22 protein-coding genes (2 of these 22 only partly in view) are annotated in these 57,671 nt (G+C 70.7%); 11 read left to right on the forward strand and 11 right to left on the reverse strand.

Annotation, left to right across the window (positions count from 1 at the left end; genetic code table 11):
* From G9272_RS05975 to G9272_RS45155, 4 genes are all read right to left on the reverse strand, one after another.
* Positions 1-4,739, reverse strand: partial view of an SDR family NAD(P)-dependent oxidoreductase gene (locus G9272_RS05975; protein ID WP_437184360.1) — the 5' portion only. Its footprint begins 5,668 nt before the window's first position; the window shows 4,739 of its 10,407 coding nt (coding positions 1-4,739); its start codon is at positions 4,737-4,739; its stop codon lies beyond the left edge, outside the window.
* Positions 4,740-4,803: 64 nt separating this feature from the next.
* Entirely contained in the window at positions 4,804-14,751 is a 9,948-nt protein-coding gene (locus G9272_RS05980) for a type I polyketide synthase (protein ID WP_171395551.1), read from the reverse strand.
* 85 nt (positions 14,752-14,836) lie between these two features.
* Positions 14,837-20,449, reverse strand: coding sequence for a type I polyketide synthase (locus tag G9272_RS45885; RefSeq protein ID WP_171395552.1), 5,613 nt, complete (start codon positions 20,447-20,449; stop codon positions 14,837-14,839).
* Positions 20,450-20,483: 34 nt separating this feature from the next.
* The gene (locus tag G9272_RS45155) at positions 20,484-29,981 is read right to left on the reverse strand and encodes a type I polyketide synthase (protein ID WP_171395553.1); all 9,498 of its coding nucleotides are present in this window, start codon (positions 29,979-29,981) and stop codon (positions 20,484-20,486) included.
* Between the two features lie 341 nt (positions 29,982-30,322).
* Between G9272_RS45155 and G9272_RS05995 the strand changes: the two genes are divergently transcribed.
* Positions 30,323-31,360 (forward strand): 3-dehydroquinate synthase family protein, encoded by a 1,038-nt coding sequence (locus G9272_RS05995; RefSeq protein WP_171395554.1) that lies wholly within the window; start codon positions 30,323-30,325, stop codon positions 31,358-31,360.
* Between the two features lie 222 nt (positions 31,361-31,582).
* Here G9272_RS05995 and G9272_RS06000 read toward each other — a convergent pair whose 3' ends face one another.
* The 4 genes from G9272_RS06000 to G9272_RS06015 form a co-directional block, all read right to left on the reverse strand.
* Positions 31,583-32,470, reverse strand: a complete 888-nt coding sequence (locus G9272_RS06000; RefSeq protein ID WP_253267729.1) for an ROK family protein — start codon at positions 32,468-32,470, stop codon at positions 31,583-31,585.
* 42 nt (positions 32,471-32,512) lie between these two features.
* Entirely contained in the window at positions 32,513-35,047 is a 2,535-nt protein-coding gene (locus tag G9272_RS06005; RefSeq protein ID WP_171395555.1) for an amino acid adenylation domain-containing protein, read from the reverse strand.
* Between the two features lie 44 nt (positions 35,048-35,091).
* Positions 35,092-36,018 (reverse strand): GNAT family N-acetyltransferase, encoded by a 927-nt coding sequence (locus G9272_RS06010; protein ID WP_171395556.1) that lies wholly within the window; start codon positions 36,016-36,018, stop codon positions 35,092-35,094.
* 97 nt (positions 36,019-36,115) lie between these two features.
* On the reverse strand, positions 36,116-36,553 hold the full coding sequence (locus tag G9272_RS06015) for a type II 3-dehydroquinate dehydratase (protein ID WP_171395557.1): 438 nt from the start codon (positions 36,551-36,553) through the stop codon (positions 36,116-36,118).
* A gap of 352 nt (positions 36,554-36,905) precedes the next feature.
* Here G9272_RS06015 and G9272_RS06020 point away from each other — a divergent pair, with 352 nt between their 5' ends.
* The 8 genes from G9272_RS06020 (at position 36,906) to G9272_RS06055 (ending at position 49,084) form a co-directional block, all read left to right on the forward strand.
* Complete coding sequence (locus G9272_RS06020; protein ID WP_171395558.1) at positions 36,906-38,069, forward strand: DegT/DnrJ/EryC1/StrS family aminotransferase; 1,164 nt, start codon at positions 36,906-36,908, stop codon at positions 38,067-38,069.
* Positions 38,066-39,196, forward strand: a complete 1,131-nt coding sequence (locus tag G9272_RS06025) for a Gfo/Idh/MocA family protein (protein WP_171395559.1) — start codon at positions 38,066-38,068, stop codon at positions 39,194-39,196. Before G9272_RS06020 ends, G9272_RS06025 begins: the two co-directional genes overlap by 4 nt.
* 137 nt (positions 39,197-39,333) lie before the next feature.
* Positions 39,334-39,999, forward strand: coding sequence for an HAD-IA family hydrolase (locus G9272_RS06030; protein ID WP_171401868.1), 666 nt, complete (start codon positions 39,334-39,336; stop codon positions 39,997-39,999).
* Between the two features lie 376 nt (positions 40,000-40,375).
* On the forward strand, positions 40,376-41,677 hold the full coding sequence (locus tag G9272_RS06035; RefSeq protein ID WP_216377879.1) for a 3-deoxy-7-phosphoheptulonate synthase: 1,302 nt from the start codon (positions 40,376-40,378) through the stop codon (positions 41,675-41,677).
* 193 nt (positions 41,678-41,870) lie between these two features.
* Positions 41,871-44,888, forward strand: coding sequence for a 3-phosphoshikimate 1-carboxyvinyltransferase (aroA, locus tag G9272_RS06040; RefSeq protein ID WP_171395561.1), 3,018 nt, complete (start codon positions 41,871-41,873; stop codon positions 44,886-44,888).
* Positions 44,889-44,938: 50 nt separating this feature from the next.
* On the forward strand, positions 44,939-46,108 hold the full coding sequence (locus G9272_RS06045; RefSeq protein WP_171395562.1) for an acyl-CoA dehydrogenase family protein: 1,170 nt from the start codon (positions 44,939-44,941) through the stop codon (positions 46,106-46,108).
* On the forward strand, positions 46,105-46,947 hold the full coding sequence (locus G9272_RS06050) for an SDR family oxidoreductase (RefSeq protein WP_171395563.1): 843 nt from the start codon (positions 46,105-46,107) through the stop codon (positions 46,945-46,947). The genes G9272_RS06045 and G9272_RS06050 overlap by 4 nt, the downstream gene beginning before the upstream one ends.
* Positions 46,948-46,984: 37 nt before the next feature.
* On the forward strand, positions 46,985-49,084 hold the full coding sequence (locus G9272_RS06055; RefSeq protein WP_171395564.1) for an FAD-dependent oxidoreductase: 2,100 nt from the start codon (positions 46,985-46,987) through the stop codon (positions 49,082-49,084).
* A 56-nt stretch (positions 49,085-49,140) separates the two neighbouring features.
* Here the strand turns inward: G9272_RS06055 and G9272_RS06060 are convergent, their stop codons facing one another.
* Positions 49,141-51,930, reverse strand: coding sequence for a helix-turn-helix transcriptional regulator (locus G9272_RS06060; RefSeq protein WP_171395565.1), 2,790 nt, complete (start codon positions 51,928-51,930; stop codon positions 49,141-49,143).
* 1,356 nt (positions 51,931-53,286) lie between these two features.
* Positions 53,287-54,045, reverse strand: a complete 759-nt coding sequence (locus tag G9272_RS06065; RefSeq protein ID WP_171395566.1) for a thioesterase II family protein — start codon at positions 54,043-54,045, stop codon at positions 53,287-53,289.
* 7 nt (positions 54,046-54,052) lie between these two features.
* Here G9272_RS06065 and G9272_RS45890 point away from each other — a divergent pair, with 7 nt between their 5' ends.
* Together G9272_RS45890 and G9272_RS06075 are read left to right on the forward strand one after the other, a co-directional pair.
* The gene (locus G9272_RS45890; protein WP_301272121.1) at positions 54,053-54,622 is read left to right on the forward strand and encodes a carbon starvation CstA family protein; all 570 of its coding nucleotides are present in this window, start codon (positions 54,053-54,055) and stop codon (positions 54,620-54,622) included.
* The gene (locus G9272_RS06075) at positions 54,619-56,028 is read left to right on the forward strand and encodes an MFS transporter (RefSeq protein WP_171395567.1); all 1,410 of its coding nucleotides are present in this window, start codon (positions 54,619-54,621) and stop codon (positions 56,026-56,028) included. Before G9272_RS45890 ends, G9272_RS06075 begins: the two co-directional genes overlap by 4 nt.
* A 63-nt stretch (positions 56,029-56,091) precedes the next feature.
* Here G9272_RS06075 and G9272_RS06080 read toward each other — a convergent pair whose 3' ends face one another.
* Positions 56,092-57,671: the 3' portion of a helix-turn-helix domain-containing protein gene (locus G9272_RS06080; RefSeq protein WP_171395568.1), read on the reverse strand. 349 nt of this gene lie beyond the right edge of the window; the window shows 1,580 of its 1,929 coding nt (coding positions 350-1,929); its start codon lies off the right edge, out of view; the stop codon is at positions 56,092-56,094.

Here is a 57,671-nt window from a genome sequence, read left to right on the forward strand (position 1 = left end):
TGCTCGGTGAGGACGGCGAAGTCGAACTTGACGGGTACCAGCGCTGGTTCGTCGGCACCGAGACCGGCGTCGAAGAGCGCCATGCCCTCATCGACGGACAACGGACGAATACCACCACGGCTCATACGGGCCTGGTCGGACTCCCCGAGCGAACCCGTCATCGCACTCGACGCACCCCACAGGCCCCACGCCAGCGACACGGCAGGCAGACCCTGCCCGCGGCGCCACTGCGCGAAAGCATCCAGGAACGCGTTCGCAGCCGAGTAGTTGCCCTGCCCCGGACCACCCAGCACACCGGCGGCCGAGGAATACAAGACGAACGCGTCCAGGTCCATGCCCTGGGTCGCCTCATGCAGCGTCAATACCGCATCGACCTTCGGACGGAACACCCCCGCCAAACGCTCCGCCGTCAACCCCGCGATCACACCGTCATCCAGCACACCAGCGGTATGCACCACACCCGACAACGGAGCATCAACAGGAACACCAGCCAGCAACCCGGCCAGCGCATCACGATCAGCCACATCACACGCCGCCACCCGCACCACGGCACCGGCCTGCTCCAGCTCCGCCTTCAACATCTGCGCCCCGGGCGCCTCCAGACCCCGCCGACTGGTCAGCACCAAACTGCGCACACCATGCACAGCAACCAGATGCCGCGCCACCACAGCACCCAGCGTGCCCGTCCCACCCGTCACCAACACCGTGCCACCCGAACGGAACACCGGCTCAACAAACCCCGGCACGACTGCCCGCACCAGCCGCGGCACGAACACCCCGCCCGAACGCACCGCAACCTGCGGCTCACCCAAAGCCACCACACCCGCCAACACCTTGCCGGCAGGCACCGGTTCACCCACCCCCACATCCAGCAGAACCATCCGGCCGGGATTCTCCGCCTGCGCCGAACGCACCAGACCCCACACCGCAGCCGCCACCGGATCCACCACACCAGACCCGCCCCCCGCAGCAACATCCACCGCGCCCCGCGTCACCACCACCAAACGCCCCGAACCCGACGACACAAGAAACGACTGCACAGCAGACAGAACACCAGCAGTCACCGCACAGACAGCCCCGGCATCCAGCGCAGCCGACGGCACCTCCAAGACCTCCGCATCGGCCGTGGCATCCGCATCATCACGCACCGGCAGACGAGACCACTCCACCCGGAACAGCGCATCACCACCACCGCCACCCGACACCCGCAACTGCTCCTCAGTGACCGCCCGCAGCACGAGCGACTCCACCGACGCAACCGGAACACCCGCACCATCGGCCAAGTCGAGCGACAGCGACTCCGCCCCCGTGGACGTCAGCCGGACCCGCAACGACGACGCACCCGAAGCGTGCAGGGACACACCACTCCACGCGAACGGCAGGAACAGGCCGTCCCCGTCGGACTCGCGCGCACCGGAGAAAGCCCCGGCGTGCAGCGCGGCATCCAGAAGCGCCGGGTGCAGACCGAACCCGCCGACCGAGTCCACCTCACTCGACGGCAACGCGACTTCCGCGAACACCTCGTCCTTACGCCGCCACACCGCACGCAGCCCCTGAAAAACCGGCCCATAGCCGTAACCGCGGGCGCCCAGCTCTGCGTACAGGTGCGACACATCCACGGCCACCGCACCCTCCGGCGGCCACACACCCAACCCCGCACCGGCCGCGGGCACATTCCCGCCCAGCTGCCCACTCGCATGACGTACCCAGGCGGAATCCGCATCGGCGTCATCAGCCCGCGAGTACACCGCGACCGACCGGACTCCGCTGCCGCTGTCCTCACCGACCGAGACCTGCACCCGTACCGCGCCCTCATCGGGAACCACCAGCGGAGCCTCGATCACCAGCTCCCGCAGCACATCCGCACCAACCTCGTCGCCCGCACGAATTGCCAACTCCACCAGAGCAGCACCCGGCAGCAGGACCCTGCCGGACACGGCGTGGTCCGCCAACCATGGCTGTGCTGCCAGCGACAGCCGGCCAGTGGCGACAACTCCACCCGTCTCGGGCACACCCACCACGATGTCGAGCAGCGGATGTCCGGTGGCCAGGGCTGGATCCCCGCCGGACACCGACGGGTTCAGCCAGTAGCGCTGGCGCTGGAAGGCGTACGTGGGCAGGTCCACACGGCGGGCACCGGTACCGGCGAACACCTTCTCCCAGTCGACATCGACACCACGCGAGTGCAACTGCCCGAGGGTGACGAGCAGCGCACGGTCCTCCGGCATGCCCCGCCGCAGCGACGGGACACAGTCCTGCGCCACCATCCCCGACAGCACACCATCAGGACCCAACTCCACAAACGTGGAGACCTTCTGCTCCCGTAACGTCTGCACACCGTCGTGGAAACGGACCGTGCCACGCACATGCTCCACCCAGTACTCCGGCGAACACAACCGACCCGCGTCCGCCACCTCACCCGTCAGATTCGACACCACCGGCACCGCAGGCTCGTGATACGTCAGCCCCGCCACAACCCGACGGAACTCCTCCAGCATCGGATCCATCAACGACGAATGAAAAGCATGCGAAACACGCAACCGCTTGATTCGACGGCCCTCGAACCGGGCCACCACCGCCGCTACCGCATCCTCCGCACCCGACAGCACCAACGACGTCGCACCGTTGATCGCAGCGACACTCACACCGTCACCAAGCAGGGGCGTGACCTCGCCCTCCGCCGCCTCGACCGCGAACATCACCCCACCCGACGGCAACGCCTGCATCAACCTGCCCCGCGCCACCACCAAAGCCGCCGCATCCTCCAACGACCACACACCCGCCACATACGCAGCCGTCACCTCACCAATCGAATGACCCGCCACATAGTGGGGACGCACACCCCAGGACCGTACAAGGCGAAAGAGCGCCACCTCGACGGCGAACAGAGCCGGCTGCGCATACCGCGTCTCGTCCAAAAGCGCCGCCTCATCACCGAAGACCAGATCCTTCAGCGAACGGCCCAGACTCTTGTCCACTGCCGCGCACACCTCGTCAAAGGCATCCGCGAACACCGGGAACACTTCATACAGTTCACGTCCCATCCCGGCCCGCTGCGCACCCTGACCCGTGAACAACACACCCAGACGACCCGCAACCACTGTTTCCGACCGTACCGACGCGAGCCCCACCCGCGCCTCCTCCACCGAACCCGCCACCACCACCGCACGATGATCGAAACGAGCACGCGCCGTCGCCAGCGAATACGCGGCGTCCGTAAGGCTCAGTTCACGCTCCCGGTCAAGGAACTCAGCCAGCCGCACCGCCTGAGCACGCACCGCCTCCGGCGACCTGCCCGACACCACCAACGGCACCACACCATCACGCACCACACCACCCGGCACCACCGCACGCTCCACCGGACCCGCAGGCTCAACAGCCTCCAAAATCACATGCGCATTCGTCCCACTGATACCGAACGCCGACACACCAGCGCGCCTAGGACGGTCCGCTACTGCCGGCCACTCCCGCGACTCCGTCAGCAACTCCACCGCACCCGCCGACCAGTCCACCTCCGACGACGGAGCATCCACATGCAACGTCTTCGGCAGCACACCATGCCGCATCGCCTGCACCATCTTGATCACACCCGCCACACCCGCGGTCGCCTGGGTGTGACCGATGTTCGACTTCACCGAGCCGAGCCACAACGGCCGGTCCGCCGGGCGCCCTTGCCCGTAGGTCGCGATCAGGGCCTGCGCCTCGATCGGATCACCCAACGACGTACCCGTACCGTGCGCCTCCACCGCATCGACGTCCGTGGCGAGCAACCCGGAGTTGGTCAGTGCCTGGCGGATGACACGTCGCTGCGAGGGACCGTTGGGTGCGGTGAGACCATTGGACGCGCCGTCCTGGTTCACCGCACTGCCCCGCACCAGAGCCAGCACCTCATGACCGTTACGCCGCGCGTCCGACAGACGCTCCAACAGCAGCAGACCCACACCCTCCGCCCACGACGTACCGTCCGCACCCTCTGCGAACGCCTTGCAGCGCGCGTCGGATGCCAGGCCTCGCTGCCTCGAGAAGGCCACGAACGCGCCCGGCGTGGCCATGACGGACACACCGCCGGCGAGCGCGAGTGAGCACTCGCCGCTGCGCAGCGCCTGCGCTGCCAGGTGGATGGCGACCAGCGCGGAGGAACAGGCGGTGTCGATGGAGACGGCGGGGCCCTCGAAGCCGAACGTGTACGAGACACGGCCGGAGGTGACCGCACCGGCGCTGCCGGTCAGGGCGTACCCCTCGGTGCTGGACTCCCCGCCCTCGAGGCTCGGGATGTAGTCCTGAGGCTTGGTCCCGGCGAAGACACCCACGTTGCGGCCCCGCAGCGAGGTCGGGTCGATGCCCGCCCGCTCGAAGACCTCCCACGAGGTCTCCAGCAGCAGCCGCTGCTGCGGATCCATCGCCAACGCCTCACGCGGGCTGATTCCGAAGAAGCCGGCGTCGAACTCAGCGGCGTCGGTGACGAAGCCGCCCTCCTTGACGTACGACTTTCCGGGGCGCTCGGGGTCGGGGTCGAACAACCCGTTCACCTCCCAGCCGCGGTCCGTCGGGAACGCCGAGATGCCGTCGGTTCCGCCTGCGACCAGTTCCCACAGGTCCGCGGGTGAGGACACGCCGCCGGGGAGGCGGCAGCCCATGGAGACGATCGCGATCGGGTCCGTCTTCTCGGATTCGACCTCGCGCAGCCGCTTGCGCGCCTGGCTGAGATCGGCGAGGGCTCGCTTGAGGTAGTCACGCAGCTTGTCGTCGTTCGTGCTCATCGAAAGTCCTTCTGCTCAACAGGTGTGGGGGCCGACGCCGCTGTCAGGAAGAGCCGAGCTCGTTCTCTGCGAAGCTGAAGAGTTCGTCGTCGGAGGCGGAATCGAGGTCGAAACTCGCCTCGTCCTCCACGAGGGCACCGGACGCCGCACACCGGGTCGCCAGGGTTTGCAGGCGCTTGGCCGTCTGGGCCAGGACATCGTCGTCCAGGGACGTACTGCTCAACGCCGCTTCCAGTCGGTCCAGTTCGGCGAGCACGGACATCGGCGAGACGCCCAGTTGCTCCAGCAGGACGTCGGCGAGAGCGGCCGGCGTCGGGTAGTCGAACACGGCCGAGGCGGGCAATTGGAGCCCCGTGGCCGCCGTGAGCCGGTTGCGCAGTTCCACGCCTGTGAGCGAGTCGAAGCCGAGGTCCTTGAAGGCACGGTCCGGCGCGATGGCATCCCGCCCGCGACGGCCGCCCAGTACGGTCGCGGCGTCGGCACTCACCAGGTCGAGCAGGGCACGCTGCCGCTCAGGTTGCGGCATCTTCGCAAGCCGGTCGGCCAGGGACTCCCCCGCCACGCTGCCGGTGCCACCGGCGGCATTGGTGCGGACGGTCCGGCGTGGCCGGCGGACCAGGCCCCGCAGCATGAAGGGCATCCGGTCGGTTGCCGCCTGCTCGGTGAGGACGGCGAAGTCGAACTTGACCGGCATCAGCGCTGGTTCGTCGGCACCGAGACCGGCGTCGAAGAGCGCCATGCCCTCATCGACGGACAACGGACGAATACCACCACGGCTCATACGGGCCTGGTCGGACTCCCCGAGCGAACCCGTCATCGCACTCGACGCACCCCACAAGCCCCACGCCAGCGACACGGCAGGCAGACCCTGCCCGCGGCGCCACTGCGCGAAAGCATCCAGGAACGCGTTCGCAGCCGAATAGTTGCCCTGCCCCGGACCACCCAGCACACCGGCGGCCGAGGAATACAAGACGAACGCATCCAGGTCCATGCCCTGGGTCGCCTCATGCAGCGTCAATACCGCATCGACCTTCGGACGGAACACCCCCGCCAAACGCTCCGCCGTCAACCCCGCGATCACACCGTCATCCAGCACACCAGCGGTATGCACCACACCCGACAACGGAGCATCGGCAAGCATGTCATTCAACAGCCCGGCCAGCGCATCACGATCAGCCACATCACACGCCGCCACCCGCACCACGGCACCGGCCTGCTCCAGCTCCGCCTTCAACATCTGCGCCCCGGGCACCTCCAGACCCCGCCGACTGGTCAGCACCAAACTGCGCACACCATGCACAGCAACCAAATGCCGCGCCACCACAGCACCCAGCGTGCCCGTCCCACCCGTCACCAACACCGTGCCACCCGAACGGAACACCGGCTCAGCCGACGACGGGGACACGACGCGTGACAACCGCGGCACGAACACCCCGCCCGAACGCACCGCAACCTGCGGCTCACCCAAAGCCACCACACCCGCCAACACCTTGCCGGCAGGCACCGGTTCACCCACCCCCACATCCAGCAGAACCATCCGGCCGGGATTCTCCGCCTGCGCCGAACGCACCAGACCCCACACCGCAGCCGCCACCGGATCCACCACACCAGACCCGCCCCCAACAACAACAACATCCACCGCGCCCCGCGTCACCACCACCAAACGCCCCGAACCCGACGACACAAGAAACGACTGCACAGCAGACAGAACACCGGCAGAGACCCGACGAACGTCCTCAGCACTCAGCGAAGCCGACTCCACCTCCAGCAACTCCACCTCGACATCGTCCGCCACGTCGTCCGCGACGTCGTCCGCGACGTCGTCCGCGACGTCGTCCGCGACGTCGTCCGCGTCATCACGCACCGGCAGACGAGACCACTCCACCCGGAACAGCGCATCACCACCACCGCCACCCGACACCCGCAACTGCTCCTCAGTGACCCCCCGCACCACGAGCGACTCCACCGACGCAACCAAGGCACCTTCGCCACCGGCATCGAAGATTTCCAGGCGCGACGCGTCGGAACCGCTCTCGGCCGGTGTCACCCGGATCCGGACGGCCGCGGCACCGGTGGCGTGCAGGGTCACCCCACGCCACTCCGCGGACAGGCCGGAGTGCCCGGTCGCATGGGCCGCGGCCTCCAGAAGCACCGGGTGCAGACCGAAGCGTCCAGCGTCTGCGGCGAGTTCCTCGCCCAGGGCGAGCTCGATGTACTCCTCCTGCGCGGCCGCGCCACCACTTGGTACCGGAACCGTGCCAGAGGGCGTCAGCGTGCCGGTGGCGTGGCGAGTCCAGGGCTCGTCGCCCTGTTCGGCGCGGGTGTACACGCCCACCGTGCGGTGCCCCTCGTCGTCGGCGCCCCCGACGGAGACCTGCACACGAAGGGCTCCCGTGGCCGGCAGCACGATCGGTGTCTCGATCGTCAGCCCACGCACCGTACCGACGCCGACCTCATCGCCCGCGCGGATCGCCAGTTCGACCAGGGCGGCCCCCGGCACCATGCCGGTGCCTGTGCCCGGCACGGAGTCCTCGACCAGCCATGGCTGAGCCTTGCGCGACAACCGTCCAGTACACAGCACACCTCCGGTCTCCGGCACTGCCATCACCGCGCTGAGCAGCGGGTGACCCATCGACACGTCAGTCGCCGGTGGGGTGGCGGACAGCCAGTAGCGCTGGCGTTGGAAGGCGTACGTGGGCAGGTCCACACGGCGGGCACCGGTACCGGCGAACACCTTCTCCCAGTCGACATCGACACCACGCGAGTGCAACTGACCCAGGGCGACCAGCAGCGCACGGTCCTCCGGCATGCCCCGCCGCAGCGACGGGACACAGTCCTGCGCCACCATCCCCGACAGCACACCATCAGGACCCAACTCCACAAACGTGGAGACCTTCTGCTCCCGTAACGTCTGGACACCGTCGTGGAAACGGACCGTGCCACGCACATGCTCCACCCAGTACTCCGGCGAACACAACCGACCCGCGTCCGCCACCTCACCCGTCAGATTCGACACCACCGGCACCGCAGGCTCGTGATACGTCAGCCCCGCCACAACCCGACGGAACTCCTCCAGCATCGGATCCATCAACGACGAATGAAAAGCATGCGAGACCCGCAACCGCTTGATTCGACGGCCCTCGAAACGCGCCACCACCGCCGCAACCGCATCCTCCGCACCCGACAGCACCAACGACGTCGCACCATTGATCGCAGCGACACTCACACCGTCACCAAGCAGGGGCGTGACCTCGCCCTCCGCCGCCTCGACCGCGAACATCACCCCACCCGACGGCAACGCCTGCATCAACCTGCCCCGCGCCACCACCAAAGCCGCCGCATCCTCCAACGACCACACACCCGCCACATACGCAGCCGTCACCTCACCAATCGAATGACCCGCCACATAATGGGGACGCACACCCCACGACTCCACCAGCCGGAACAACGCCACCTCAACCGCGAACAGCGCCGGCTGCGCATACCCCGTCTCGTCCAACAGCGCCGCCTCATCACCAAAGACCAGATCCTTCAGCGAACGGCCCAGACTCTTGTCCACTGCCGCGCACACCTCGTCAAAGGCATCCGCGAACACCGGGAACACTTCATACAGTTCACGTCCCATCCCGGCCCGCTGCGCACCCTGGCCCGTGAACAACACACCCAGACGACCCGCAACCACTGTTTCCGGCCGTACCGACGCGAGCCCCTCCCGCGCCTCCTCCACCGAACCCGCCACCACCACCGCACGATGATCGAAACGAGCACGCGTCGTCGCCAGCGAATACGCGGCGTCCGTGAGGCTCAGTTCACGCTCCCGGTCAAGGAACTCAGCCAGCCGCACCGCCTGAGCACGCACCGCCTCCGGCGACCTGCCCGACACCACCAACGGCACCACACCATCACGCACCACACCACCCGGCACCACCGCACGCTCCACCGGACCCGCAGGCTCAACAGCCTCCAAAATCACATGCGCATTCGTCCCACTGATACCGAACGCCGACACACCAGCGCGCCTAGGACGGTCCGCTACTGCCGGCCACTCCCGCGACTCCGTCAGCAACTCCACCGCACCCGCCGACCAGTCCACCTCCGACGACGGAGCATCCACATGCAACGTCTTCGGCAGCACACCATGCCGCATCGCCTGCACCATCTTGATCACACCCGCCACACCCGCGGTGGCTCCCGTGTGACCGAGGTTCGACTTCAGGGCCCCGAGCAGCAGCGGACGGTCGTCGCCGGGCCGCTCCTGACCGTACGTCGCGATCAGCGCCTGCGCCTCGATCGGATCACCCAACGACGTACCCGTACCGTGCGCCTCCACGACGTCGATATCAGCCGCCGACAACCCTGCGTTCGCCAACGCCTGCCGGATCACACGCTGCTGGGAGGGTCCGTTCGGAGCGGTCAGGCCGTTCGACGCACCGTCCTGGTTCACCGCACTGCCCCGCACCAGAGCCAGCACCTCATGACCGTTACGCCGCGCGTCCGACAGACGCTCCAGCAGGACGACTCCGACGCCCTCGGCCCAGCCCGTGCCGTCCGCGCCCTCGGCGAACGCCTTGCAGCGCCCGTCCGGCGCCAGGCCCCGCTGCCGTGAGAACTCGACGAAGACGCCGGGGCTGGACATCACGGCCACTCCGCCGGCCAGGGCGAGCGAGCACTCACCATTGCGCAGGGCCTGCATCGCGGAGTGCATCGCCACCAACGAGGACGAGCATGCCGTGTCGATGGTGAGCGCGGGACCCTCCAGGCCCAGGACGTACGACACGCGGCCGGAGGCGACGCTGCCCGCGCTGCCGGTCAGGGCATAGCCCTCGGTGCCATCGGCACCGCCGCCGAGGCGCGGGGTGTAGTCCTGGGCTCCCATGCCGGTGAAGACACCGACGTCCTTGCCCCTCAGTGACATCGGGTCGATGCCCGCCCGCTCCAAGACCTCCCACGAGGTCTCCAGCAGCAGCCGCTGCTGCGGATCCATCGCCAACGCCTCACGGGGGTTGATGCCGAAAAAGCCGGCGTCGAAGTCGGCGACGCCGTGCAGGAAACCGCCCTTGCGGACGTAGGTCGTGCCGGGGGCGTCCGGGTCGTCGGAGAGCAGACCGTCCAGGTCCCATCCGCGGTCGGCCGGGAAGTCGACGAGCGCGTCGCGGCCCTCGGCGAGCAGGGTCCACAGGTCCTCGGGCGAGGTCACGCCGCCGGGGAGGCGGCAGCCCATGGAGACGATCGCGATCGGGTCGTCGGCCGCGGGGGACGGTGACGGTGCGACGGCGGGCAGGGCCTCGGCAACATCGTCGCCGACGAGTTCCGCGCGCAGGTGGTCGGCCAGCGCCCTGGGGTTCGGGTAGTCGAAGACGAGGGTGGCGGGCAGGCGCAGCTGTGTGGCGGCGTTGAGACGGTTGCGCAGTTCGACCGCGGTGACCGAGTCGAACCCGATCTCCTTGAACGCCCTGTCCGCCTCGACGCCTTCGGCGTCCGTGTGGCCCAGGACGGCTCCGGCTTCGGTCCGCACCAGGCTCACCAGCAGGTGTTCCTGTTCGGCCGGTGAGAGCTCCAGGAGTTCGGCACGCAGGGCGGAGGCATCGGTGTCGGGGCGGTCCTCGGTACTGCCGACGAGGAGTTCGGTGACCTCGGGCAAGCCACGCAGCAGGGGCCGGGGTCGGCTGAGGGTGAAGGCCGGGGCGAAGCGGGTCCAGTCGATGCCGGCGACGACCACGTGCGTCTCGTCGTGCTCGACGGCCTGCACCAGTGCGGCCACACCGAGGCGGGGTTCCATCAGGGAGAGGCCGAGCTTGGCGAACTCCCCCGCCATCGACGCGTCGACCATGCCGCCGCCGTCCCACGCGCCCCAGGCGATGGAGGTGGCAGTCAGTCCGCGGGCGCGCCGGTGGTGGGCCAGCGCGTCGAGGTACGCGTTGGCTCCGGCGTACGACGTCAGGCCGTTGCTGCCCCAGGCGGTGGCGCCGGAGGAGAAGAGGACGAAGGCGTCGAGATCGCGGTCGCCGAGCAGGTCGTCCAGATGACGGGCACCGGCGATCTTGGCGCGGCCCATCTCGGCGAACTGCTCGACCGTGAGCCCGGACAGGGGTGATTCGGTCTGGGGCGCGCCGGCGAGGTGCAGGACGGCGGTCAGTGGCAGTTCGGCGGGGACGGCGTCGAGGAGGGCGGCGACCGTGTCACGGTCGCCGATGTCGCAGGCGGTGATGGTGACCCGGGTGCCGTGGGCCTCGAGTTCGGTGCGGAGTTCACCGGCGCCGGGGGCGTCGGGGCCGCGGCGGCTGGTCAGTACCAGATGTTCGGCGCCGAGCTCGGCGAGTCGGCGGGCGACGTGGGCTCCTGTGCCGCCGGTGCCACCGGTGATCAGGACGGTGCCGCGCGGAGTCCAGGGCTTGGGGGCCGGGGTGTCCTCCAGCGGGGCGCGGCGCATGCGGCGGGCGTGCAGGCCGTCGGGGCGTACGGCGAGTTGGTCCTCCTCGTCGGCTCCGGAGAGGGCGGCGCACAGCAGGTCAAGGGTGTGCGGGTCGGGTTCGTCGGTGCCGGAGGGCAGGTCGACGAGGCCGCCCCAGGTCCGGGGGTGGTCCAGTGCCAGGACGGTGCCGATGCCCCACATGACGTGCTGGGAGACGTCGGTCAGCTCGGCGGGGTCTGCGACGGCGACGCCGCCGGACGTGACCGCCCACAAGGGTGCCTCGATGCCGGCGTCACCGAGTGCCTGGACGAGGGTCACGGTGCCGATCGTGCCGCGCGACCAGGTGGTGTGGACGGGGTGCGGCCGGGCGTCGAGTGCCAGGAGCGACACGATCCCCGAGAAGGGCTGGTCGGGCAGGGCAGCGGCCAGCGCCTCCCGGTCCGTGTTCTCGGTGTCGACCTCGATGCGCACGATCTGCGCGCCGCGCTCGGTGAGACCGGTGGCGACGGCTTCGGCGAGCGGACCGCTGTCGGTGCCGGCGGCTATGAGCCAGGTGCCCGAGAGGGTGCCGGTGGTGTCGATCCGGTCCCAGCCGAGGCGGTAACGCCATCCGTCGACGACGGACCGTTCCCGTCGGCGGCGTCGCCAGGAGGAGAGTGCGGGCAGGACTTCGTCGAGTACGGAGGCCTTGAGCTGGAGGTCGTCGGCGAGGGCGTCGGTGTCGCCGGCCTCGATCGCGGCCCAGAAGGCGGTGTCGACGGGGTCGGCCTCGACGGCGGGCCTGTCGTTCGCATCGAGCCAGTAGCGCTGGTGTTGGAAGGGATACGTCGGCAACTCCACCCGCCGGGCCCCCCACGCATCGAACGCAGCCTCCCAATCAACATCAACACCCCCCGCAAACACCTCACCCACCGACCGCAAGAACCGCTCCAGACCCCCCTCACCACGACGCAACGACCCCACCACCAGGCCGTCCACACCCACCGCACCCATCGTCTCCGCCACCACAAAACCCAGCACCGGATGCGGACTCATCTCCACAAACACCCGCCGCCCCTCACCCAACAGCCGCCGCGTCACCTCCTCCAAACGCACCGGCTCCCGCAGATTCCGATACCAATACCCCCCGTCCAACAACGCCGTATCCACCACCCCACCCATCACCGTCGAATAGAACGGCACCCCCGACGACACCGCCGACACACCCTCCAACACCCCCGCCAACTCACCCTCAACCCGCTCCACCTCCACCGAATGAGACGCGTAATCCACCGCAACCCGACGCACCCGCACCCCCTCAGCACCCAACTCCTCCTCCAACACCCCCAACGCATCCACCCCACCCGCCACCACCACCGACGACGGACCATTCACCGCAGCAACCGACAACCCCCCACCCAAACGCCCCTCCACCACACCCACCGGCAGAGCAACCGACAACATCCCACCCCCACCAGCAAGCGACGACGCAATCACCGCACTACGCCCCGCCACCACCCGCGCACCGTCCTCCAACGACAACGCACCCACCACACACGCCGCCGCGATCTCCCCCTGCGAATGACCCACCACACCAGCCGGCTCCACACCCACCGACCGCCACAACCCCGCCAACGACACCATCACAGCCCACAACACAGGCTGCACCACCTCAACCCGCCCCAACGCCTCCTCATCACCCAACACATCAACCAACGACCACCCCACAAACGGCGCCAACGCCTCCCCACACCGCGCCATCCACTCCGCAAACACCACCGACTCCGACAACAACCCCAACGCCATCCCCACCCACTGCGCCCCCTGACCCGGAAACACAAACACCACACCCCCACCACCATGAACGGCAGTCGGTACCGAGGTGTTCTCTGCCAGGGCGGTGAGGCGGCTCAGTGCTTCCTGCCGAGTGCCGGCGACCACCACACCGCGGTGGTCGAACGCCGCGCGTGAGGTCAGGGAGAGGGCGACGTCGTGGAGTGCGGCCTCGGGCCGGTCCTCCAGGAAAGCGGCGAGCCGCCTGGCCTGCTCGCGCAGGGCGTCGGGGGTCTTGCCCGACAGGGCCAGTGGCACCACGCCCTGGGGCACGACCTGTTCGGCCTGTTCGGCGTCCGGCGGCATGGACTCGGCGGGCGCCCCGGGTGCGGTGGCTTCGGGGTCCGCCGGGCCGGACTCCTCGGACGCGGGCGCCGCAGCCTGTGCGGACTCGATGACGACATGGGCGTTGGTGCCGCTGAGGCCGAAGGACGACACACCGGCACGCCGCGGCTCGCCCCGCTCGGGCCACTCCCGCGCCTCGGTCAGCAACTCGACCGCACCCGCCGACCAGTCCACCTCAGGCGTCGGAGCGTCCACATGCAACGTCTTCGGCAGCACACCATGCCGCATCGCCTGCACCATCTTGATCACACCCGCCACACCCGCAGCCGACTGGGCGTGACCGATGTTGGACTTCAGCGAACCCAGCCACAGCGGGCGGCCGTCGCCGGGCCGCTCCTGGCCGTAGGTGGCGAGGAGGGCCTGCGCCTCGATCGGGTCACCGAGGGACGTACCGGTGCCGTGCGCCTCCACCACGTCGACATCCGCCGCGGACAGCCGGGCGTTCTCCAGCGCCTGCCGGATCACCTCCCGCTGGGCGGGGCCGTTGGGCGAGGTGAGGCCGTTGGACGCACCGTCCTGGTTCACGGCGGTGCCGCGGACGACGGCCAGGATGTCGTGGCCGTTGCGGCGGGCGTCCGACAGACGCTCCAGCAGCAGGACGCCCACCCCCTCGGAGAAGCCGGTGCCGTTGGCGCCGGCGGCGAAGGCGCGGCACCGGCCGTCCGGGGAGAGCCCGCGCTGGCGGGAGAACTCGACGAACATCTTGCTGTCGGCCATCACGGCCGCGCCGCCCGCCAGCGCCATCTCGGACTCACCGGCGCGCAGGGACTGGACGGCCAGGTGGATGGCGACCAGCGACGAGGAGCAGGCGGTGTCGACCGTCACCGAGGGGCCTTCGATGCCGAGCGTGTACGACACGCGGCCCGAGGCGAAGCTACCGGTGCTGCCGCGTCCGAGGTACGCCTCCAGGTCCTCGGGGACCTGTCGTACGCGCGGGGCGTAGTCGTGGTGCATGACGCCGGTGTAGAGGCCGATCCTGCGTCCGCGCAGGGAGGTGGGGTCGATGTTGGCACGTTCGAAGACCTCCCAGGAGGTCTCCAGGAGCAGTCGCTGCTGCGGGTCCATCGCCAGCGCCTCGCGCGGGGAGATCCCGAAGAAGGGCGCGTCGAAACCGGCCACGTCGTCGAGAAAGCCGCCCTCACGGACGTAGGACGTTCCCGGTGCGTCGGGGTCCGGGTCGTAGATGCCCTCCAGGTCCCAGCCTCGGTCGGCCGGGAAGGGGGTGATGCCGTCGATGCCGTCGGCCACCATCCGCCAGAGGTCCTCGGGGGAGGTCACGCCTCCCGGCAGACGACAGGCCATACCGACGATGGCGATGGGCTCCCATGCCTTCTCCTCGACCTCGCGCAGTCGGCGGGTTGCCTGACGGGCGGTGGCAACGGCCTTGTTGAGGTATTCGCGGTACTTCTTGTCGTCGGCCATGGGGAAGGTCAGCTCCTAGAGAAAGACTTCTGACGGCGAGTGGGCGGCGGGGACGGGCTGCGCCAGGAAGCGGGGAACGGCTGCGTCAGGAAGCCGTGAACTCGTTGAACTCGTTGTCGATGATGTCGAAGACCTCGTCGTCGGTGACCGAGTCGAGGTCGTCGTCCGTTCCGTCCTGGGCGGCGTCCGGAGACCACTTGGCCAGCAGGACCTGCAGGGCGGCGGTGACCTGGGCGCGGACCGTCCGGTCGTCGGGTACGGAGGCGAGCGCGGTCCTGAGCTTCTCGACCTCGGCGACCGCCCGGTGCACTGTGGGCCCGCCCTCCGGAGCGAGGGCCTCGCGCAGGTGGGCGACGAGCACGGCCGGTGCCGGGTGGTCGAAGAGCAGCGTGGCGGGCAGCCGCAGGCCGGTGGCCGCGGACAGCTTGTTGCGCAGTTCGACCGCGGTGAGCGAGTCGAAGCCCAGCTCCTGGAAGGCACGGTCCGGGTGGACGGCGTGCGCGTCCCGGTGGCCGAGAACGACGGCGGTCTCCGCGCGGACCAGGTCGAGCAGAATCTCGTTCTGAGCGCCCTCATCGAGGCCGGCCAGGCGCTGGCGCAGCGAGCCGGCCGTGGCGAGGTCGGCACGCCTTGCGCGGGCTTCGGCCGCCGCGATCCGGCGGACCTCTGGTACGCCCTGGAGAAGCGCGGAGGGCCGGCGTGCGGTGAACGCCGCGTGGAAACGCTTCCAGTCGATGTTCGCGACGGTGAGGCCGCTCTGACCGCCCGTCAGGGCGCGGTCGAGGGCGGTCAGCATCAGCTCGGGGCGTACGGTCTCGATGCCCTGGCGGCGCAGTTGCGGTGCCGAGGTGGCGTCGACCATGCCGCCGCCGCCCCAGGCTCCCCAGGCGATGGAGGTGGCGGTCCGGCCCTGACCCTGCCGACGCAGGGCGAGGGCGTCCAGATAGGCGTTGCCCGCGGAGTAGGCGCTCTGGCTGCCGCTGCCCCAGACTCCCGCGATGGACGAGAACACGATGAACCCGTCCAAGGGGGTGTCGCCAAGCAGTGCGTCGAGGTGGGCCGCGCCTGCCACCTTGGCCGACACGACGGCGCCGAAGTCGTCGAGTGTCGTCTCCTCCAGGGAGCCGAAGCCGTTGACGCCGGCGGCGTGCACCACCGTGCGCACCGGGTCGCCGTCCGCCGTCAGCTTCGCCAGCAGGTCCGCCAGGGCCTGCCGGTCGGTGACGTCGACGGCGGCCACGGTGACCCGGGCGCCGGCCTCGGTGAGTTCGGCGGTCAGTTCGGCGGCGCCCGGGCTGTCGGAGCCTCGGCGGCTGACGAGGACCAGGTGTCCGGCGCCGCCTGCGGCCATCCGGCGGGCGGCGTGGCCGCCGAGGGCTCCGGTACCGCCGGTGATCAGTGTGGTGCCGGTGGGCTGCCACAGCGTCTCGTCCGGCTGCGGCCGGTACAGCGGTGTCCGCTCCAGGCGTCGGACGAGGACCATGCCGTCGCGCAGGGCGAGCTGGTCCTCGTCGCCGCTGCCGCCGCCGAGCACCGTGGTGAGCAGGGCGCCCGTCTCGTCGTCGAGGGTGGCGGGGAGGTCGATCAGTCCGCCCCAGCGGGCCGGGTGTTCGAGCGCGGCGACCTGGCCGAGTCCCCACAGAGCGGCCTGGTCGGTGCTGTGCACCGGGTCGGTGTCGGAGGTGGCGACGGCGTTCTGGGTGGCGAGCCAGAGCGGTGCCTCGATGCCGGCGTCGCCGAGCGCCTGGACCAGGGCGAGTGTCGCCGCCAGACCGCCGGTGACTCCGGGGTGGCCGGTCTCGTCGAGAGCGAGCAGGGACAGGACGCCCGTGATGGCGTTCACGTCGGGCACCGCGCGGGCGATGAGGTCGGTGAGGGCGCCGCGTCCGGATGTGTCGACGGGCAGTGGTACGACGTGGGTGCCCCGGTCGCCGAGGGCGGTGAGGCACGCGGTGATGGTGGCGTCGTCCGTGTGGCCGGCGGGCATGGCGACCAGCCAGGTGCCGGTGGGTGCCGCTGCTAGGTCCGTGGCCTCGGCCGGGGCCCAGTTCGTGCCGTAGACCATGTTGTCGAGTCGCGAGGAGCCGGTTTCGCGGGCCAGCCGGGCTTCTGCGAGCTGTTCCTGGGTCACCTGACGGCCTATGAGGGCGTCGATGCGGGCGACGGGGGCGCCCGTGTGGTCGGTGACGGTGACCTGCCAGGTCTCCTCGCCCGCGGGGACGAAGTGTGCCCGCAGGCGGGAGGCTCCGCGGGTCCACAGGGTGATGCCGTTCCAGGAGAAGGGCAGTCGCGGCAGTCCGGTGCCGTAGATCAGCGGGGCGTGCAGCGAGGCGTCGAGCAGGGCGGGGTGCAGGGAGAAGCGTCCCGCGTCCTCCTGCTGCTGCTCGGGCAGCGCGACCTCGGCGAATATCTCGTCGTCGCGGGTCCACACCGCGCGCAGTCCCTGGAAGGCGGGACCGTACTCGTAGCCGCGCTCGGCCAGGTCCGCGTACACGGACGCGGCGTCCACGGGTACGGGGGTGGCGTCGGCCGGTGGCCAGGCGAGCGTGGGCTCGGAGGAGTCCAGGTCCTCGGGGAGGAGCGTGCCGGTTGCGTGGCGCGTCCAGCCGGGTTCGTCGCCCTCGGGGCGGGAGTGGACGGAGACGGCGCGGCGGCCGGACTCGTCGGGTTCGGTGATCTCGACGCGGACCTGGATGCTGCCGTCCTCGGGGAGGATGAGGGGTGCTTCGATGACGAGTTCCTCGAGGGCGCCGCAGTCGGCCTCGGCGCCGGCGGTGAGGACCAGGTCGACGAAGCCGGTGCCGGGCAGCAGGGCCGTGCCCCACACGGCGTGGTCGGCCAGCCAGGGATGGGTGCGTACGGACCAGCGGCCGGTGAAGGCGACGCCGCCGGTTCCGGGCAGTTCCACGGCGGCGCCGAGGAGCGGGTGTGCGGAAGGGGTGAGGCCGGCGGAGGAGACGTCGCCCCCGGCGCGTTCCGTCTTCAGCCAGTAGCGCTGGTGTTGGAAGGGATACGTCGGCAACTCCACCCGCCGGGCCCCCCACGCATCGAACGCAGCCTCCCAATCAACATCAACACCCCCCGCAAACACCTCACCCACCGACCGCAAGAACCGCTCCAGACCCCCCTCACCACGACGCAACGACCCCACCACCAGGCCGTCCACACCCACCGCACCCATCGTCTCCGCCACCACAAAACCCAGCACCGGATGCGGACTCATCTCCACAAACACCCGCCGCCCCTCACCCAACAGCCGCCGCGTCACCTCCTCCAAACGCACCGGCTCCCGCAGATTCCGATACCAATACCCCCCGTCCAACAACGCCGTATCCACCACCCCACCCATCACCGTCGAATAGAACGGCACCCCCGACGACACCGCCGACACACCCTCCAACACCCCCGCCAACTCACCCTCAACCCGCTCCACCTCCACCGAATGAGACGCGTAATCCACCGCAACCCGACGCACCCGCACCCCCTCAGCACCCAACTCCTCCTCCAACACCCCCAACGCATCCACCCCACCCGCCACCACCACCGACGACGGACCATTCACCGCAGCAACCGACAACCCCCCACCCAAACGCCCCTCCACCACACCCACCGGCAGAGCAACCGACAACATCCCACCCCCACCAGCAAGCGACGACGCAATCACCGCACTACGCCCCGCCACCACCCGCGCACCGTCCTCCAACGACAACGCACCCACCACACACGCCGCCGCGATCTCCCCCTGCGAATGACCCACCACACCAGCCGGCTCCACACCCACCGACCGCCACAACCCCGCCAACGACACCATCACAGCCCACAACACAGGCTGCACCACCTCAACCCGCCCCAACGCCTCCTCATCACCCAACACATCAACCAACGACCACCCCACAAACGGCGCCAACGCCTCCCCACACCGCGCCATCCACTCCGCAAACACCACCGACTCCGACAACAACCCCAACGCCATCCCCACCCACTGCGCCCCCTGACCCGGAAACACAAACACCACACCCCCACCACCATGAACGGCCGGTGCAGTGTCGGGCGCGACAGCGAGGGCCGCCAGACGCTCCACGGCCTCCTCGTGCGTGCCGGCGACCACAACACCGCGATGGGGAAAGCGAGTTCGGGTGGTCAGGAGCGACAGTGCCGTGTCGTGCAGAGGGGTGCCCGGGTAGGCACGGAGGTGGTCGGCGAGGGAGGCCGCCTGGGCGCGCAGAGCTTCGGGGGTCGTGCCCGACAGGGTCAGCGGTACGACGCCACTGGGGACCGTACGTGCCGGCGCGGGGGTGTCGGAGGGTTCTTCGGGCCTGGCCTGCTCCAGGATGATGTGCGCGTTGGTGCCGCTGATGCCGAAGGACGACACACCGGCACGCCGCGGCTCGCCCCGCTCGGGCCACTCCCGCGCCTCGGTCAGCAACTCGACCGCACCCGCCGACCAGTCCACCTCAGGCGTCGGAGCGTCCACATGCAACGTCTTCGGCAGCACACCATGCCGCATCGCCTGCACCATCTTGATCACACCCGCCACACCCGCGGCGGCCTGTGTGTGACCGATGTTGGACTTCAGGGAGCCCAGCCACAGGGGTGAGTCCTCGGGGCGGAAGCGGCCGTAGGTGGTGAGGAGGGCCTGTGCCTCGATCGGGTCACCGAGGGACGTACCGGTGCCGTGCGCCTCCACCACGTCGACATCCGCCGCGGACAGCCGGGCGTTCTCCAGCGCCTGCCGGATGACACGCTGCTGGGAAGGGCCGTTGGGCGCGGTCAGGCCGTTGGACGCACCGTCCTGGTTCACCGCGCTGCCGCGGACGACCGCGAGGACGGCGTGGCCGTTGCGGCGGGCGTCCGACAGACGCTCCAGCAGCAGGACGCCCACCCCCTCGGCCCAGGCGGTGCCGTCCGCCGCAGCAGCGAACGCCTTGCAGCGGCCGTCCAGGGCCAGTCCGCGCTGGCGCGAGAACTCCACGAAGGCGCCCGGGGTCGACATCACGGCCACGCCGCCCGCCAGCGCGAGCGAGCACTCGCCGGAACGCAGCGCCTGAGCGGCGAGGTGGATCGCCACCAGGGACGACGAGCACGCGGTGTCGACCGTCACCGCGGGGCCCTCGAAGCCGAGGGTGTACGCCACTCGTCCGGAAACGACGCTGCCCGCGCCGCCGGTGAGGACGTAACCCTCGATCTCCTCGGAGCCGGTGCCCATGCGGGGGGCGTATTCCTGTCCGGCGACGCCGGTGAAGACGCCGACGCTCTCGCCCTTGAGGGTGGCGGGATCGATCCCGGCACGCTCCAGGGTCTCCCAGGAGGTCTCCAGGAGCAGTCGCTGCTGCGGGTCCATCGCCAGCGCCTCGCGCGGGGAGATCCCGAAGAAGGGCGCGTCGAAACCGGCCACGTCGTCGAGAAAGCCGCCCTCACGGACGTAGGACGTTCCGGACACGTCCGGGTCGGGGTCGTAGAGGGTGTCGAGGTCCCAGCCACGGTCGGCCGGGAAGGCGCCGACGGCGTCGGTGCCCTCGGACACCAGCCGCCACAGCCCGTCGGGGGAGGTCACACCTCCCGGCAGCCTACAGCCCATGGCCACGATGGCGATGGGTTCGGTGCGCCGGTTCTGTTCCTCGCGCAGCTTCTCGCGCGTCTGTTGCAGCTCGGCCGAGACCCGCTTGAGGTAGGTGAGTGCCTTCTCGTCGGTGGTCATGGAACCTGATCTCCTCTTCCGCGTGCCTGGCGGGTCAGCCGAGCCCGAGCTCGTTGTCGATGAAGGCGTAGACGTCGTCGGCGGTGGCGGCTTCGAGGTGCCGGGTCCGGTCGCCGCTCTCGTCGGGGCCGCTCTTCAGGGCGGCTTCTTCGAGCCTCGATCCGAGGAACCGCAGCCGGGAGTGGATGCCGGAGTGCTCCAGTTCCTCCGCCAACAGGGCGTCGAGCGCCGCTTCCAGGGCGTCGAGTCTGGCCGCGACCGGATCGGATTCCTGGTCGAGGGCCTTGAGCAGGTAGTCGGCGAGCGCGGTGGGAGCCGGGTAGTCGAACACGGCCGTCGTGGGCAGCCTGGTACCTGCCGCCCTGCCGAGCCGGTTGCGCAGTTCCACCGCTGTCAGCGAGTCGAACCCGGCCTCCTTGAAGGCGCGGTCGGGTACGACCAGTGAGGCGTCCAAGTGGCCGAGGACAGTCGCGGCTTCCTTGAGGACCACGTCCAGAACGAGGGCGGCCTTCTCCTCCGCGGGGAGTCCCGCGAGCCGTTCGGCCAGAGTGCGTTGGGGGGTCGTACCGGCGGTAGCGGCGCGGCGCGGCGCGCGTACGAGTGCGCGCAGCATCGGGGGAAGCCCGCCGGAAGCGGCCCGGTCGCGCAGCACGCTCAGGTCGAGCCGGGTCGGCACGAGGGCCGGTTCCCCGGCGGTCAGGGCGGTGTCGAGGAGGGCCAGTCCCTCCTCGGCCGTCAGCCCGAGCATGCCGTCGCGTTCGGTGCGCCGGCGGTCGGTTTCGGCGAGGGTGCTGGTCATGCCGCTCGCGTGCGACCACAGGCCCCAGGCGAGCGACACCGCGGGCAGTCCTTCGGCACTGCGGACGCGGGCGAGTCCGTCGAGGAAGGAGTTGGCTGCCGCGTAGTTGGCCTGCCCGGGGTTGCCGAGGACACCGGCGGCCGAGGAGAACAGCACCCAGGCGGCGAGGTCGAGGTCCCGGGTCAGCTCGTGCAGGTTGAGGGCTGCGTCGGCCTTGGGCCGCAGGACGGTGGCCATCCGCTGCGGGGTGAGCGCGGCGAGCACGCCGTCGTCGACGACGCCCGCGGTGTGCACGACGGCCGTCAGGGGCGCGGTTGCGGGGACGGAGTCCAGCAGCAGGGCCAGGGCGTCGCGGTCGGCGGCGTCGCAGGCCTCGACACGTACGGTCGCCCCCAGGGCGGTGAGTTCGGCGGTGAGTTCCCGCGCGCCGGGCGCGTCGGGGCCGCGCCTGCTGGTGAGCAGCAGGTTGCGGGCGCCGTGTTCGGTGACGAGGTGGCGGGCGACGAGTGCGCCGAGGGAGCCGGTGCCGCCGGTGACCAGGACGGTGCCGTCGGGGTCGGGCCGGCGTGGCAGGGTGAGGACGGCCTTGCCGGTGTGGCGGGCCCGGCTGAGGTGCCGGAAGGCGTCCGGGGCGTGCCGTACGTCCCATGCCGTCACCGGCAGCGGGGTGAGGGTTCCGCGGTCGAAGAGGCCGACGAGTTCGTCCAGCAGCTCGCGGATACGGTCGTCGTCCGCCTCCGCGAGGTCGTAGGCGCGGTACTCGACCCCGGGGTGGCGTTCGGCGACCTCTGTGGCGTCACGGATGTCGGTCTTGCCCATCTCCAGGAAGCGCCCGCCCCGCGGCAGCAGGCGCAGGGACGCGTCGACGAACTCGCCGGCCAGTGCGTCGAGGACGACGTCGACGCCACGGCCGTCGGTGGCGTCAAGGAAGTCCTGCTCGAAGTCGGTGGTGCGGGAGTTGGCCAGGTGCGCGTCGTCGAGTCCGCGGGCACGGAGGGTGTCCCACTTGCCGGGGCTGGCGGTGCCGTAGACCTCGGCGCCCAGGTGACGGGCGACCTGGACGGCGGCCATGCCGACGCCGCCGGCCGCGGCGTGGACCAGGACGGTCTCACCGGGCCGGACGCCGGCCAGGTCGCGCAGGCCGTAGAGGGCGGTGAGGAACGCGATGGGCGCGGCGGCGGCCTGTGCGAAGGTCCATCCCTCGGGGACGCGAACGAGCCTGCGGTGGTCGGTCACGGCCTCCGGGCCGAACGCCCCGCCGGGGAACAGGCCCATGACCCGGTCACCGGGCGCCAGGCCGGTCACGCCGGGGCCGGTCTCCAGGACGATGCCCGCGCCCTCGCCGCCGATCGCGGCCCTCCCGGGGTACATGTCCAGAGCGATCATGACGTCGCGGAAGTTCATGCCTGCGGCGCGGACGGCCACCCGGACCTGGCCGGGGGCCGGTGGGCCGGATGCGGCATTCGGCACGAGGGCCAGGTTCTCCAGGGTGCCGGGCCCGGTGGTGTCCAGATGCCAGGTGCCGGCGCCTTCGGGAACCGTCAGGCCGACCGCGGCGGCGCGGACGAGGCGGGGCACGGACACCTCGCCGTCACGTACCGCGAACTGCGACTCCTCCATGGCCGCGGCCACCACCAGGAGCCCGGTGAGCGCGTCGCGGGAGGCGTCGTGTCCGTCGATGTCGGCCAGGAGGAAGCGGTCGGGGTGCTCGGCCTGGGCGGAGCGCACCAGGCCCCAGACCGCGGCTGCCGCCGGGTCGGTGACGCTCTCGCCGTCGAGAACGGCGACGGCGCCCCTGGTGACCACCAGCAGCCGCGATGTGTCGTCGCCGGGCTCGGCCAGAAATGCCTGGAGGTCTCCCAGCACACGGTCGGCGAGCGCGCGTACGTCCTCGGCCGAGGTGCCGTCTCCAGTGGCGTCGAGGGCGCGGATGCCGTGCGGAACGTCCGCGCGCGCCGTGACCGGCAGCGCCGTCCACGTCGTACGGAACAGGGATTCGTGTCCGGCTTCGGTAGCCGGGCGCAGGTGTTCGGCCGCCACGGGGCGCAGGACGAGGGAGTCGACGTCGACGATCGGGGCTCCGGTGGCGTCGGTGATGCGCAGGGACACCCCGCTCTCTCCGGCGGGGGTCAGCCGGACCCGCAGGGCCTTGGCACCCGAGGCGTGCAGTCGTACGCCGTTCCACGCGAAGGGCAGCAGACGCCTTCCTTCGCCGGGCTCGGCGACGCCGCCGAATGCGCTGGGGTGCAGGGCGGCGTCGAAGAGGGCCGGGTGCAGGCCGAACAGGTCGGCGTCGTCGTGGTGTTCGTCGTCGAGGGCGATCTCGGCGAAAACCTCCTCTCCGTCGGTCCACACCGCGCGCAGTCCCTGGAAGGCGGGGCCGTACTCGTAGCCGGCCTCGGCGCGTTGCCGGTAGAAGTCCGTGACGGGCACGGCCGTGGCGTTCGGCGGGGGCCACGGGGTGGTGTCGATGCCCGGCGCGTCGCCGGGGTTCGTCCGTGTCAGGGCACCGTTCGCGTGGCGGGTCCACGCCCCGTCGTCGCCGTCGGGGCGGGAGTGGACGGAGACGGGGCGGTCGCCGGTCTCGTCCGGGGCGCCGACGTGCACGCGGATGCGCACCGCACCGTCGGCGGGCAGCACCAGGGGCGCGGCCAGGACGAGTTCGCGGACGGCGCCGTGCCCGACCTCGTCGCCGGCCCGGACGGCCATCTCGACCAGCGCCGTTCCGGCCAGCAGGACCGTGCCGTCGACCGCGTGGTCGGCGAGCCAGGGCCGGTCGGCCCGGGACAGGCGCCCGGTGAAGGTGACGGCATCGGCCTCGGGCAGTTCCACCGCCGCGGTCAGCAGCGGGTGGCCGGCCGCGGTGATGCCCGCGGCTCCGAGGTCACCGGCGCCGGGGGCGGCGTCGAGCCAGTAGCGCCGGTGCTGGAAGGCGTACGTCGGTACGACGGTGCCGCTGGCGCCGCTGCCGGCGAACAGCGAGGGCCAGTCGACGCGGGCGCCCCTGGTGTGGGCCCGGGCGACGGCCGCGAGCAGCGTCGCGGGTTCCGGCCGTCCGTCGCGCAGTGCGGCCACGCAGTCGACGGCCTCGGGAAGGCAGTCCTGCGCCATGGCGGTCAGCACTCCGCCGGGCCCGAGTTCGAGCACGGTGGTGACGCCCTGTTCGCGCAGGGTGCGAAGGCCGTCGGCGAAGCGGACCGTGCCGCGGACGTGGCGTACCCAGTACTCGGGGGAGCACAGCTGTGCGGGGTCGGCGAGGGAGCCGGTCAGGTTGGAGACGACGGGCAGGGCGGGGGTGTGGAAGCTCAGTTGGGCGGCGACCTCGTGGAAGGCATCGAGCATCGGCTCCATGCGCGGCGAGTGGAAGGCGTGCGAGACGCGCAGCCGTTTCGTCTTGCGGCCGCGGGCCGCGAGCACGGCGGCCACGGCTTCGACGGCGGGCGCGTCACCGGAGAGGACGACGGCTTCGGGGCCGTTGAGCGCCGCGACAGCGACTCCCTCGGTGAGCTCGGCGACGACCTCGTCCTCGGTGGCCTGTACGGCGATCATGGCACCGCCCTCAGGCAGCCGCTGCATCATCGCGCCGCGGGCGGCGACCAGGACCGCGGCGTCCTCCAGGGACCACACACCGGCCACATGGGCGGCGGCGAGCTCACCGATGGAGTGCCCGGCGACCAGATCGGGGCGCACGCCCCAGGACTCGACCAGCCGGTAGAGGGCCACTCCGACGGCGAACAGGGCTGCCTGGGTGTAGGCGGTCCGGTCGAGCAGGTCCGCGTCGGGAGTGCCGGGTTCGGCGAGGACGACGTCCCGCAGCGGGCGGTCGAGCCGGCGGTCCAGGGTGGTGCAGACCTCGTCGAAGGCGCGGGCGTACACCGGGAACGACGCGTACAGGTCGCGGCCCGTCCCGGGGCGTTGCGCGCCCTGGCCGGAGAAGACGACGGCGAGTTTGCCGTCGGTGGCGGTGCCGGTCGTGCCGTCGCCGGCGGCGAGGGCGGCCAGGGCGTCGCGGGCCTCGTCCGCGGAGCGGGCGACCACGACCGTGCGGTGCTCGAAGGCGGAGCGGCCGCTGAGCGTGAGGGCGACATCGGCGAGGGCGGGCGCCGGCTCCGCGTCGAGAAGGGCGGCGACACGTCCGGCCTGCGCGCGCAGGGCCTGGGGAGACTTGGCGGAGAGGACGAGCGGGACGAGTCCGTCGGGCAGCGCGCGCTCCGCCGTGTCCGCCGGGTCCGGTCCGTCGGCGGGAGTCGTGGCGGGGTCCTCGGTGGGCTGTTCGAGGACGACGTGGGCGTTGGTGCCGCTGATGCCGAAGGAGGACACGCCCGCGCGGCGCGGGCGTCCGGTCTCGGGCCAGGGCCTGGGCTCGGTGAGCAGTTGGACCGCGCCGCGGGTCCAGTCCACTTCGGGCGTCGGGGCGTCGACGTGGAGCGTCCGGGGCAGCACGCCGTGCCGCATCGCCTGCACCATCTTGATCACGCCTGCCGCACCGGCGGCGGCCTGCGCGTGGCCGATGTTGGACTTGAGGGAGCCGAGCCACAGCGGGTGGCCGTCGCCGGGCCGTTCCTGACCGTAGGTGGCGAGAAGGGCCTGCGCCTCGATCGGGTCGCCGAGGGAGGTGCCGGTGCCGTGCGCCTCGACGGCGTCGACGTCGGCGGGGGTGAGGTCCGCGTTGGCGAGGGCCTGGCGGATGACGCGCTGCTGGGAGGGGCCGTTGGGCGCGGTGAGGCCGTTGGAGGCGCCGTCCTGGTTGATGGCGGAGCCGCGGACGACGGCGAGGACCTCGTGGCCGTTGCGGCGGGCGTCCGACAGCCGCTCCAGCAGCAGCAGCGCCACGCCCTCGGACCAGCCGGTGCCGTCCGCCGCGGCGGCGAAGGCCTTGCAGCGTCCGTCGGGAGCGAGTCCGCGCTGCCGCGAGAACTCGACGAAGCTGCCCGGGGTCGCCATCACCGCGACACCGCCCGCCAGCGCCAGGGAGCACTCCCCCGCGCGCAGCGCCTGGGCGGCGAGATGCAGGGCGACCAGCGAGGACGAGCACGCCGTGTCCACCGTCACGGCGGGGCCCTCGAAGCCGAAGGTGTACGACACCCGGCCGGAGACGACGCTGCCCGCGCCGCCGACGCCGAGGTAGCCCTCGATCTCCCTCGCGGGCCGCACCGCCCGGGTGGTGTAGTCGTGGTACATGACCCCCGCGAAGACGCCGACGTCCGCGCCGCGCAGGGCCCTCACGTCCAGGTCCGCGCGTTCGAGGACCTCCCAGGAGGTCTCCAGGAGGAGCCGCTGCTGGGGGTCCATCGCCACCGCCTCGCGCGGGGAGATCCCGAAGAACTCGGCGTCGAAGCCGGCCACGTCGTCGAGGAAGCCGCCCTGCGTGACGTACGACTTTCCGGCGGCGTCGGGGTCGGGGTCGTACAGCTCCTCCAGGTTCCAGCCCCGGTCGGACGGGAACGGGGAGCGGCCGTCGGCGCCGTCGGCGACCAGACGCCACAGGTCCTCGGGTGACGTGACGCCGCCCGGCAGCCGGCAGCCCATCGAGACGATGGCGATCGGCTCGTCGGAGACCGCGGCGGGGGCGGGCCGGGCCGGGTCGGCGGTCTCGCCGTAGACCTCCTCCAGCAGCCGGTGCGCCAGGGCTTCGGGGGTGGGGTGGTCGAAGGCGCTGGTGGCGGGGAGCCGCAGTCCGGTGGCGGTGCTGAGCCGGTCGCGCAGGGCCACGACCATCACGGAGGTGAACCCCAGGTCCTTGAAGGCCCGGTCGGCCGGGACGTCCTCGGTGCCGGTGCGTCCGAGGACCGCGGCGGCCTCGGTGCGCACCAGCCGCAGCAGGATTTCCTCCTGCTCCTCGGCGGGCAGGCTCTCCAGTCGGCCGCGCAGCTCCGAGGTCTCGGCGCGCGCCTCCTGAGCCGTGGTGTCGATCAGTCCGCGCAACGGTGCGGGGACCGGGCCGGTGAGCAGGGCGGCGTTGTCGAGGCGCATCGCGATGAACGCGGCCTCGCCGGCGGCGTGCGCGGCGTCGAACATCACCAGGGCTTGCTGTTCGGTGAGTTCGCCCGCCGCGAAGGGTACGGCGCTCTCGACCGCGCCGTCCTTCCAGGGGCCCCAGGCCAGGGACAACGCGGGCAGGCCGTGGGCGCGCCGGTGCTGGGCCAGCGCCTCCAGCGCGGCGCTCTCGGCTGCGATGTCGCCGGCGCCGGGGGCGCCCAGGACTCCCAGGGGAGAGGAGCACAGGACGAAGGCGGCCAGGTCGCGGTCGGCGGTCAGGTCGTGCAGGGCGTGCGCCGCGGCGGACACGGTGCCGGTTCCGGTGATCTCCTCCGCGTGCACCACGGCCGTCAGCGGCGGTCGGCCACCGTCCGCGAGCAGCTCGGCGAGCGCGGCGCGGTCGCCCGTGTCGCACGCGACTGCGGTGGCGCGGGCGCCGGCCCCGGCGAGTTCGGCGCACAGCGTCTGTACGCTCTCGTCGCCGTGTCCGGGGGTGAAGCCCAGCAGCAGGTGGTGGGCGTCGTGCGCGGTCACGAGGTGGCGTGCGAGCGCGGCTCCCTGGGCGGTGGCGGCGCCGGTGACCAGGACCGTCCCGTCGGGGTCGAGCAGCGGAAGCGGCTGCTCCTCGCGGTCCATGGAGACGCGGGCGAAGCGCGGCAGCAGGGCGACACCGGAGCGGATGGCGAACTGCGGTTCACCGACGTTCACGGCGGCGGCCAGGGAGCGCGCGCCGTCCTCGCCGAGACCGTCGCTGTCGAGGTCGGCGAGCACGAGTCTGCCCGGGTGCTCGGTCTGTAGCGCGCGGACCAGGCCCCACAGCGGGGTGTGCGCGGGGTCCTGTACGTCCTCGCCGTCGCCGGCGGCCACGGCGCGCCGGGTGAGGATCACGAGCGTGACGTTCTCGTTGCGGTCGTCGGCCAGCCAGTCCTGTAGGGACGCGACGAACTCCTCGATGCCCGCCCCGGCGTCGTAGGCGGTCCGGTCCGTGAGGAGGACGCCGGTGCCGCCCCGGGCGGCCGTGCGGGCGGCGGCCGGGTCGGTGTGGACCTCGCACGGTACGCCGGCGTCCTGAAGGGCGGCGGCCAGGCCGAGCGAGTCGGAGCCCGCCAGCGCCCAGTCGCCCGGCTCGCCCGGGGCTCCGCCCAGGGAGAGCGGGGAGCTGGGTATCCAGTCGACGCGGAACAGCGAGTCGTACAGGCCGCTGCTGGTGGCGCGCAGCCGGGCGGGCGTCTCCAGCAGCCGATGCCGCACGATCTTGCCCGAGGCGGTGCGTGGGATCGCCTCGATCTCGTACAGCTCTTCGGGCACCTTGAAGTAGGAGAGGCGGTCGCGGCACTCGGTGAACAGCCGTTCCGTGTCCGGTCCCTGAGAGCCGGGGACGATGAACGCGACCGGTACCTCGCCCAGCACGTCGTGCGGCTTGCCGACCACCGCGACGTCGGCGACGCCCGGGACGGTGCGCAGGACCTCCTCCACCTCTCCCGGATGGATGTTCTCCCCGGCGCGGATGATCAGTTCCTTCCGGCGGCCGGTGATCGTGAAGTAGCCGGCCTCGTCACGGCGGGCCAGGTCGCCGGTGCGGTACCAGCCGTCGTGGAAGGCGGCCGCGGTGGCTTCGGGCTGGTTGTGGTACCCGGCCATGACACTCGGCCCGCGCACCCACACCTCGCCCTCCTGGCCGTCGGCGACGTCCTCGCCGGTCCGCGTGTCCACCAGGCGTACGCCCAGACCCACCACCGGCAGGCCGCAGGAGCCCTCGGCGCGGGCACCCGAGGGCCAGTTGACGGTGATGGAGCCGCAGGTCTCGGTGGAGCCGTAGGCGTCGATGAGGGGAACGCCGAAGACACGCTCGAACGACCGGCGCAACGATGCCGTGGTGACCGCGCCACCCACCAGGGCCACACGCAGCTGTGGAGCGGTGAAGCCGCGGTCGCGGGCCGCGTCGAGCAGATAGTGCAGCAGAGTGGGCACGCCGGCCAGGAAGGTGGCGCGCTCCTCGTCCAGGGCGGTCAGCACGTCCTCAGCCGACAGACCGTCGACGATGCGGGCGCTGGCGCCCACGGCCACCACGGAGAGCACGCAGGCGATGTGCGAGAGGCTGTGAAAGAGAGGCAGAGGCCACACGACGCGGTCCTCGGGGCCGAGCCCGGGCACCGGCACATAGCAGGCGGCCACCGACCACAGGCAGTTGCGCTGGGTGGAGAGCACGCCCTTGGGCCTGCCGGTGGTGCCCGAGGTGTAGAGCATCCACGCCAGATCGTCGAGACCGAGGTCATCACGGGCCGGCGTGGCGGGTTCCCGGGTCACGAACGGTTCGTATGGCAGGAAGCCCGACGGCACCGGCCCGTCGCCGACCAGGACGACCGTGAGGTGCGGACGGTCCGGAAGCAGGCGCCGCAGCTGTTCCACATGCGGGTGGTCGGTGATGACGATCCGGGCGCCGCTGTCGTCAAGGACGTGCGCGAGTTCCGCGTCACTGCTCTGCGGGTTGACGGGGACTCCGATGGCACTGGCCCGGGTGATCGCATAGTAACTCTCGACGATCTCGACGCGGTTGCCCAGGCAGATGGCCGCACGGTCGCCCGGTTGCAGCCGCAACTCCGCCAGGTGTCCGGCCAGTCGTCGGGTCCGCGACTCCAGGTCGGTGTAGCTGACGCTCCGTCGGGCGTCCCGGTAGGCGATCTTGGCACCGAATTGCCGGGCCTGGTGGACCAGCAGCTCGGGAAGCGGCCGGATCAGCTCCGTGCGCAACATGTGTCGCCATCCCTCCGGGGCGAGAGCAGACGGGCAGTCCGCAAGGGCAGACGCCCTACCCGGCACAGTCTTGTCATCCGACGCTCCTCCACACCCCCTCATCACCCCCCTACTCATCCCTATCTTGAAGAGTGACCAGAATTAATAAGCAGGGGTTGGAGCGGCGGGCCGACGGCATTAAGCTCCATCGCCGTACTGACAGTCATCGCGTTATTGGCTGTCGGCCCGAAATACACCATGAGCGGCCATCGCATTTCCGTCAGTGCCCTGGGAGCGGGATCTATTTTTCCCGGAAGCCTTCTTGCGACGGCGGGACGGCAGAGAAAGGGACACACACGGACATGACGAATTCGGCACCCCATCACACCCGTATCCGGGTGGAACTCGGCGACCGCTCCTATCCCGTCGACATCGGACCCGGGGTGCGGCACTCGCTGTCCGGGATCGTCGAGCGGATGGGAGCGCGGCGCGCGGCGGTGGTCTCGGCTCGGCCGGACGCCTGGATTCCCGACCCCGGCGTGCCCTCGCTGGTCCTGCGAGCCCGTGACGGCGAGAGGGACAAGACGCTCGGCACGGTCGAATCGCTGTGCCGGGAGTTCGTGCGTTTCGGCCTGACCCGTGACGATGTCGTCGTCTCGGTCGGCGGCGGCACCACGACGGACGTCGTGGGTCTCGCCGCCGCCCTCTTCCACCGCGGGGTGCCCGTGGTACATCTTCCGACCACGCTGCTCGCGCAGGTGGACGCCAGCGTCGGCGGCAAGACCGCGGTGAACACACCCGAGGGCAAGAACCTCATCGGCGCCTACTGGCAGCCCAGTGCGGTGCTGTGCGACACCGACTACCTGGAGACCCTGCCCGAGCGGGAGATGCTCAACGGCTACGGGGAGATCGCCCGCTGCCACTTCATCGGCGCCGGCGACCTGCGGGAGCTGCCGCTGCCGGAGCAGATCGCGGCGAGTGTGGCGCGCAAGGCACAGATCGTGTCCGCCGACGAGCGCGACACCGGCCTGCGCCACCTGCTCAACTACGGCCACACCATGGGCCACGCGTTGGAGCTGGCCACGGACTTCCGGCTGCGGCACGGCGAAGCGGTGGCGATCGGCACCGTGTTCGCGGGGCGGCTCGCCCGGGCCATGGACCGGATCGACGGGCAGCGGGCGGCGGAGCACCTGGAAGTGGTGCGTCACTACGGGCTGCCCCACGAGCTGCCCGCGGACGTCGCTCCGGCCCGGCTGATCGAACTCGTACGGCTGGACAAGAAGGCGATGTCGGGGCTGACCTTCGTGCTGGACGGCAAGGACGGCGCCGAGTTGGTGCCTGATCTGCCGGAGGACGTCGTCGCGCGGGTGCTGGCGGAGATGCCGCGCGCGGCGGCCTGAGAAGGGTTCGGGTGCGGATGCCGCGCGCGGCGGCCTGAGAAGGGTTCGGGTGCGACGGGCGGTTCGGGCCGGTCCGGGCGAGGAGTTCGTCCGGACCGGCGCGGACCACGTCGTTCCCGGCAGGCGGACCACGTCGTTCCCGGCAGGCGGACCACGTCGTTCCCGGCGGCGGGCGGGCCGCCGCCGGCCATGAGGGCCGTCGGCCCCGTGATCCGCCCGGTCTCAGTTCTCCGGTGGACGGCCCTTGGCCAGCAGGACCGCCCCGTGCAGTGAGGAGAGTCCACCGAGCCGGGCGGGCTCCACGGACGGCGGTGGGAAACCGGGGCGGGCCAGTCGCGCCGTCTCCGCCCCGACCGTTTCGGTGAAGCCGGGCAGGGCGTCGGCGAATCCGCCACCGACCACGACGACTGCGGGGCGAAGCAGTTCGCCCACCCCGACAGCCGCCGCGGCCAGCGCCGCACAGCCCTCGCGTACGGCGTCGGCCGCCCAGGACGTGCCGTCGGCGAGCGCCTTCACCAGCTCGGGGAAGGTCACCTCGGTGCCGCGGGCGCGGGCCGCCCGGCGCAGTACGGCGGGGCCCGAGGCCACGGACTGCACACAGCCGCGGCGCCCGCAGTCGCACAGTTCCCCGGACCGGTCCACGATCAGGTGGCCGATCTCGCAGGAGCCCCGCGAGGGGCCGGGCAGCAGTCTGCCGCCGTGGACGATCCCGCCGCCTACACCGGTGCCGACTCCGAGATACAGCAGGTCGGGACGGCCGGCCGCTTGTGCCTCGGCGAGCGCGGCGAGGTCGCCGTCGTCGGCGCAGACCACCTCGGCGGTGCCGAAGACCTCGCGCAGCGCGCCGCCGAGGTCGAGGCCGGTCCAGCCCGGGCGGTTGGGCCAGGCGGTGACGACGCCCGCCGCGTCCAGGGTGGCGGGCATCGCCACGCCGACGCCCGCCCACTCGTCCGGGGCGACGGCGCACAGCTCCCGGATCTGCCGGGCGAGCAGGTCCAGGTCCGCCGCCGCGTGCACGGGCCCGTCGGGGGCCCGCGGCCACCGGAAGCCGGCCTCGCGCACGGTGCCGTCCGTGTGCTCCGCACGCAGGGCGACCTTCGTGCCGCCCACGTCGATGCCCAGGTGGTAGGGGATGGCTGCCTCCCGGCCGGGTCAGTCCCTGAGGTGGTCGGTGACGATCTCCGCGACCTGGCGGAGCACGCGGGGGCTGCTGAGCATCTCCTCGTGGCCGCAGCCCAGTTCGTGTCGCACGATCTCGCCCGCGACGTACGGCGCCCAGGCCTCGCTGGAGGCCGCTTCGGCCACCGGGCTGGGATCGGCCGCGAACAGGTGCATGGCGCCGCTGTACTTCTCGGGCGTGTGGGCCTTCCAGGCGCCGAGGTCGGTCAGCATGGTCTCGACGAAGGTCTCGGCCGCGCTCTTCCTGCCGCGCCAGGCGTAGTTCGTCGCCATGTCGGCGAACTCGGCGACGTCCTCGTACGTGAGCGGGCGCTCGTATTCGGCGAGGTCCTTGCCGTTGATCAGCAGGATCAGTTCGATCAGGCCCTGCTCGTCACGGTCTTCCTTGTCCGTGATGTGCGGGTTGGTGTTGAACACGCCGAGGAACTCGATCTCCTCACCGCGTTCTTGGAACTCGGCGGCGACGGCGTGGGCGAGGATGCCTCCGAAGGACCAGCCGAGAATGCGGTACGGGCCCTCGGGCTGCACGCCGCTGATGCGGTCCGCGTAGTCCGCCGCCATGGCCGCGATGCTGTCGACGGGGGTGTCCAACTCCTGGAAGGTGTGCGACTGGAGGCCGTAGAGGGGGTACTCCAGGCTGAAATGCTGGGCGAGCACTCCGTAGCACCAGGCGGTGCCGCCGAGGTGACGCATGCAGAACAGCGGACGTGCCGAGCCCTTGGTCATCAGCGGCAGCAGTACGTCGAAGGAGTCCTGCGGCTCCTCACCCGTCAGCCGCCGGGACAGCTCGGCCGGCGTCGGGGCCTCCACCAGCAACCGGATCGACAGCTCCAATTGCATCTCGGAGCGCACCCGGGCCAGCAGCCGTGCCGCGAGCACCGAGGAGCCGCCGAGGTCGAAGAAGCTGTCGCGTGGTCCGACCTGCTCCACACCGAGCACCTCGGCGAAGAGCCGGCTGAGGAGCAGTTCCGACTGCGTGAGGTGCGTCTCCACCATCGCCGTCTGCGCGACGACCGGGGCCGGCAGCGCCTTGCGGTCGAGCTTGCCGTTGGGGGTGAGCGGGAACTCCTCCAGGGCCACCACGGCGGACGGCACCATGTACAGGGGCAGTGTGTCCGCCACGAATTTCCGCAGCTCCTTGGTGTCGGGCACACGGCCGGGGGCGGCTGTCACGTAGGCCACGAGGCGGCGGTCGCCGGGCCGGTCCTCGCGGACCGTCGCGGCCGCCTGGTCGATGTCCCCGGACCGCTCCAGGACGGCCTCGATCTCGCCGAGTTCCATCCGGAAGCCATGCAGCTTCACCTGGTGGTCGGCACGGCCGACGTACTCCAGGTCGCCGTCCGGGCGCAGCCGCACCACATCGCCCGTGCGGTACATCAGGGCGCTGCCGTCACCGAAACGGTCGGGCAGGAAGCGCTCGGCGGTCAGCTCCGGCCGGTTGAGGTAGCCGCGGGCCACTCCCGCGCCGGCGATGAACAGCTCACCCTCGGTGCCGGCTTCGACGGGCACCAGTTCCTCGTCGAGGACGTACAGCCGGGTGTTGCGCAGCGGCTTGCCGATGACGGCGGCGTCCTCGGGACCGGTGACCGGGTGGACCGTGGACCACACGGTGGTCTCCGTGGGCCCGTACCACTGGACGACCTCGGCACCGAGGTCGAGCAGCGCCGCCGCCAGCTTCTCCGACAGCGCCTCGCCGCCGATGAGGATGCGCAGGCCGCGCAGCGCCTCGGGGCTGACGGTGGCCAGCATGTTCCAGTGAGTGGGGGTGGCCTGGGCGGTGCCGATCTCCCCGCGGACGATCAGGTCGCCCAGCGCCTGAGGGTCCTGCCCGGTGGCACGTGGCGCGATGACCGCGCGGGCACCGGTGTAGTACGGCAGGAACAGCTCGGGCACCGACATGTCGAAGGTGGCGGTGGTGACCGACAGCATGCGGTCACCAGGTCCCATGGCCAGCCGCTCCCGCATCGCCTCCAGCAGGTTGTGCAGGGCACGCACGGGGATCTCGACGCCCTTGGGAGTGCCGGTGGAGCCCGAGGTGTAGATGACGTACGCGAGGTCCTCGGGCCGCGGCGGGGCGGCCCGTTCGGCGTCCGTCAGATGTCCGGCGGGCAGTTCGGCGAGGGTCGCGGCCGTCGCGGGGTCGTCCAGCACGACGCGGGGAACACCCACGTCGGTGCGGTCGGCGTCGATGCGGGTCGACGTCAGCAGGGCGACCGGAGCGGCGTCGCGGACCTGGAAGGCCACGCGCTCGGCGGGGTGTTCCGGGTCCAACGCCAGGTAGGCTCCGCCCGCCTTCAGCACCGCCAGCAGTGCCACCAGCAGGTCCGTTGAACGTGGCAGCATCACCGCGACGACGCGGTCGGGCCCCACACCCCGGGCGACCAGGTGGCGGGCGAGCCGGTTGGCCTGCTCGTGCGCCTCCCGGTATGTGAGCTCCACGCCCTCGCATTCGAGGGCCGTGAGGTCCGGAACGGAGTCGGCCCGCTCCTCCAGCGCGTTCACCAGCATGTTCCCCTCCACAGGGCTCGTACGGATTCTCGCCGCGGTGCCGCTCAGACGGCCGGGGTGCGCATCCAGCGGTTCCAGTACGGCCGCCAGCCGTGGCGGTGCCAGAACGGCGTGGAGATCGGGTTGAACATCGCGTGGTAGCCGACCGACGCGCCGATGCCCATGGCATCCAGCTCGGCGTGGACGTGGTTGGCGAGGGAGGTGCCGATACCCAGGCCGCGGTAGCCCTCCTTGACGGCCTGGCAGACCAGATGCGCGACGGGGGTGGCGACGATCTTCGTCGCGAGCCACGCCTGCTGCGGCTCGGAGGGATCCTCGCCCCGGTGCATGCCCACGATCCCGCCCTCGTACTCGGCGACCCAGATCAGCGGTTCGTCGCGCTTGAACGACGCGGTGATCTCCTCGCGCAGCAGTGCCTCGGTGGTGGCGCGCTCGACGGCGCCGCTGACGGCGGCGTCGAACCGGGTCTCCACCATCTGAAGTTCGAACACCGCCTCGCTGTCCTCCGGGGTGGCCCGCCGCACGTGGACCCGGCCCGACTCGGGCACCAGGCCGGTGCCCTTGACCCGGCCGATCATCACGAACTCGGGAACGAATCCGAAGGCACGCAGGACCCGGGTCATGGCCACGTCGCGGCTGGGCCACTCGACGGCGGCCATGGAGTCCGCACCGGGGCGTTCCGGGTGGCTTTGCATGTACTGCTGCCAGCGCGTGAGCAGAGCGGCCATCTCGTCGGGCCCGGAGACCCGGGGGGTCAGCTCCCAGCGGTCCAGCGGGCCGAGCACCGCCTCCAGCGCGTCGGCGTCGACACGGGTGTGCGTCAGCAGGCCCTGCGCCCCGTCGACCTCCAGCAGCTCGTCGCCTTCGCCGGGCTCCGGCAGCGCATCGGCCTCCGGAATCATCCGGTCGACGGGGCGCAGCCGGTCGCGGTGGGCGGCCAGCACTGATTCCGCCGTCTGTACTTGGGGCATGGTGTCGTGTCCTCGGCTTTCAGTCGTGTCCGTGGCGAAGTCGCGCGGGCGCGGCCGCACGGGAAACAGGGGGTCTGTCACGGCCAGTGGCACCGCGTCAGCGGTCGGTGACCTTCTCCAGCAACGCGCGGGCGGCGAGCCGATAGCCCGTGGCGCCCAGTCCGAAGATCACTCCGGTGGCGAGCGGTCCGGTCACCGACTCGTGCCGGAACTGCTCGCGGGCCCAGACATTGGAGAGGTGGACCTCGATCCACGGGCGCGGATAGTTGGCCAGCGCGTCCCTCAGTCCCCAGCCGGCCATCATCAGGGCGGCGGGATTGACGATCGCGCCGACGGAGTCGTAGTTGCCCTGGATGGTGCGGATCATCTCCGCCTCACCGTCGTGCTGGAACGCTTCCACTTTCCAGCCGCGTTCCGCCACTTCTTCGGCGACCCATCCTTCGATATCGGCGAGCGTGTCCGTTCCGTAGATCTCGGGCTGACGGCTCCCGAGTATGCCGAGATTCGGCCCGTTCACCAACAGAAGCCTGCTCAATGCGCACCCTTTGTCTGTACGGAACCACCGGGAAGTGCTTTTTGTAGCACGGCCGTTGACAGGTAAACACCGCTCCTCGGTATGCCCGCAATCACAAGGGGGAACATAGGGGGGTCACCAGGGGAATGACGCCTCGCCAACCCCTGGGCTAGCGTGCTAATTGCGATGACCGACCCCGCCGGGGGCTACTGCCGATCTGCCCGGCCGGGCGCCCGGACCGCGCCGAGGTCGTGTTCCGGCGCCGGCGTCCGTGTGAACACCCGGCTCGTGAGGGGGGTTCCGTGTCGTGACCTCCGTGGCATTCGCTGCGGCAGTATTCGCATGCGCGTATACCGAAGGAGCAAGGAACAGCATGAGCAGTGGTGTGCGACTGGGCTCAGACCTTCCGGCGTGGCCGCAGTACGACGACGCGGAGCGGACCGGCCTCATACGTGCGCTGGAGCAGGGGCAGTGGTGGCGCATGGGCGGTGGCGAGGTCGATGCCTTCGAGCGGGAGTTCGCCGAGTACCACGGGAGCGAGCACGCACTGGCCGTCACGAACGGCACGCACGCCCTCGAACTGGCTCTGGAGGTCATGGGTGTCGGTCCCGGCACCGAGGTGATCGTGCCGGCCTTCACCTTCATCTCCTCGTCCCAGGCCGCTCAGCGCCTCGGCGCGGTCGTGGTGCCGGTGGACGTGGACCCGGAGACGTACTGCATCGATCCGGCCGAGGCCGCCAAGGCCGTCACCGCGAAGACCCGCGCCATCATGCCCGTGCACATGGCCGGCCAGTTCGCCGACATGGACTCCCTCGACAAGGTCGCCGCCGAATCCGGTGTGCCGCTGATCCAGGACGCGGCACACGCCCAGGGCGCCACCTGGAACGGCCGGAGGGTCGGTGAGCTGGGCTCGGTCGCTGCGTTCTCCTTCCAGAACGGCAAGTTGATGACGGCGGGCGAGGGCGGTGCGGTGCTGTTCCCGACCGCCGAGATGGCGGAACGCGCCTTCGTCCGGCACAGCTGCGGACGCCCCCGCGACGACCGCGGCTACTTCCACCGCACCTCGGGCTCCAACTTCCGGCTGAACGAGTTCTCCGCCTCGGTGCTGCGCGCCCAGCTCGCGCGCCTGGACGGGCAGATCCGGACGCGTGAGGAACGATGGCCGCTGCTGTCCTCGCTGCTCGCCGAGATCCCCGGCGTGCTGCCGCAGCGGCTGGACCCCCGGGCCGACCGCAACCCGCACTACATGGCCATGTTCCGAGTTCCCGGCATCACCGAGGAGCGGCGCGCACAGGTGGTCGACACGCTCATCGAGCGAGGTGTCCCCGCGTTCGTGGCGTTCCGCTCGGTCTATCGCACGGACGCCTTCTGGGAGATGGGCGCGCCGGACCTGTCGGTGGACGAACTGGCCCGCCGCTGCCCCAACTCCGAGGCACTGACATCCGACTGCCTGTGGCTGCACCACCGGACACTGCTCGGCACCGAGCAGCAGATGCACGAGGTCGCCGCCGTCCTGGCCGACGTCCTCGGCTCATGACCGCGGCGAACCACGACGGCCGGCCGATCCGCACCGCTGTGGTGGGGCTCGGCTGGGCGGCTCGCTCCATCTGGCTGCCGCGGCTGCGTCGCCATCCCGACTTCACCGTGAGCGCGGCGGTCGACCCCGACCCGGCCTCGCGCGCGGCCGTCACCGCGGAGTTCCCGGACACGCCGGTCCTGGCGGCCGTGCACGACTCGGACCCCGCACAGGTGGACCTGGCCATCGTGGCCGTCCCCAACCACCTGCACTGCGAGATCGCCGGCGGCCTGCTCCTCAAGGGCATCCCGGTATTCCTCGAGAAGCCGGTGTGCCTGACGTCGGCGGAGGCGGAGCAGCTGGCCGAAGCCGAACGCGTCGGCGGTGCACGGCTCCTGGCGGGCAGCGCCGCCCGCCACCGCGCCGACGTCCGGGCCCTGCTCGCGAACGCCGGCGACCTGGGCACGATCCGTCACATCGAGCTGTCCTGGGTGCGTGCCCGGGGTGTGCCGGACGCGGGCGGCTGGTTCACCCGGCGTCGGCTGTCGGGCGGCGGGGCGCTGGTGGACCTCGGCTGGCATCTGTTCGACATCGCCGCGCCCCTGCTGGGCTCCGCCAACTTCACGCAGGTCACCGGCGCGGTCTCGGGCGACTTCATCGCGAGGGACACCGCACGAGTCTCCTGGCGCGCCGGGAAGGCCGAGGATGGCCAGGAGAGCAAGCGGGCCGACGTCGGCTTCATAGACGTCGAGGACACCGCCCGCGCGTTCCTCGTCACCGACGACGGTGTCTCACTGTCGCTGCACGCGAGTTGGGCCTCGCACGAGGAGCGGGACATCACCCGCGTCCGGATCGAAGGCAGCGCGGGCAGTGCGACCCTGCGGTGCACGTTCGGCTTCAGCCCCAACCGCCTGGCGCACCCGGAACTGACCCGCACCGACGACGGCCGGACCCGCGACATCCCCGTGCCCGAAGAGCCTGTCGGCACGGAGTACGACCGCCAGCTCGACGAGCTGCTCGGCCAGCTGCGGGACCCGGCCGGTCCACGGCGGGCCATCGAGGAGGCGCGCCGCACCATCGGCGCCATCGAGCGGATCTACTCCTCGGCCCGCGCCGCGCAGGAGAGCCCCAGGTCGCACCGGGCGTGACCGGCACGACCACCGGTTCGGCCGGGGCCCGCACCACGGCGGCAGCGGTCACACACCCGAAGCCGCCGCCCCACGAAGGAGAACACCACAGCACCATGACCAGTCTTGGAACCAGCCAAGGTCCCGCCACCCCCGACATGTGTGACAAGGGGGCGCAGCCGATAGCCGCGGTCGTCTTCGATCTCGACGGGGTGCTCGTCAACAGCTTCGCCGTGATGCGCCAGGCGTTCACCACCGCCTACGCCGAGGTGGTCGGGGACGGCGAGCCCCCGTTCGAGGAGTACGAGCGCCATCTGGGCCGCTACTTCCCCGACATCATGCGGATCATGGGGCTGCCGCTGGAGATGGAGGCGCCGTTCGTCCGTGAGAGCTACCGGCTCGCTCACCTCGTCCCGGTCTTCGACGGCGTACCGGAGATGCTCAGGGAACTGCGGGCCCGCGATGTCGGGCTCGCCGTCGCCACCGGCAAGAGCGGACCACGGGCCCGTTCGCTCCTCGAACAACTCGGGCTGCTGAAGCTGTTCACTGTCGTGATCGGCTCCGACGAGGTGGAACGCCCCAAGCCTGCCCCCGACATCGTGCTCAAGGCACTGGGCGTGCTCGGCTGCGACCCCTCACGGACGGTCATGGTCGGCGACGCGGTCACCGACCTCGCCAGCGCGCGGGGCGCCGGCGTCGCCGCCATAGCCGCTCTGTGGGGCGAGACCGACGAGGAGACCCTTCTCGCGGAAGGCCCCGATGTCGTGCTGCGCTCCCCCTCGGAACTGCTCGAGGTGTGCGTTGGCAGATCCCGCACGCCCTGATCCTGGGCGACATGCTCCGCGTCATCGGGGGCCGCCCAGCTCATGGGCGTCAATTAGGGGGAGGTAGGGGATCCCCAGGGGATTGGGACGGGGGCCCATGGATGGAAAGCTTGGACAGGAACATTCACGGGGCCGACATCCCGATCGGACTGTCCTGACGCGGTGGTTCCAGACGCCGAGGACCACCGTTTGGAGAATCCGATGGAGGAAAACCGGTGGCACTCACCTGGCTGTGGGATCCACAGCCCGTTCCCCACCTTCTACGGCGCCCACCGGAGGCTGTCGAAGGGTCTTCGAGAAGCATCCTCCAATGATCGCAGTCATATCTCGACCGATATTTCACCGGAGACCCGACGTGGGAAAAGGCGTGACCGACATGCGTAAGCCGGCCCTGCAACAACCCGAGTGGGACGACCCGTCACAGGTCCGGCGCATCCGGGAGGTACTGGCCGCACGTCCGCCGCTGGTCAAGGCGGAGGACGTGCGCGTGTTGCGGACGCTGCTGGCCCAGGTGGCCCGGGGCGAGGCCCTGGTGGTGCAGGCCGGGGACTGCGCCGAGAACCCGGACGAGTGCGACGCCGAGTACGTGTCGCGCAAGTCCGCGGTGCTCGACCTGCTCGCCGCGACGCTGAAGATGACCACCCACAAGCCGGTCGTGCGGGTCGGACGCATCGCGGGCCAGTTCGCCAAGCCGCGGTCCAGGCCGCTCGAACGGATCGGGGACCTGGAACTGCCGGTCTACCGGGGCCACATGGTCAACGGCCCGGAGCGCGACCCGGAAAGCCGGCGGCACGATCCGCTGCGCCTGCTGACCTCGTACATGACGGCCAGCGATGTCATGGAGCACCTGGGCTGGCGCGGCCGCGCGGTGGGTCACCAGCCCCTGATCGAACCCCGGATGTGGACGAGCCACGAGGCGCTCGTCCTCGACTACGAGGTGCCCCTGATCCGTGAACTGGGTGACGGGCGCCGCTGGCTCGGCTCCACCCACTGGCCGTGGATCGGTGAGCGGACCCGTCAGCCGGACGGCGCTCACCTGGACCTCTTGGCCGGCATCGTCAACCCGGTCGCCGTGAAGGTCGGCCCGACCACCACCGTGGAGGAGATCACCGTCCTGTGCGAACGGCTCGATCCGCTGCGGGAACCGGGCCGGCTCACCCTCATCGCACGCATCGGCGCCGAGAGAGTCACCGACCGGCTGCCCGCGCTCGTGGAGGCGGTCCGGGTTGCCGGCCACCCGGTGATCTGGCTCAGCGACCCCATGCACGGGAACACCGTCGTCGGCCCGGACGGGCACAAGACCCGCCTGCTGGAGACCATGGCACGGGAGGTCCGGGGATTCCTCCGGGCCGTGACCGGCGTCGGCGGCACGGCGGGCGGACTGCACCTGGAGACCACCCCAGACGACGTCCTCGAATGTGCCGCGGACCTCTCCGTGTACGAGGGGAAGGCCGTCCGGCGTACCAGCCTGTGCGACCCCCGGCTCAATCCGGAACAGGCCGTTTCGCTGGTCTCCGCCTGGTCCGACGCGGACGTCCGGACCGCCGCACCCGGAGACGGGTCACGGGTGGTCCAGGAAGCGCAGGCAATCCCGGGCAGCCGGTCACTGCCTTCCGCGCCGGATTATCAGGAGTTCGAGACCCGGAACCACTCCGCATTGCGGATCAACCAGACGTAGGGCGGGTTCCCGGAATGTTCCACCGAGTGGGTTGAACATATTCCCCATTTCGAACTTCTGACCCTACGAGGTCGGCGTCCGATTTTTCTGTGTGCGTGCGCTTGATGCTTCGGTGTCGGTGTGCCGTGAGGATTCGGACCGTTTTCCTGTCCTGTCTCGGCCACCACCCCACAGTCAGGGAGTAGTAGGACTCATGCACCTTCTCGTCAACGGAATTCAGCACCGGGTCACCGGTGAAATTCTCGTCCCTAACTCGAAATACCACGCGCACCGTGCGCTGATCCTCGCCTCGCTCGCCGACGGCGTCAGCCGCGTCCACGGGCTGTCCGACGCCCGTCACGTCGAGTACACCGTGCGACTGCTGCGCGACCTCGGTGTGCAGATCGCCAGGGACGGTGACACCTTCGTGGTGCATGGACTCGGCGGGCGGTACAGGCCCCGCCGGGAGGCGATCTCCGCCGGCAGCTCCGGCACGACGCTGTACTTCATGATCGGTCTGGCCTCACTGTCGGACCGCGCCGTGTCGGTGACCGGGCAGAAGTACTTCAGGCGACGCCCGGTCGGCCCCCTGCTGCGCGCCCTCGAACAGATGGGTGTCCAGCTGGAGTCGGCCGACGACTGCCCGCCCATCCATGTATTGGGCCGCAGACCCACGGGCGGCCACGTCACTATCGCGGGCACCCTGTCCCAGTGGGTCTCGGGCCTGATCCTGTTGGCCCCGTTCGCGACGCGGCACACCACCATCGAGGTGGAGGGCGAACTCAACGAACGCCCCTACCTGGAACTGACCGTGGCGATGATGCGGCAGTTCGGCCTCGAGGTGACCGTCTCCGAGGACTGGCGGCGCTTCGACATCGAGCCCGGCCAGCAGGCGCGCAGCGTCGAGCTGACGCTGCCGCCGGACATCGGCTCGGCCGCGTTCGGCATCGCGACCGCAGCACTGCACCCCAGTGATGTGCTGCTGCGCGGGATCACCACGCTGGAGGGCAGCCCGGCCGATCACCCCGAGTTCCACTTCCTCGACGTCGCACGCTCCATGGGCGTACCGATGGAGATCGACGAGGCGGCCGGCGGTCTCCGCATCCGGCAGGACACGCCGCGGCTCACCGCGGTCGACGTCGACTGCCGCGACATCCCCGACATGCTGCCGATCCTGTCGACCCTCGCCACGTTCGCGCACGGCGAGTCGGTGTTCCGCAACATCGCGCACACCCGGCTCAAGGAGTCCGACCGCGCCGCCGCCATGCTCCAGCTCAACTCCATGGGCGGCCGTCTGGCACTGGCGGACGACGTGCTGCGGGTACGGGGCGTGGACGGCCTGACCGCGGCCAAGCTGTCCTCGTTCAACGACCACCGCATCCTGATGTCGCTCGCGGTGGCGTCGTCGCGGGCACGGGGGCATTCGACGCTGACCTATCCGAACGCGTACCGCATCTCGTACCCGACGTTCCTCGACGCGATGAACACGCTCACTGTGCCCATGTCGGTGGAGGACGGCCCGGCGGGCCCCGCCGGTGACGACGCGGGCGCCGGTGTCCCCGTGACGACGCCGGAGGCCTTCGGCCCCGAGGCCGCCTCGCGGGTCACGCTGCCGCAGTGGCTGCGCCGAAGGGCCGAGGCCCGGCCACAGGACACGGCCGTCGTGGACGTGCGCTCCGACCGCGACGAGATGATCACCTGGAGCGAGCTGGCCGAGCAGGTGGACCGTGCGGCGGCACTGCTGCTGCGGCTCGGGGTACGGCCGGGCGAGAACGTGGCGTACCAACTGCCGAACCGTATCGAGTTCGTGGTGCTGTCGCTGGCGGCCCTGCGCATCGGGGCCGTGTGCTGCCCGGTCATCCCGTTCTTCCGCAAGCGCGAGCTCGGTTTCGTCCTGCGGCGCTCCAAGGCACGGGTGCTGGTCGTGGCGGACCGGCACCGCTCGCGCCTGCCCGCCGAGGAGGTGCTGGACCTGGTCGCCGAGGACGGCTCGGACCTGGATTTGGATCACGTGGTGGTCCTGGCCACCGCAGGCGGCTCCGCTCAGCTGCCCGAGTCCCCCACGGGCGGGACGACCGTGCACGACTGGGAGCAGGCGCTGTCGGCGACGGCGGTCGACCGCGTGGTGCTCGACGCCCTCGCACCGACACCGGAGATGACGGCGCAGCTGCTCTTCACCTCGGGCACCACCAGCGAACCGAAGGGGGTCACCCAGCCCACGCGCAACCTGGTCAGGGCCGCCGCGATGGAGATCGGGCACCTCGGGCTCGGCAAGCAGGACACGATCTGGGTGCCGTCGCCGCTCGCGCACCAGACGGGCTTCCTGTACGGCATGGTGCTCGCCCTGGTACTGGGCGTGCCGCAGATCCTGCAGCCCGAGTGGGACGCCAAGCGAGCACTGCAGTCACTCAACGACCACCGGGCGACGTTCGTGCAGGCGGCGACGCCGTTCCTGTCCGACCTGGTGAAAGCCGTGGAGGAGAGCGGCGAAACTCCGCAGTACCTGCGGATCTTCGTGGCGACGGGAGCCATGGTGCCGCGTGGTCTGGCGGAGCGGGCCGGGCGGGTGCTGGGCACCGACGTGTGCGGGGCCTTCGGCACCACTGAGACCTGCCTGGGCGCGTTGTCGTCACCCGGCGACGAGCCCCGGCAGCGCTGGGGTTCCGACGGCCGCGCGCTGGACGGCATCGAACTGCGGATCACCGACGACGAAGGGGTGGTGCTGCCCGCGGGCAAGGAGGGCAACTTCGAGCTGCGTTCCCCCACGGTCTTCGAGGGTTACCTCGAGCGTCCCGACCTGACGTCCCAGGCGTTCGCGGAGGACGGCTGGTACCGCACGGGCGATCTGGCGACGATCGACACCGATGGCTTCCTGCGGATCACCGGGCGGGTCAAGGACGTGATCAACCGCGGCGGCGAGAAGATACCCGTCGCGGAGATCGAGCAACTGCTGTTCGGACACCCCGCGGTGGACGACGTCGCGGTGGTGGCCATGCCGGACGAGCGTCTCGGCGAGCGCGCCTGCGCCTTCGTGGTCCCGGCTGGCGGTACGGAGCTGACCTTCGAGGATATGCGGCGTCACCTCGACGGACACGAGGTGGCCAAACAGTACTGGCCGGAGCGTCTGGAGCCGATCGACGCCCTGCCACGCAACCCCATCGGCAAGGTGCAGAAGTTCGAACTGCGGGCGCTGGCCCGTGGTTTGCGGCCCCACGACGAGGACGCCGGCTGACCCGCGACGAACAGCGGACCGGAACGACGGAACAAGGACAGAGGTGGCACATGACGGACGAGCAGCAGTTCCACGAGCTGCGTACCCAGGTCGAACAGTGGGTGGAGGGGCCCGGCGAACGCTGGGCCGAACACATCGAGGAGACCGGCCAGGTGCCCGAGGAGCTGTGGGCCGAGCTGAACGGCCTGGGGTTCCTGCGGATAGCCGCTCCCGAGGAGTACGGCGGCCGGGGTCTGGGCTTCGCGCGCTGGATGGAGCTGATGGAGGTCTTCTCCCGCTCGCACGGATCCGTACGCATGATCGTGCACGTGGTCAACGGCATCTGGCGATCGATGGACGGCCACGCCGACGACGAGCAGCGCAAGCGCTTCGTCGTTCCCTCCGTCACCGGTGAGATCAAGATCGCCTTCGCCCTCACCGAACCGGGCAACGGCACCGGCGCGGACATCACCACGTCGGTGGTGCGCGAGGGCGACACGTACTACCTCTCAGGACGCAAGCACCTGATCACCTTTGGGGTGCGCTGCGACTACTACCTGCTGGCCGCCCGGGTCGAGGGCAGCACCGGGCACGAGGGCACGGTGGCCCTGCTGGTGCCGCGTGATGCCCCGGGCGTCACGGTCGAGGACACTTCCAACACCATGGGCGTCACGGGTACCGACCATGCGTCTTTGGCCTTCGACCGCACCCCGGTGCCGGTCGACCACCGGCTCGGTGCGGAGGGCCAGGGCCTGGAGGTGTTCCTCGGCGGCTTCCTCACCCCGTCCCGGATCTCCGTGGCGATGAGCTGCGTAGGGCTCGCGCAGCGCGCCCAGCAGTTGGCCGTCGAGTACGCCCGCAACCGTGTGACCTTCGGCAAGACGCTCACCCAGCGCCAGGCCATCCAGTTCATGATCGCCGAGAACGCGGCGGACATCGAGGCCGCACGGCAACTGGTCCTGCACGCGGCGCGCCGCTTCGAGGAGGGAGCGGACGACGCGTCCATGCAGTCGTCGATGGCGAAGATGCACGCGGTGACGATGCTGACGAACGTCACCGACAAGGCGCTCCAGGTGCACGGCGGGCTCGGTTACTGGAAGTCGCAGAAGATCGAGCGGGTGTACCGCGACGCGCGTGCCCAGCGCTTCGAGGAAGGCACCAACGAGGTGCAGAAGGCCGTCGTCTTCCGCGAGTTGCTCCAGCGCACGACGTCCCGGGACGGAGAGGGAACGATCCGATGAACGGCTCGCACCACCAGCAGACACCCGACCGCCAGCAGGTCTCGCTGATCACCGGGGCCTCACGCGGCATCGGCCGCGCTCTGGCCCTCACCCTCGCCGAACGCGGTGGCACCGTGGTCGTCAACTACAAGAAGAACGCCGACCTGGCTCAGAAGACCGTCGCCGAGGTCGAGGAGGCCGGTGGTCAGGGCTTCGCGGTCCAGGCGGACGTCGAGACCACCGAGGGCGTCACTACGCTGTTCGACGAGGTGGCGCAGCGCTGCGGGCGGCTCGACCACTTCGTCTCCAACGCCGCGGCGAGCGCGTTCAAGAGCATCGTCGATATCGGCCCGCACCACCTGGACCGCTCGTACGCGATGAACCTGCGGCCGTTCGTCCTGGGGGCGCAGCAGGCCGTGAAGCTGATGGACAACGGCGGGCGGATCGTCGCACTGTCCTCCTACGGTTCCATCCGCGCCTACCCCACCTACGCGATGCTGGGCGGCATGAAGGCCGCCATCGAGTCGTGGGTGCGGTACATGGCGGTGGAGTTCGCGCCCTACGGCATCAACGTCAACGGGGTAAACGGCGGCCTGATCGACTCCGATTCGCTGGAGTTCTTCTACAACGTGGAGGGCATGCCGCCCATGCAGGGCGTCCTCGACCGCATCCCCGCGCGCCGTCCCGGCACCGTACGGGAGATGGCCGACACCATCGCCTTCCTCCTCGGCGAGGGGGCGGGCTACATCACCGGGCAGACCCTCGTGGTCGACGGCGGGCTCAGCGTCGTCGCGCCCCCGTTCTTCGCGGACGCGGGTGAGGCGCTGGCGCTGCCGCCCCGGCCGACGCGCGACGCCTGAACGGAACGACCGAAACGACCGAGAAGAGGGATGGCAGGTGTTGGACCAGGTCTTCAGGCCCTGCGTGATCGGTGGCCTGACAGTGCCGCACCGCATCGTCATGGGTGCCATGCACCTGAACCTGGAGACCCTGGACGACGGTGGCGCGGCCCTGGCCGCGTTCTACACGGAACGGGTGCGGGGCGGCGCCGGCCTGATCGTCACGGGCGGCTCCGCGGTGGATCCGGCGGGTTCCGGCGGCCCCGGTTACGGCGTGCTCGACGACGAGAAGCACCGGTCGGCGCTGCGCCTGGCCGCCCGCGCGGTGCACGACGCCGGGGGTCTCATCGCCCTCCAGCTCTTCCACGCCGGGCGGTACGCGCTGCCCGGTACCCCCGGGGCGGACGGTGCCGCCCCCCTCGCGCCGTCCCCCGTGTACAGCCGGTTCTCCCGCACCGTTCCACGAACGATGACGGAGGAGCAGATCACCGGCACCGTCGCCGCCTTCGCCCGGGGGGCGGAAGGGGCGTACGAGCTGGGTTTCGACGCCGTCGAGGTGATGGGTTCCGAGGGGTATCTGATCAATCAGTTCACCGCACCCCTCACCAACCGGCGCGATGACGCCTGGGGCGGTGACGCCGGGCGGCGCCGGCGCTTCCCCGTCGAGGTCCTGCGGGCCGTACGGGCCGCGGTGGGACCGGGCTTCCCGGTGCTCTTCCGGATGTCGGGTGCCGACCTCGTGGACGACGGCACCCCGTGGGAGGAGACGGCCGCGCTCGCCGTGGAGCTCGCCGGAGCCGGCGCCGACGCGCTCGCCGTGGGCGTCGGCTGGCACGAGTCCCCGGTGCCGACCGTGCAGGCACAGGTACCGGCGGGCACCTGGGCCGTGTACGCCCAGCGGGTCAAGCGGGCACTGCGGGCGGCGGGTCACGGCACGGTGCCCGTCATCGCCTCCAACCGCTTCAACCGGCTCGCGCAGGCCGAGGAGGTACTGGCCGGGGGCGACGTCGATCTGGTGGCCATGGCCCGCCCGTTCCTCGCGGACCCGGCCATCGTCGACAAGTCCCGTACCGGGTCGAGCACATCGGTGGACCTCTGCCTCGCCTGCAACGAGGCATGCATCGACCGGTCCTTCGGCACCGAGCGGGTGTCCTGCCTGGTCAATCCCCGGGCGGGCCACGAGCGTGAGTTCCCGGCCCGGCCGTCTCCCGCGCCCCGGGGCAGATACGCCGTGATCGGCGCGGGGCTCGCGGGACTGGAGGCGGCCCGCACCCTGGCGAGACTCGGGCACGAGGTCGAGGTCTACGAGGCGGCCGACGAGCCCGGCGGCCAGTTCCGGCTGGCCGCCCTGGTGCCGGGCAAGGCGGACTTCGCCGCGACCGTACGGCAGCGCGAGCAGGAACTCGACCATCTGAACGTGCCCGTGTACCTGGGGCACCGTATCGGTGCGCGGGACGTGCCCGTCCTGCGCACCATGGACGGAGTGGTCCTCGCCACCGGGGTCCGCCCGCACCGGCCGGACCTTCCCGGCATCGACCTGCCGCATGTCCTCGACTACGCCCGGGCGTTCGCCGACCCCGGCGCCCTCGGTCCGCGCGTCGCCATCATCGGCGGCGGCGGAATCGCGATCGACCTGGCGCACCTCCTCACCAGTGGCTCCTCCCCCGCCCTGACCCCGGAGGAGTTCCTCGCCTCCCGCGCCATGACCGCACCGCCGGAAGCCGTCCCCATGTCACGGACCACCGCTGCCCCGGCCGGTGGTTCCCGTCAGCTCACCGTGATGCGGCGCAGCGGCAGGATCGGCACCGGAATCGGCCCGTCCACCCGGTGGGTGGTCATGGAAGAACTGCGCGCTCGCGGAGTACGCCTGCTCACCGACGTCACGTACGAGGAGATCACCCGGGACGGTGTGGTCGTCGTCGAGACAGGAGGAGAACGGCGGTTGGTCGCCGCCGACCATGTCGTCCTCGCCACCGGCCAGGAAAGCCGACGGGAGGTGGCCGCCGTGCTCCACCGGGCCGGGGTCCCCTTCGAGGCCGCCGGTGGTGCCGCCGACGCCCGGTCGCTCAACGCCGTACGGGCCACCGCGCAAGGACTGCGCGCCGCCCACCGCATCGTTGAACGGGCCGAGTCGAGGAGGTCGGGACGGAGCGGGTAGTGCGGGACCCGGAATCCTCGGCCGATGCGGGGCGCGGCACCGTCGGACGGGGCGGGTCAGCCGGATTCACTGCGCAGACAGCCCGGCAGACTCTGGCGGTTCTTGACGGACAGCTTGCGGTAGACCCGGGTCAGATGCTGCTCGACCGTACTGGGGGTGATGAACAGCTTCTCCGCGATCTCCCGATTGGTGTACCCCATGACCGCCATGGAGGCGATCCTGCGCTCGGAGTTGGTCAGCGAGGCGACGGCCGTCGCTCTCTCCTCGTCCTGAGCCGGGCCCGCATCACCGCTCGTGTCCGGCAGCAGTTCCCTGCACAGCGGTTCCGCGTGACACAGGTGTGCAACTCTCCAGGCACGGCGGATGATCACCCGCGCCCGACGGTGCTTGCCCAGCGCGTGGTGGGCCCGGCCCAGGTCGGACAGCGTCCTGGCCAGTTCGTAGGCGCAGCCGTCCGCCTCCAGGGTGTCGGCGGCCTCGCTCAGCAGGCGCGGGCGCTGACCCGGCGAACTGAACACGGCCATCAGCCGCAGGGCGAGCGCCCGGCTCACGGTGTCCTCCGGACCGGGAAGGGCCAGCTGGTCCTTCACCAGGCGCTTGGCCTGGTCGCGGTTGCCCTGCAACAACCACGCCTCGGCCGCGCTGGTCCGCCAGGGCACGATGCCGGGCAGGTCCATGCCCCACTTCCCCATGAGTTCCCCACAGGAGAGGAAGTCTCCGAGCGCCGCGCGCGTCCGGTTCATGGCCAGGTAGTAGTGCCCACGTGCATACAGGTAGTGCAGTCCGTACCGGCTCTGGAACATCTCATCGGGGATGCCCCGGGTCACGAGCGCCGTGGCCTCGTCCAACTCCCCCATGCGGGTGTGGGCCAGGATCAGGGTGCCCAGAGGCAGGCCGGCTGCGGTGCCCCAGCCCTGGACGGACACATGCTCCAGGGCCGACACGCCGCGTTTCACCGCCTCCCTGAGATCGCCCTGTCGCAGCCGGATCTCCGCCTCGGCGGCGTCCAGGATGCCCTGCCACATCGGGGAGGGACGCCCGTTTCGGCGCTCGTCCAGGCTCCGGCACCGATGGGCCGCATCGCTCAGCCGGCCGCTGTAGACCAGCGACATCAACGCGAGGAGGGTCGCTTCCTCGGCCCAGGGGGCGTTGTGGTTGAGGTCGAGCTGACCGAGGACGTGCGAGGCCCACTCCTGCATTTCTCCACTGCGCCTGCGGACGAGGCCGCCGGAGAGCGCGCCGATCGACTGTAGCCAGAACGCCCGGCCCCGGGTGGCGGGCGCGCCCTCGGGGCCGGTGGTCACGGGGCCGCTCTGCACCCGTCCCGCGAGCGGCGGATACGTACAGGCCAGCCACACCTCCATGTCGTGCAGCTCAGCCGGCTGCTTCGGCGTGCCGGGCGGGGGCGCGATTCCCGCGGACGGCAGACGCGCCGCCCGCTTGCGGAGCAGCGCAAGGATGTCGGCGGCCTCCTGTGTACGGTGCAGCCACAGCAGTTGTCGCACGAGCAGCATCGTCTCGTGGGGATCCAGCTGGTCGCTGCGGACCGCCTCGGTGAGCGCGATCAGGTGCCGCAGCGATGCCGCAGGGTTGAGCTGCCATTCGGCCTGAGCGAGCCTGGCCCGGATCGCCCACCGGTCCCTCTCGTTCGTACATGCCCCCTGGGCCGAGTTCAGGTACCGCAGAGCACGTTGCACCGCACCGTGCAGCAGCGCCTCCGAAGACGCCTCCAGCAGCACGCGCAGCGCCCAGGGCTCCGGCACCTGACCGGCCTCGGCCAGGTGATGGGCGGCGTCGGCCACCGCGGCACCCTGGTTGTAGAGCAGTCGCGCGGCCCGGAGGTGCAGTTGCACGCGGTCCGCGGCGGGCAGGTCGTCCAGCACGGTGCGCGCGGCCACCACGTGCCGGAACTGGCCGTCTCTCAGCAGCCCGGCCTCGGTCATGGTGCGCAGCGCCCGCTCGACGGTGCCCGTGTCCGCGTCGACCAGTACTCCGAGTTCCTCCGACGAGGCCTCGTCGCCGTAGACCGCCATGGCACGAGCCACCCGCAGTATGTCGGGCTGACTACGGTGCAGGCAGTTCAACAGCGCGCGGCCGTAGCCCTGTTGCCGGACCTCTCCGCCGAGCCGCTCGTCGTGGATCAGGGCGCCGAGCAGCCGCGGGTTGCCACCACTGTAGGCGAGGAAGGCGTCACTCAGCTCCCGGGCCGCTCCCGCTCCGAGACGCCGCCCCATCAGCGTGCGCACGGCCTGTGGAGAGAGCGGTGCGAGCCGGACGGACACGACGGAGGCATGGCGCAGAAGTTCGGCATGGAACGGGGAGTGGGTCCCGCTCGACTCGGCCAGTTCGGTGAGCACCATCAGAAGCGGTGCCGAGCTCAGTCGCCGGACCAGATACAGCAGGGACTGCTGTGACGCCACGTCCATGTGGTCGATGTCATCCAGGCACACCACGACCGGTGTCGTGGCAGCCAGTTCCGTGACGGGCAGGAAGAGGTCGTACAAGATCTCGGCCCTGTTGCGCTCCACGGCCTTGTGCATGCTCTCGGCCCGGGTCGACCCCATGAGGCCGCGCAGTACCGGGGAGATGCGTCTGCGCAGTTCCACGGGAAGCGCCGGGCTGTCGAACAGCTGACTGAGTGCCCCGAAGGGCAGATCCCGCTCCTCTGAGGAGCAGACGGCATTCAGGACGATGGCCTCGGCGGCCTGGGCGCACTGCGCCACCTCGCGCAGGAACTCCGTCTTGCCCGCTCCCACGGTCCCCTCCAGCAGGATCACCTGCCCCGCCGCCGGCTGCGGGAAGGCCAACCAGGCTCGGACGCGCGCGAGCTGCTCCTCGCGTTCCATCAGCGCGGTTCCCGATGCCGCGTGCGGACCGGAACCAACCGAAGAGCAATCCGACGGCAGCTCCCGAGTCACGCCTCCCCCTGCGTCACAGTTGGACCGCTGCCATTCCGCCCCGCAGGAGCGAACATCACATAAGAAGCTCATGTAACTTCCCTGAAAGCCGTTCACACTGTTCCAGGTTCCACGCTAACCCGATCAACAACAATTTCCATGGTGTCGTATTTCAGACAGGAGTCTTTCGGACAGCGGCACACGGGCGACACCCATTCCGAAGGGGACCATTGGGCAAAACTTTGGGGCAGAGAACATGCCCCCACCGCCATAGTCGATGGCACCGACGACCTCCATCACGGACCCCCGGGGTACAACCTCGCCGACTCGCGACCGAGATAAACAACGAATAAGGTTTAAGGTCACTTGAGTTCACTTTCGACGGCCACTCTGCATGAAAACCGAGGGCCCAGATCGCGCTATCCGGACATTCGGAGCAGAAGTCCGCTTTCAGCTGACCCGGGCGCTTTGCCGGATATGCTCGTGCACACTCTCGGTGGGTTGCGGCGGCGGTAGGAGCGACTGGGAGCCGGGGGCGGTGGACCGGGTGAAGGCACGGCTCGCGACCGTTCGCATCGGACGGGACCCGCTCAGGCGACGTCGGCGGTGAGGCCGGCCAGGGCGCCGACTGTCCGGGATGTCGCGCCACGGCGCCGCGGGCTCGGCAGGAGGACGGTGACTGGTTGAGGTGCGGGGAGCTGCCATGGCCGGAGTGGGGAACCGTTCGGTGCTGGAGGCATGCGGAGTCTGCCGGCTGCCGAGGCGGGAGAAGCGCGACTGATGGCCACCATCCGCCCTCGGCCGTGCGAGGGGCCAGGTCAACTGGCTTCAGCCCGAAGGCGATTTCTCAGTGCCCCACCCTGACGGGTAAGTATCGCCACCGGGGCAGGCTTGCTGTGGCGGCCGGCTTCCTACCGGTCCGGCCCGCCGAAGGCCTCGGTGTGACAGGCCACCGCTCGCAGCACTGGGACGGGCGACCGCCGCCCACCGTCTGACTCTCAGCTTTGCGGACTCTCGCTGCGGGCGGCCGAGCGAAGCGCGCCGCGACCGGCGCACGGGCGGCGTGTGTACGTTGCGGATCACCAGTGGTGAGCACACCACCGCGGAGAACCTCGAATAGCGCGGGACCGTTTCCCCCGTGGCGGTTCCGTTTGCGCCCAGCCGGTCGGACTCGCGGTGAAGTACCGATCCTGGACTTACAAGCCGTAAGTTCTCGCCAAAACGCGAACGCAGCCCATCGCCGCCCTCCCGCAGTCGGGATGTTCAACAGTCAAGTCACCAACATTGCCGACGAGTTGGCGCGCTTCACTTCGCTGCCACCGCTCCGCATTCCGCGACGAACTGCCGGATCTCCTGAATAACCTGCTGTGCGTGGGAATTGAGGTAGAAGTGCCCGCCGTCGAAAAGGCGAAAAGTGGCTTCCTTCGTCGTGTGTTCGGCCCAAGAGAGGGCCTCCTCCTCAGTCACCTTCGGGTCTTCGTTCCCGAACATGACCACCACGGGGCAGCCCACCCGTCCCGGCTCCGGGCGGTAGGTCTCCGCGGCGCGGTAGTCGTTACGCACCGCGGGGAGAATCATCCGCAGGATCTCCTCGTCCTCCAGGACGGCCGGACCCGTGCCGCTGAGGTTGCGCAGTTCCGCGAGGAGCTCTTCCTCGCCGGCCAGGTGCACACGCTCGTCCCGCCACCGCGAGGGTGCGCGGCGTCCGGAAGCGAAGAGACCGAGCAACGTCGTTCCTCTGGCTTCCAGTCGCAGCGCCACCTCATAGGCCAACGACGCGCCCATGCTGTGCCCGAAGAACGTCAACGGTCGGTCGGCCCAGGGCTCGAGCTCCATCACGATGAGGTTCGCCAGTTCCTCGATGCTGCTCACGAGGGGTTCCGTACGGCGATCCTGGCGTCCCGGATACTGCACCGCCACCACGTCGATCTCGGGCGACAGCGCACGTGAGACGGGGTGGTAGAACGACGCTGAGCCACCGGCGTGCGGAAAGCAGACCAGGCGCGTCGGGGCGTCCGGGGCGGGGTGGTAACGCCTGATCCACTTATCGGAGTTCGTCGCCATACTCGGGGTGTCCCTTCGGTTTTGGTTCACGTGTTGGTTGCGCAGGCTCTTCCGCCGACCAGGCAAGCCGTACGGCCGAACTCCGCACCCCGCGGCCCCGACTCCCACCGGCTCCCCGTATGCCCACGCCGGACGCGGCGGAACCTGCCCACGAGACCGCAGGAACCGCGAGCTCTGCGGCCCTCACCTACCCTGCCCCCACAGAAGATTCAGGAGAGGGTCGGCCGTACCTACCTATTGGACGGCGCAACACCCCTGCCCTGCCAGCCCATACGCCCCCTACTTTGCATCACGCACCCCCTTAAACCGGCTGGTCGGTTACGGCGCGATGCTGATGGAGTCCTTCGTCGCGATCATGGCGCTCATCGCGGTCAGCCCGAACTGCGCGTCCCGGACGGCACTCGTTTCGACCGCCTTCGAGTCCCTGAGCCGCCTTTCCGTGCGTCGGCATAGTGGCCACGCGCATAACCAACGCCCGAACTATGTTGCCCCGCCACATGTGACACTGACCTGCGGATTCCTACGGTATGGCGACACGAACACGTCCCCGCCAACCGCCTGGAAGTGGTGCCGATGACCTCCCCCGCGACCGCTCCCCCATCCCCGGGAACCCCCGCCGGCCTCAAGCGCATCGTCGCCGCCAGTCTCATCGGCACGACCATCGAGTGGTACGACTTCTTCCTCTACGGCTCGGCCGCCGCTCTCGTCTTCAACAAGCTGTTCTTTCCGGACTCCGACCCGCTCGTCGGCACGCTCCTGTCGTTCCTGACCTACGCCGTCGGTTTCGCCGCGCGACCGCTCGGCGCGTTGGTCTTCGGGCACTACGGGGACCGGCTCGGGCGCAAGAAGCTGCTGGTGCTGAGTCTGCTGCTGATGGGCGGGGCGACCTTCGCGATCGGGCTGCTGCCGACGCATGCGACCGTCGGGAGCGCCGCCCCTGTGCTGCTGACCGTGCTGCGGCTGATCCAGGGTTTCGCGCTCGGCGGTGAGTGGGGCGGAGCCGTTCTGCTGGTGTCCGAGCACGGGGACGCTCGGCGGCGCGGCTTCTGGGCCTCGTGGCCGCAGACGGGCGCGCCCGCGGGGCAGTTGCTCGCGACCGGTGTGCTGTCCCTGCTCACGGCCCTGCTCTCGGACGCCGCCTTCGCCTCCTGGGGCTGGCGGATACCCTTCCTGCTCTCCGGGGTGCTGGTGGTCGTCGGTTTGTGGATACGTCTGTCTGTCGATGAATCCCCTGTGTTCCGGCAGGCGTTGGCGCAGGCCGAGGCCCGCAAGGCGGTGCGGTCGGCGGAGCCGGAGCAGCTGCCGCTGGTGTCGGTGCTGCGGCACCACTGGCGTGACGTGCTCGTCGCGATGGGCGCGCGGATGGCGGAGAACATCTCCTACTACGTCATCACCGCGTTCATCCTCGTGTACGCGACCACCTCGGCCGGTGTCTCCAAGCAGACCGCGCTCAACGCCGTACTCATCGCCTCCGCCGTGCACTTCGCGGTGATCCCGGCCTGGGGTGCGCTGTCCGACCGGGTCGGGCGACGTCCGGTGTATCTGCTGGGCGCGGTCGGGATCGGGCTCTGGATGTTCCCGTTCTTCTCGCTGGTCGACACGGGCACCTTCGGCAGTCTCGTCCTCGCCGTGACGGTGGGTCTCGTGCTGCACGGGGCGATGTACGCGCCCCAGGCCGCCTTCTTCTCCGAGATGTTCGCGACCCGGATGCGGTACTCCGGCGCTTCCATCGGCGCCCAGTTCGCCTCGGTCGCGGCGGGCGCGCCGGCGCCGCTGATCGCCACCGCGCTGCTGGCCGACTACGACAGCTCCACCCCGATCGCCCTCTACGTCATCGCCGCGGCCCTGTTGACGGTCGTCGCCGTGGGGGTCGCCAAGGAGACCCGTCACCGTGACCTGACCGACGACGACCTGGCCGACGGCGACCCCGGCGTGGGCGCGGAGCACCCGCAGACCCCGGCCACGGACGCGCGCGCCGTCTGATCCCGTCCTCGTGCCCGCCGCACAGCCGCCTCCGTACGCCGTCCGCGCGCGTACGGAGGCCCGTCAGCGTGGTGCCTGATTCGCCAACCGGTGCAGTCTCAGGGCAAGTTGGATCTCCAGTGCGCGGGCGGGACTCTGCCAGTCGTCGCCCAGAAGGCGGCCGACGCGTTCGAGTCGCTGGGCCACCGTGTTGACGTGCACGTGGAGTTCGTCCTTGGTGCGGGCCGGGCTCATACCCGAGGCGAAGTACGCGTCGAGGGTGCGCAGCAGGTCGGTGCCGCGCCGTTCGTCGTAGGCGACGACGCGGCCTACGGTGCGGTCCACGAAGCCCGCCACGTCCCGGTCGCCGGCGAGGAGCAGCCCCAGGAAGCCGAAGTCCTCGGCGGCCGCCCCGTCGCCGGAACGGCCCAGCAGCCGCAGGGCGTCGAGACAGCGGCGGCCCTCCGCGTACGCGGTGACCACCGTGTCCGGATCGGCGGCGAGGCCCCGCACCGGGGCGGACGCGCCGACGGTGACCGCTTCGTGGACGGCGGTGCCGAGGTGCAGCGCGGTACGGCGGGCCAACTCCGTCGCGGTGTCGCCGTGTTCGAGCGGCAGCAGCAGGACGGTGCCGCCGTCGCGGGCGGCGGCCAGGCCGTGCCGGGTGGCGGCGAGGTGGGAGGCGGCGGACCACAGGCGCCGGCGCGCGGCCGCCTCCTGGTCGGCGTCGGGTGCGGCGGCGTCGAGGCGGGCCGCGAGCACGACGTGGGTCGCGTCGAGGTCGGCGTGCAGCCGGTTGGCGCGCTCGCGCAGCAGCCGCGGGTCACGGTCGCGGGCCTCGAGCAGGTCGTCGAGGAGCTCGCCGCGCACGCGCTGTTCGGCCTCGGCGGCGGAGCGTCTGGCCAGGAGCAGCAGGGAGGTGACCATCGCGGCCCGTTCCAGGGTGCGCTGGTCGACCGGGTCGAGGCCCGGGTGGCCGCGCAGCACCAGGGCGCCGAGCAGTTCCCCGCCGGCCGCGACCGCCGCGATCCAGTCGTGCTGATGGCGTACGGCGTGGCCCTCCGCGCGGGAGGCCTCCACGGCGGTCGCCGGTGCGGTCTCCAGGAACTCCACGGTGCCGTCGAGCACTTGGGAGACCGCGGCGGCAACGTCGTGGACCCCGCCGCCGCGCAGGACCAGTTCGGCCAGCCGGTCGTGGACGTCGGAGGCGCGCTCGATGACCGCGCTGCGGTCCCGGATGATCTCGTTGGCGCGCTCCAGGCCGGCCAGGGCCGAGCGCGTCTCGGAGAGCAGGTTGGCGGTGTCGATGGCGGCGGCGGCGAGCGCGGCGAAGGATCCGAGCAGGGCGATCTGCTCCCGTTCGAAGACCCGGGCGCGCCGGTCGGCTGCGAACAGCACCCCGATGACGTGGGGTCCCAGCATCAGCGGCACCCCGAGGATCGCGACCAGTCCCTCGTCGCGTACGCCCGCGTCGATGGTCGTCGTGTGCCGGAAGCGGTCGTCGCGGAAGTAGTCGTCGGTGACGTAGGGACGGGCCGTCTGGGCGACCAGGCCGCCGAGCCCCTCCCCCATCCCGAGGCGCAGCTGCTGGAAGCGGGCGGCGACCGAACCCTCGGTGACCCGCATGTACGTGTCGCCCCTGGCCGGGTCGTGCAGGCTGAGGT

It is taken from the genome of Streptomyces asoensis (assembly GCF_013085465.1).
GTDB classification, from domain to species: Bacteria; Actinomycetota; Actinomycetes; order Streptomycetales; family Streptomycetaceae; genus Streptomyces; species Streptomyces cacaoi_A.

Excerpts from the sequence above, each read along its gene's own strand:
- G9272_RS06020 (WP_171395558.1), top strand. The coding sequence starts at position 36,906 with ATGAGCAGTGGTGTGCGACTGGGCTCAGACCTTCCGGCGTGGCCGCAG.
- G9272_RS06030 (WP_171401868.1), top strand. The coding sequence starts at position 39,334 with ATGTGTGACAAGGGGGCGCAGCCGATAGCCGCGGTCGTCTTCGATCTC.
- G9272_RS06005 (WP_171395555.1), bottom strand. The coding sequence starts at position 35,047 with ATGCTGGTGAACGCGCTGGAGGAGCGGGCCGACTCCGTTCCGGACCTC.
- G9272_RS06035 (WP_216377879.1), top strand. The coding sequence starts at position 40,376 with ATGCGTAAGCCGGCCCTGCAACAACCCGAGTGGGACGACCCGTCACAG.
- G9272_RS05980 (WP_171395551.1), bottom strand. The coding sequence starts at position 14,751 with ATGGCCGACGACAAGAAGTACCGCGAATACCTCAACAAGGCCGTTGCC.
- aroA (WP_171395561.1), top strand. The coding sequence starts at position 41,871 with ATGCACCTTCTCGTCAACGGAATTCAGCACCGGGTCACCGGTGAAATT.
- G9272_RS45155 (WP_171395553.1), bottom strand. The coding sequence starts at position 29,981 with ATGTTGCGCACGGAGCTGATCCGGCCGCTTCCCGAGCTGCTGGTCCAC.
- G9272_RS06065 (WP_171395566.1), bottom strand. The coding sequence starts at position 54,045 with ATGGCGACGAACTCCGATAAGTGGATCAGGCGTTACCACCCCGCCCCG.
- G9272_RS06025 (WP_171395559.1), top strand. The coding sequence starts at position 38,066 with ATGACCGCGGCGAACCACGACGGCCGGCCGATCCGCACCGCTGTGGTG.
- G9272_RS06050 (WP_171395563.1), top strand. The coding sequence starts at position 46,105 with ATGAACGGCTCGCACCACCAGCAGACACCCGACCGCCAGCAGGTCTCG.
- G9272_RS45885 (WP_171395552.1), bottom strand. The coding sequence starts at position 20,449 with ATGACCACCGACGAGAAGGCACTCACCTACCTCAAGCGGGTCTCGGCC.
- G9272_RS06045 (WP_171395562.1), top strand. The coding sequence starts at position 44,939 with ATGACGGACGAGCAGCAGTTCCACGAGCTGCGTACCCAGGTCGAACAG.
- G9272_RS06060 (WP_171395565.1), bottom strand. The coding sequence starts at position 51,930 with ATGGAACGCGAGGAGCAGCTCGCGCGCGTCCGAGCCTGGTTGGCCTTC.
- G9272_RS06010 (WP_171395556.1), bottom strand. The coding sequence starts at position 36,018 with ATGCCCCAAGTACAGACGGCGGAATCAGTGCTGGCCGCCCACCGCGAC.
- G9272_RS06075 (WP_171395567.1), top strand. The coding sequence starts at position 54,619 with ATGACCTCCCCCGCGACCGCTCCCCCATCCCCGGGAACCCCCGCCGGC.
- G9272_RS05995 (WP_171395554.1), top strand. The coding sequence starts at position 30,323 with ATGACGAATTCGGCACCCCATCACACCCGTATCCGGGTGGAACTCGGC.